The organism is Streptomyces sp. NPDC033180 (assembly GCF_055577645.1).
The window spans coordinates 1-57,671 of sequence record NZ_JBVIPU010000012.1 but is presented as its reverse complement, the minus strand read 5'-3'; the positions used below and the strand labels follow the sequence as shown (position 1 = coordinate 57,671).

Annotated in this window: 41 protein-coding genes and 1 pseudogene (1 of these 42 running past the window's edge); 30 read left to right on the top strand and 12 right to left on the bottom strand. The window is 69.5% G+C overall.

Going from position 1 to position 57,671, the window contains the following annotated elements; translation table 11 throughout:
- The 4 genes from ACZ5WE_RS27820 to ACZ5WE_RS27805 all read left to right on the top strand — a co-directional run.
- A protein-coding gene (locus tag ACZ5WE_RS27820; RefSeq protein WP_467688280.1) for a polynucleotide kinase-phosphatase crosses the window boundary here: on the top strand, nt 1–610 show its final stretch. The gene continues 1,955 nt to the left of window position 1, outside the view; only the last 610 of its 2,565 coding nucleotides appear in the window; its start codon lies beyond the left edge, outside the window; the stop codon is at nt 608–610.
- A 98-nt stretch (nt 611–708) separates the two neighbouring features.
- Nucleotides 709–1,935, top strand: coding sequence for an arginine deiminase (locus tag ACZ5WE_RS27815; protein ID WP_467688278.1), 1,227 nt, complete (start codon nt 709–711; stop codon nt 1,933–1,935).
- A gap of 105 nt (nt 1,936–2,040) precedes the next feature.
- Complete coding sequence (gene argF, locus ACZ5WE_RS27810) at nt 2,041–3,039, top strand: ornithine carbamoyltransferase (RefSeq protein ID WP_467688276.1); 999 nt, start codon at nt 2,041–2,043, stop codon at nt 3,037–3,039.
- 144 nt (nt 3,040–3,183) lie between these two features.
- Entirely contained in the window at nt 3,184–4,629 is a 1,446-nt protein-coding gene (locus ACZ5WE_RS27805; RefSeq protein WP_467688274.1) for an amino acid permease, read from the top strand.
- Here the strand turns inward: ACZ5WE_RS27805 and ACZ5WE_RS27800 are convergent.
- A complete protein-coding gene (locus ACZ5WE_RS27800) occupies nt 4,610–5,041 on the bottom strand; it encodes an ATP-binding protein (RefSeq protein WP_467688570.1) in 432 nt (143 codons plus the stop codon). The two genes, ACZ5WE_RS27805 and ACZ5WE_RS27800, sit on opposite strands and share 20 nt — an antisense overlap.
- A gap of 224 nt (nt 5,042–5,265) precedes the next feature.
- Here ACZ5WE_RS27800 and ACZ5WE_RS27795 point away from each other — a divergent pair, with 224 nt between their 5' ends.
- Together ACZ5WE_RS27795 and ACZ5WE_RS27790 are read left to right on the top strand one after the other, a co-directional pair.
- Nucleotides 5,266–6,093, top strand: coding sequence for an enoyl-CoA hydratase family protein (locus ACZ5WE_RS27795; protein WP_467688273.1), 828 nt, complete (start codon nt 5,266–5,268; stop codon nt 6,091–6,093).
- Nucleotides 6,094–6,095: 2 nt separating this feature from the next.
- Nucleotides 6,096–8,411 (top strand): bifunctional salicylyl-CoA 5-hydroxylase/oxidoreductase, encoded by a 2,316-nt coding sequence (locus tag ACZ5WE_RS27790; RefSeq protein ID WP_467688271.1) that lies wholly within the window; start codon nt 6,096–6,098, stop codon nt 8,409–8,411.
- A 204-nt stretch (nt 8,412–8,615) separates the two neighbouring features.
- On the opposite strand, the pseudogene ACZ5WE_RS27785 reads toward ACZ5WE_RS27790, so the two are convergent.
- The 3 genes and pseudogenes from ACZ5WE_RS27785 to ACZ5WE_RS27775 form a co-directional block, all read right to left on the bottom strand.
- A pseudogene (locus tag ACZ5WE_RS27785) lies at nt 8,616–8,783 on the bottom strand (ABC transporter ATP-binding protein); the annotation flags it as partial.
- 17 nt (nt 8,784–8,800) lie between these two features.
- A complete protein-coding gene (locus ACZ5WE_RS27780; protein ID WP_467688269.1) occupies nt 8,801–9,619 on the bottom strand; it encodes a PaaX family transcriptional regulator in 819 nt (272 codons plus the stop codon).
- A gap of 4 nt (nt 9,620–9,623) precedes the next feature.
- Nucleotides 9,624–11,264: an AMP-binding protein gene (locus ACZ5WE_RS27775; protein ID WP_467688267.1), complete on the bottom strand. Its 1,641-nt coding sequence runs from the start codon at nt 11,262–11,264 to the stop codon at nt 9,624–9,626.
- 103 nt (nt 11,265–11,367) lie between these two features.
- Here ACZ5WE_RS27775 and ACZ5WE_RS27770 point away from each other — a divergent pair, with 103 nt between their 5' ends.
- From ACZ5WE_RS27770 to ACZ5WE_RS27760, 3 genes are read left to right on the top strand one after another with little or no spacing between them, the layout of a single operon-like run.
- On the top strand, nt 11,368–12,723 hold the full coding sequence (locus tag ACZ5WE_RS27770) for an acyl-CoA dehydrogenase family protein (RefSeq protein WP_467688265.1): 1,356 nt from the start codon (nt 11,368–11,370) through the stop codon (nt 12,721–12,723).
- On the top strand, nt 12,720–13,118 hold the full coding sequence (locus tag ACZ5WE_RS27765; RefSeq protein ID WP_467688263.1) for a RidA family protein: 399 nt from the start codon (nt 12,720–12,722) through the stop codon (nt 13,116–13,118). Before ACZ5WE_RS27770 ends, ACZ5WE_RS27765 begins: the two co-directional genes overlap by 4 nt.
- 45 nt (nt 13,119–13,163) lie before the next feature.
- Entirely contained in the window at nt 13,164–14,000 is an 837-nt protein-coding gene (locus tag ACZ5WE_RS27760; RefSeq protein WP_467688261.1) for an alpha/beta fold hydrolase, read from the top strand.
- Nucleotides 14,001–14,198: 198 nt separating this feature from the next.
- Here ACZ5WE_RS27760 and ACZ5WE_RS27755 read toward each other — a convergent pair whose 3' ends face one another.
- Both ACZ5WE_RS27755 and ACZ5WE_RS27750 read right to left on the bottom strand, forming a co-directional pair.
- A complete protein-coding gene (locus ACZ5WE_RS27755) occupies nt 14,199–15,728 on the bottom strand; it encodes a helix-turn-helix domain-containing protein (RefSeq protein ID WP_467688260.1) in 1,530 nt (509 codons plus the stop codon).
- A gap of 166 nt (nt 15,729–15,894) precedes the next feature.
- A complete protein-coding gene (locus tag ACZ5WE_RS27750) occupies nt 15,895–17,775 on the bottom strand; it encodes an amidohydrolase (RefSeq protein WP_467688258.1) in 1,881 nt (626 codons plus the stop codon).
- A gap of 124 nt (nt 17,776–17,899) precedes the next feature.
- On the opposite strand from ACZ5WE_RS27750, the gene ACZ5WE_RS27745 reads away from it, so the two are divergent.
- A complete protein-coding gene (locus ACZ5WE_RS27745) occupies nt 17,900–18,901 on the top strand; it encodes a LacI family DNA-binding transcriptional regulator (RefSeq protein ID WP_467688256.1) in 1,002 nt (333 codons plus the stop codon).
- On the opposite strand, the gene ACZ5WE_RS27740 is transcribed toward ACZ5WE_RS27745, so the two are convergent.
- On the bottom strand, nt 18,883–19,422 hold the full coding sequence (locus ACZ5WE_RS27740) for an oxidoreductase (protein WP_467688254.1): 540 nt from the start codon (nt 19,420–19,422) through the stop codon (nt 18,883–18,885). The genes ACZ5WE_RS27745 and ACZ5WE_RS27740 overlap by 19 nt on opposite strands.
- Here ACZ5WE_RS27740 and ACZ5WE_RS27735 point away from each other — a divergent pair.
- From ACZ5WE_RS27735 to ACZ5WE_RS27715, 5 genes are all read left to right on the top strand, one after another.
- Nucleotides 19,397–19,642, top strand: a complete 246-nt coding sequence (locus tag ACZ5WE_RS27735) for a hypothetical protein (RefSeq protein ID WP_467688252.1) — start codon at nt 19,397–19,399, stop codon at nt 19,640–19,642. The genes ACZ5WE_RS27740 and ACZ5WE_RS27735 overlap by 26 nt on opposite strands.
- A gap of 187 nt (nt 19,643–19,829) precedes the next feature.
- Nucleotides 19,830–22,544, top strand: coding sequence for an aconitate hydratase AcnA (acnA, locus tag ACZ5WE_RS27730; RefSeq protein ID WP_467688250.1), 2,715 nt, complete (start codon nt 19,830–19,832; stop codon nt 22,542–22,544).
- Between the two features lie 99 nt (nt 22,545–22,643).
- Nucleotides 22,644–25,838, top strand: coding sequence for an NACHT domain-containing protein (locus ACZ5WE_RS27725; RefSeq protein ID WP_467688248.1), 3,195 nt, complete (start codon nt 22,644–22,646; stop codon nt 25,836–25,838).
- A 70-nt stretch (nt 25,839–25,908) separates the two neighbouring features.
- The gene (locus tag ACZ5WE_RS27720) at nt 25,909–28,161 is read left to right on the top strand and encodes an ATP-binding protein (protein WP_467688246.1); all 2,253 of its coding nucleotides are present in this window, start codon (nt 25,909–25,911) and stop codon (nt 28,159–28,161) included.
- Nucleotides 28,158–29,729 carry an ABC transporter substrate-binding protein gene (locus ACZ5WE_RS27715; protein ID WP_467688244.1) on the top strand — a complete coding sequence of 524 codons (1,572 nt, stop codon included), beginning with the start codon at nt 28,158–28,160 and terminating at the stop codon, nt 29,727–29,729. Before ACZ5WE_RS27720 ends, ACZ5WE_RS27715 begins: the two co-directional genes overlap by 4 nt.
- 1 nt (nt 29,730) lies before the next feature.
- On the opposite strand, the gene ACZ5WE_RS27710 is transcribed toward ACZ5WE_RS27715, so the two are convergent.
- Nucleotides 29,731–30,120, bottom strand: a complete 390-nt coding sequence (locus tag ACZ5WE_RS27710; protein WP_467688242.1) for a VOC family protein — start codon at nt 30,118–30,120, stop codon at nt 29,731–29,733.
- A gap of 213 nt (nt 30,121–30,333) precedes the next feature.
- Complete coding sequence (locus ACZ5WE_RS27705) at nt 30,334–34,209, bottom strand: GH92 family glycosyl hydrolase (protein ID WP_467688240.1); 3,876 nt, start codon at nt 34,207–34,209, stop codon at nt 30,334–30,336.
- 520 nt (nt 34,210–34,729) lie between these two features.
- Between ACZ5WE_RS27705 and ngcE the strand changes: the two genes are divergently transcribed.
- The 14 genes from ngcE (at nt 34,730) to ACZ5WE_RS27635 (ending at nt 51,874) form a co-directional block, all read left to right on the top strand.
- Entirely contained in the window at nt 34,730–36,163 is a 1,434-nt protein-coding gene (ngcE, locus tag ACZ5WE_RS27700; RefSeq protein WP_467688238.1) for an N-acetylglucosamine/diacetylchitobiose ABC transporter substrate-binding protein, read from the top strand.
- Nucleotides 36,164–36,170: 7 nt separating this feature from the next.
- Entirely contained in the window at nt 36,171–36,302 is a 132-nt protein-coding gene (locus ACZ5WE_RS27695) for a hypothetical protein (protein ID WP_467688236.1), read from the top strand.
- A 164-nt stretch (nt 36,303–36,466) separates the two neighbouring features.
- Entirely contained in the window at nt 36,467–37,381 is a 915-nt protein-coding gene (locus tag ACZ5WE_RS27690; protein WP_467688569.1) for a carbohydrate ABC transporter permease, read from the top strand.
- A gap of 22 nt (nt 37,382–37,403) precedes the next feature.
- Complete coding sequence (locus tag ACZ5WE_RS27685; RefSeq protein ID WP_467688234.1) at nt 37,404–38,297, top strand: carbohydrate ABC transporter permease; 894 nt, start codon at nt 37,404–37,406, stop codon at nt 38,295–38,297.
- 148 nt (nt 38,298–38,445) lie between these two features.
- Nucleotides 38,446–39,708, top strand: coding sequence for an ABC transporter substrate-binding protein (locus tag ACZ5WE_RS27680; protein ID WP_467688232.1), 1,263 nt, complete (start codon nt 38,446–38,448; stop codon nt 39,706–39,708).
- A gap of 120 nt (nt 39,709–39,828) precedes the next feature.
- Nucleotides 39,829–40,707 carry a carbohydrate ABC transporter permease gene (locus ACZ5WE_RS27675; RefSeq protein WP_467688230.1) on the top strand — a complete coding sequence of 293 codons (879 nt, stop codon included), beginning with the start codon at nt 39,829–39,831 and terminating at the stop codon, nt 40,705–40,707.
- Nucleotides 40,707–41,591, top strand: coding sequence for a carbohydrate ABC transporter permease (locus ACZ5WE_RS27670; protein ID WP_467688228.1), 885 nt, complete (start codon nt 40,707–40,709; stop codon nt 41,589–41,591). Before ACZ5WE_RS27675 ends, ACZ5WE_RS27670 begins: the two co-directional genes overlap by 1 nt.
- 198 nt (nt 41,592–41,789) lie before the next feature.
- A complete protein-coding gene (locus tag ACZ5WE_RS27665; RefSeq protein ID WP_467688226.1) occupies nt 41,790–42,989 on the top strand; it encodes an ROK family transcriptional regulator in 1,200 nt (399 codons plus the stop codon).
- Between the two features lie 120 nt (nt 42,990–43,109).
- Nucleotides 43,110–44,228 (top strand): ABC transporter substrate-binding protein, encoded by a 1,119-nt coding sequence (locus ACZ5WE_RS27660; protein WP_467688224.1) that lies wholly within the window; start codon nt 43,110–43,112, stop codon nt 44,226–44,228.
- Nucleotides 44,229–44,440: 212 nt separating this feature from the next.
- Entirely contained in the window at nt 44,441–45,229 is a 789-nt protein-coding gene (locus tag ACZ5WE_RS27655; protein ID WP_467688222.1) for an ATP-binding cassette domain-containing protein, read from the top strand.
- The gene (locus ACZ5WE_RS27650; RefSeq protein WP_467688220.1) at nt 45,226–46,515 is read left to right on the top strand and encodes a sugar ABC transporter permease; all 1,290 of its coding nucleotides are present in this window, start codon (nt 45,226–45,228) and stop codon (nt 46,513–46,515) included. The genes ACZ5WE_RS27655 and ACZ5WE_RS27650 overlap by 4 nt, the downstream gene beginning before the upstream one ends.
- Nucleotides 46,516–46,716: 201 nt before the next feature.
- Nucleotides 46,717–48,651 (top strand): 1-deoxy-D-xylulose-5-phosphate synthase, encoded by a 1,935-nt coding sequence (dxs, locus tag ACZ5WE_RS27645; protein ID WP_467688218.1) that lies wholly within the window; start codon nt 46,717–46,719, stop codon nt 48,649–48,651.
- A gap of 146 nt (nt 48,652–48,797) precedes the next feature.
- Complete coding sequence (locus tag ACZ5WE_RS27640; protein ID WP_467688216.1) at nt 48,798–50,312, top strand: amino acid permease; 1,515 nt, start codon at nt 48,798–48,800, stop codon at nt 50,310–50,312.
- An 83-nt stretch (nt 50,313–50,395) separates the two neighbouring features.
- Nucleotides 50,396–51,874, top strand: coding sequence for an ArnT family glycosyltransferase (locus ACZ5WE_RS27635; RefSeq protein WP_467688214.1), 1,479 nt, complete (start codon nt 50,396–50,398; stop codon nt 51,872–51,874).
- A gap of 223 nt (nt 51,875–52,097) precedes the next feature.
- On the opposite strand, the gene ACZ5WE_RS27630 is transcribed toward ACZ5WE_RS27635, so the two are convergent.
- Complete coding sequence (locus ACZ5WE_RS27630; RefSeq protein WP_467688212.1) at nt 52,098–52,469, bottom strand: NTP pyrophosphohydrolase; 372 nt, start codon at nt 52,467–52,469, stop codon at nt 52,098–52,100.
- A gap of 137 nt (nt 52,470–52,606) precedes the next feature.
- On the opposite strand from ACZ5WE_RS27630, the gene ACZ5WE_RS27625 reads away from it, so the two are divergent.
- On the top strand, nt 52,607–53,707 hold the full coding sequence (locus tag ACZ5WE_RS27625; protein ID WP_467688210.1) for a PLL family lectin: 1,101 nt from the start codon (nt 52,607–52,609) through the stop codon (nt 53,705–53,707).
- Between the two features lie 70 nt (nt 53,708–53,777).
- Here the strand turns inward: ACZ5WE_RS27625 and ACZ5WE_RS27620 are convergent, their stop codons facing one another.
- Together ACZ5WE_RS27620 and ACZ5WE_RS27615 are read right to left on the bottom strand one after the other, a co-directional pair.
- Nucleotides 53,778–55,910 (bottom strand): 3-hydroxyacyl-CoA dehydrogenase NAD-binding domain-containing protein, encoded by a 2,133-nt coding sequence (locus ACZ5WE_RS27620; RefSeq protein ID WP_467688208.1) that lies wholly within the window; start codon nt 55,908–55,910, stop codon nt 53,778–53,780.
- The gene (locus tag ACZ5WE_RS27615) at nt 55,907–57,133 is read right to left on the bottom strand and encodes a thiolase family protein (protein ID WP_399389455.1); all 1,227 of its coding nucleotides are present in this window, start codon (nt 57,131–57,133) and stop codon (nt 55,907–55,909) included. Before ACZ5WE_RS27615 ends, ACZ5WE_RS27620 begins: the two co-directional genes overlap by 4 nt.
- Nucleotides 57,134–57,671 lie beyond the last annotated feature (538 nt).

Below are 57,671 nucleotides of genomic sequence, written 5' to 3'. Positions count from 1 at the left end.
AAAGCAGCGCGAACGAGCCGTGGACGCCGCCGCGTTCACGGAGGCCTACCGCCGCTACTGCTGGCCGACCGAGGGCCTGGAGGGTGTGCGTCTCGCGCCGTTCCAGATCCTGGCCGTCCAGAGCCGCAGCCTCGCCGCGCTCCCGCACGACGCCCAGCTCGCCCTGATCGACCGCATGGTGGAGCACGACGGCAGCGGCCTGCTCCAGACCACCCGGCGGCTCTACGTCGACACGGGCGACGAGGCGTCGGTCCAGGCAGGTATCGACTGGTGGCTGGAGATGACCAGCCGCGGCGGCGAGGGCATGGTCGTCAAGCCGGTCGAGGCGCTGGTCAGGGACGGGAAGGGCCGGATCGTGCAGCCCGGCATCAAGTGCCGCGGACGCGAGTACCTCCGGATCATCTACGGCCCGGAGTACACCCGCCCCGACCACCTCGACAAGCTGCGCGGCCGCTTCCTGGGCCACAAGCGCTCGCTCGCGATCCGTGAGTACGCGCTCGGCCTCGAGGCCCTGGACCGCCTCGCGGCGGGCGAGCCGCTGTGGAGGATCCACGAGGCGGTGTTCGCGGTCCTGGCCCTGGAGTCGGAGCCGGTGGACCCGCGGCTCTAGGCAAGCCCGACGGCTCGGGCGAGCCCGACGGTTTTGCGAGCCCGACGGCTTTGGGCAACAGCGGGCGTCGGCCGCCCGGCAGGGGAAAGATGGGCTCCATGGGATTCCATGTCGACTCCGAGGCCGGGCGGCTGCGCCGCGTGATACTGCACCGCCCCGATCTGGAGCTCAAGCGGCTCACCCCCACCAACAAGGACGCGTTGCTCTTCGACGACGTCCTGTGGGTCCGCAGAGCCCGCCAGGAACATGACGGATTCGCCGACGTACTGCGCGATCGCGGGGTGGCCGTCCACCTCTTCGGCGACCTGCTGACCGACGCCATGGACGTGCCCGGCGCGCGCCTTCTCGTCCTCGACCGGGTCTTCGACGAGAAGGAGTACGGTCCGCTGGCGACGGACCACCTGCGGGCCGCGTTCGAGAGCATGCCGTCGGCCGAGCTCGCCGAGGCGCTGGTCGGCGGGATGACCAAGCGGGAGTATCTGGAGCGCCACCCCGAGCCGACGTCCGTGCGCTTCCACTGCATGGACCTGGACGACTTCCTGCTCGGCCCGCTGCCCAACCACCTCTTCACCCGCGACACCTCGGCGTGGATCTACGACGGCGTCTCGATCAACGCGATGCGCTGGCCCGCGCGGCAGCGCGAGACCGTGCACTTCGAGGCGATCTACCAGCACCACCCGCTCTTCCGGGCCGAGCAATTCCACATGTGGTCCCGGGGGCAGTCGGACTACCCCTCCACCATCGAGGGCGGCGACGTCCTGGTCATCGGCCGGGGCGCGGTCCTCATCGGGATGAGCGAGCGCACCACGCCACAGGCCGTCGAGATGCTCGCGCACAAGCTCTTCGCGGCGGGCTCCGCGCAGTCGATCGTGGCCCTGGACATGCCGAAGAGACGCGCGTTCATGCATCTCGACACGGTGATGACGATGGTCGACAGCGACACCTTCACGCAGTACGCGGGCCTTGGCATGCTCCGCTCGTACACCATCGAACCCGGTGTCGACGGACGGGAGTTGAAGGTCACCGACCACCCGCCCGAGCACATGCACCGGGCGATAGCGGCGGCCCTCGGGCTGAGCGGTATCCGGGTCCTCACGGCCACCCAGGACGTGCACGCGGCCGAGCGCGAGCAGTGGGACGACGGCTGCAACGTGCTCGCGGTCGAGCCGGGCGTCGTCGTGGCGTACGAACGGAACTCGACCACGAACACGCATCTGCGCAAGGAGGGCATCGAGGTGATCGAGATCCTGGGCAGCGAGCTGGGGCGCGGCCGGGGTGGCCCGCGGTGCATGAGCTGCCCGGTGCAGCGGGATCCCGTCGACTGAGCGGCTGCGGGACGACCGGCTCCGCGCGACAATGGGCCTGTATATAAATGTGTGGTGTCGTATAGACTTCCAGTGTCCCCGTACGCGTACCCCTGGAGCGCCATCATGGCCATCGACCTCACCGGCCGCCACTTCCTCAAGGAGCTGGACTTCACCGCCGAGGAGTTCCGCGGCCTGATCGATCTGGCCGCCGAGCTGAAGGCGGCCAAGAAGGCGGGGACCGAGACGCAGCGGTTGCGCGGCAGGAACATCGCGCTGATCTTCGAGAAGGCCTCCACGCGGACGCGCTGCTCCTTCGAGGTCGCGGCCGCCGACCAGGGCGCGTCGACGACGTACATAGACCCGGCCGGATCGCACATCGGCAGCAAGGAGTCCGCGAAGGACACCGCGCGGGTGCTCGGCCGGATGTTCGACGCCATCGAGTTCCGCGGCGCCGCCCAGTCGACGGTCGAGGAGCTCGGCGCCCACGCGGGCGTGCCGGTCTACAACGGCCTGACCGACGACTGGCACCCCACCCAGATGCTCGCCGACGTGCTCACGATGACCGAGCACAGCACGAAGCCCCTCACCGAGATCGCCTTCGCCTACCTCGGTGACGCCCGCTACAACATGGGCAACTCGTACCTGATCACCGCCGCGCTCCTCGGTATGGACGTCCGCATGGTCGCGCCCAAGGCCTACTGGCCCGCGGACGAGATCGTCGCTCGGGCGCGCGAGCTCGCCGAGAGCAGCGGCGCCCGGATCACGCTCAGCGAGGACGTCACCGAGGCCGTAGCGGGCGTCGACTTCGTCGTGACCGACGTCTGGGTCTCCATGGGTGAGCCCAAGGAGGTCTGGGACGAGCGCATCGCGGCCCTCGCGCCGTACGCCGTGACCATGGACGTCCTGCGCGCCACGGGCAACGCCGACGTGAAGTTCCTGCACTGCCTCCCGGCCTTCCACGACCTGGGCACGCAGGTCGGCCGCGAGATCCACGCCCGGCACGGTCTAAGCTCTCTCGAGGTCACCGACGAGGTCTTCGAGTCGGCGCACTCCGTCGTCTTCGACGAGGCCGAGAACCGCCTGCACACGATCAAGGCGATCCTCGTCGCCACGCTTGCCTGACAGAAACTGTTCACACTGGTGGGGCCGGGGAACACCATCCCCCGGCCCCGCTTCTTTGCGGCACTTCCCCAAGCTCTCAACTTCGTTCGAGCAGGGGAGGCCCCAATCGCCGCGCCCCAGCACCACCGAAATGAGAACCACCGCATGCGCTCGACCGGTCCGGCAGGACTCCGCATCAAGTCCCCCGAACTCCTCGTCGCCGAATCGGGCGCCGACCTGGAAGGCCACGGCCTCAAGCGCACCATGGGCCTGTTCCAGCTCGTGTGCTTCGGCGTCGGCGCGATCGTCGGCACCGGCATCTTCGTCGGCCTGTCCGACAGCGTCGCCGAGGCGGGCCCCGCGGTCGCTGTCTCGTACTTCCTGGCCGCCGTCACCTGCATCTTCACCGCCTTCTCGTTCGCCGAGCTCGGCGGTGCGATCCCGGTCTCCGGCAGCTCGTACTCCTTCGCGTACGCCTCGCTCGGCGAGCGCACGGCGTTCCTCGTCGGGTGGTGCCTGCTCCTGGAGTACGGCGTCTCCGTCTCCGCCGTGGCGGTCGGCTGGAGCCAGTACCTCAACGAGCTGCTCGAAAGCCTCACCGGCTGGCACCTGCCGGACGCGCTGTCCGCGGGACCCGGCGAGGGCGGCGTCGTGAACCTGCCCGCAGTCGTCGTGATCCTGCTGGCCGCGGTGCTGCTCGTGCGTGGCATCCGCGAGAGTGCGCGGGCGACGGCCGCCATGGCCATGCTCAAGATCGGGATCCTGCTCTTCTTCCTCGCGATCGCGTTCACCGCGTTCAAGGCCGGCAACCTCACCCCCTTCGCGGGCGCCGGAGCCTCCGGGATCACCGCGGGCGCCTCGCTCGCCTTCTTCTCCTTCATCGGCTTCGACGCGATCACCACGGCGGGCGAAGAGGTCAGGAACCCCCGACGGAACATCCCCATCGCCATCCTGATCTGCATCGGCGTCGCCACGCTGCTGTACGTCGCCGTCGCCCTCGGAGCGATCGGCGCACTGGGCGCGGACGCGGTCGCCGACAAGCCGGCCGCGCTCTCCCTGGTCGTCAACCAGGTCACCGACTCGTCGGTCGGCGGCGGCATCATCGCCTTCGGCGCGGTCGTGGCCATCGCGTCCGTCGTGCTCGCCGTGATGTACGGGCAGACCCGCATCCTGATGTCGATGTCCCGCGACGGGCTCATCCCGCGCGTCTTCGAGCGCGTCTCGCCGAAGACGTCGACGCCGGTCGCCAACACATGGATCGTCGCCGCGGTCTTCGCCGTCCCCGCCGCCTTCTCGTCGCTCGACGTGGTGGTCAACCTGACGACGATCGGCACGCTGGCGATCATGGTCGCGGTGAATGTCGCGGTGCTCGCGCTGCGCCGCTCGGCGCCGGAGCTCAGGCGCACCTTCCGGGTGCCGCTGTACCCCGTGAGCCCGGTCCTGGGCGTGGGCTTCTGCCTCTATCTGATCTGGGGCACGGGCTGGACGACGTGGGTGCAGTTCGCGGTGTTCCTCGTCGTGGGTTCCCTGGTGTACGCGCTGTACGGGCGCCGTCACTCACGGCTCGGCAGGGCCGCCGAGGCCGATTCGCCTACGCCGCGGGAAGGGTGAACCAGACCGCCTTGCCGGAGTCGGTGGGGCGGTGACCGCAGGAAGAGCTGAGGGTGCGGATCAGGAGCAGGCCGCGCCCGTGCTCCTGCCAGGGGTCCGGCGCGCTCATCGGCGCGGGGTCGCTGAGATCGCCGGGCGGGATCGGGTTCGAGTCGTGGACCTCGACCTGGCAGCCGGTCGGCAGGAGCTCGATGACGAGCTCTATCGGGTCCTGCCCCGAGGTGTGCTCCACCGCGTTGGCCACCAGCTCGGCAGTGAGCAGCTCGGCGGTGTCGCTGTCGGCGGACGACTCGATCTCCGCGAGCGCGGTACGCACGAGCGCACGGGCGATCGGTACAGCCGCCGTGGTGTGCGGCAGCGCGATGCGCCACGAGGCAGGAGCGGGAGGTTCGTGCAAGGCGGGTCCGTTCAGGGCAGCAGGCGATCCTGCTTTCAACCGTACGAATCTTAAGCGCTATGTCGACAGGGTCGACGGTCGGGCTTGTCCGGGACGTCCGACCCTTGAGCGATACCCCGCTTATCGCGCAGTCATGACGACAGTCACGGATGAGTGATAAGTTCGAAGGACAGAGAGAACGTCACGAGGTAGCAAGAGGTAGACCGCCGCCGCCCCGACCGAGGAGGCCGCACGTCGTCATGAGTCCCTTCACCGGCTCCGCCCCCCGCACCCCCGACTGGCAGCACCTGCGCTTCGAGGTGGACGACGGGGTCGCCACGGTCACCCTCGCCCGACCCGACAAGCTGAACGCGCTCACCTTCGGCGCCTACGCCGACCTGCGCGACCTCCTGGCCGAGCTGTCCCGCGACAAGTCCGTACGCGCCCTGGTGCTCGGCGGAGAGGGGCGCGGCTTCTGCTCGGGCGGTGACGTCGACGAGATCATCGGCGCGACCCTCGGCATGGACACCGCCCAGCTGCTCGACTTCAACCGCATGACGGGACAGGTCGTACGGGCCATCCGCGAGTGCCCCTTCCCGGTGATCACCGCCGTGCACGGGGTGGCCGCGGGCGCGGGCGCCGTGCTCGCCCTCGCCTCGGACTTCCGGGTGGCGGACCCCTCGGCGCGGTTCTCCTTCCTCTTCACCCGGGTCGGCCTGTCGGGCGGCGACATGGGGGCGGCGTATCTCCTGCCCCGCGTCGTCGGGCTCGGCCACGCCACCCGCATCCTGATGCTCGGCGACCCGGTGCGCGCCCCCGAGGCCGAACGGATCGGCCTGATCAGCGAGTTGACGGACGAGGGCAAGGCCCCCGAGGCCGCCCAGGCCCTGGCCCGCCGCCTCGCCGAAGGACCCGCCCTGGCGTACGCGCAGACCAAGGCGCTGCTGACCTCGGAACTGGACATGCCGCTCGCCGCCGCCGTGGAACTGGACGCGGCGACGCAGGCCCTCCTGATGACCGGCGAGGACTACAAGGAATTCCACGCGGCGTTCACGGCCAAGCGCCCGCCCAAGTGGCAGGGGCGCTGACGATGGACACCCCCGCGCGCGACTCCGCACACCGCATCGCCGTCATCGGCGGTGGCCCCGGCGGGCTCTACGCCGCTGCTCTCCTCAAGCGGCTCGACCCGGAGCGTGAGATCACCGTCTGGGAGCGCAACGCCCCTGACGACACCTTCGGCTTCGGAGTCGTCCTCTCGGACGAGACGCTCGGCGGCATCGAGCACGCCGACCCCGTCGTGTACGCCGCGCTGCAGGCGGAGTTCGTGCGCTGGGACGACATCGACATCGTCCACCGGGGGAGTCGCCACACCTCGGGCGGGCACGGCTTCGCGGCGCTCGGCAGGCGCACCCTGCTCGGCATCCTGCACGAGCGGTGCCGGGAGCTCGGCGTCGACCTGCGCTTCCGCGCGGAGGCACCGCCCGCCGACGAGCTCTCAGGCGCGTACGACCTGGTGATCGCGGCCGACGGTGTGCACAGCCTCACGCGCGACGCGCACGCCGAAGCCTTCGGGCCGAGCATCGAGACGCACCGCTGCCGCTACATCTGGCTCGCCGCCGACTTCGCCTTCGAAGCCTTCCGTTTCGAGATCGCCGAGACCGAGTACGGCGTGATGCAGCTGCACGGCTATCCGTTCTCCACGGCGGGCGGCGGCGAGTCCACCGGGCAGTCCACGGTCATCGTCGAGATGCGCGAAGAGGTGTGGGAGGCGGCCGGGTTCGCGGAGCTCGACGAGCGCGACTCGACCGAGCGCTGCGCCAAGATCTTCGCCGACGCCCTCGGGGGCCGGGCCCTGCGCGGCAACAAATCCGCCTGGATCAACTTCCGCACGGTCGTCAACAAGCGTTGGTCGCACGGCAATACAGTCCTCCTCGGAGACGCCGCCCACACCGCCCACTTCTCCATCGGCTCCGGCACCAAACTCGCCGTCGAGGACGCCCTCGCACTCGCCGCCTGCCTTCAGGAGCAGCCCGGCATCCCCGAGGCTCTCGCGGCGTACGAGACGGAACGCCGTCCCGTCGTCGAGTCGACGCAGCGCGCGGCCCGCGCGAGCCTGGAGTGGTTCGAGCGGCTCCCGGACCATCTCGGCCAGCCGCCGCGCCAGTTCGCGTTCAACCTCCTCACCCGCAGCCGCCGCGTCACCCACGACAACCTCCGCCTGCGCGACGCGCACTTCACCGAGTCCGTCGAGCGCGAGTTCGGCTGCCCGGACGGTACGCCGCCGATGTTCACGCCCTTCCGCCTCCGCGGCCTCACCTTGCGCAACCGCGTGGTCGTGTCCCCCATGGACATGTACTCCGCGGTGGACGGCGTCCCAGGCGACTTCCACCTCGTCCACCTGGGCGCCCGGGCGCTCGGCGGCGCGGGCCTGGTCATGACCGAGATGGTGTGCGTCAGCGAGCGGGGCCGCATCACGCCGGGCTGCGCCGGGCTCTACACCGACGGGCAGGCCGACGCCTGGCGCCGGATCACCGACTTCGCGCACACGCAGGCGCCGGGTACCGCGATCGGCGTCCAGCTGGGGCACTCGGGCCGCAAGGGATCGACGAAGCTGATGTGGGAGGGCATCGACGACCCGCTCGACGACGGCAACTGGCCGCTGGTGGCCCCCTCGCCGCTCCCGTACAAGGAGAACAGTCAGCGCCCGCACGAACTGGACCGGGCCGGGCTCGACGAGATCCGCGAGCAGTTCGCCGACGCGTCCCGGCGGGCCGAGCGCGGCGGATTCGACCTCCTCGAACTGCACTGCGCGCACGGCTATCTCCTGTCCGGATTCCTCTCACCGCTGACCAACCGCAGGACGGACGAGTACGGCGGCTCGCTGGAGAACAGGCTGCGCTTCCCCCTCGAAGTCTTCGACGCGATACGGCAGTTGTGGCCGGAGGGCAAGCCCATGTCGGTCCGCATCTCGGCCACGGACTGGGCGGACGGCGGTACCACCGCGGACGACGCCGTCGAGATCGCCCGCGCCTTCGCCGCGCACGGAGCCGACGCGATCGACGTCTCGACGGGCCAGGTCGTCTCCGACGAGCGCCCCGCGTACGGCCGCTCCTACCAGACCCCGTTCGCCGACCGCATCCGCAACGAAACCGGCGTACCCGTCCTCACTGTCGGTGCCATCTCCTCCTGGGACGACGTCAACTCCCTGATCCTGGCGGGCCGTACGGACCTGTGCGCGCTAGCTCGCCCGCACCTGTACGACCCGCACTGGACGCTGCACGCCGCGGCCGAGCAGGGGTACGCAGGACCGGGTGCCGTCTGGCCCCAGCAGTACCGTGCAGGCAGCCGCCGCCCGCAGACGGGACGTACGGACGCGCCCAAGCCGCGCCTCACGCTGGGGAGTTGACGAGCCCGCGGGCAGGAGGATCACCGCGACGGCGGCGAGCACCAGGGCCAGATCGTCCTGCTGCCTGCCCGCGGCCACGAACCCCGGCATCGCGGCGGGCACCCGTACGTGCAGGATCTGGTCGAGCGAGTTCGCGACACCCGCGGCGATCGAGGGCACCGCGCCGAGCAGCACCACGGCGTACACGGCCCACTCGCTCTCGCCGAGCGCCGAAACGTCCGCGTTCTCGGATCTGCGCGGGTAGGGGATGTCGACGTCCCAGACGTGCGCGACGCGTCCGGGCCGTGCCGTCATCAGGACGACCCGCTGCCCCAGCCGCACCGCCTCGCGCACGTTGTGCGTAGGCCTGAGGACGCTGAGGGTTCCCTCAGCGCGCCCTCAGGGAGTCCTCACGTTCCCTCGGCCGTCACGAAGCGCGCCCCCGCGCCCCGCAGCCGTCCGTCGAGTGCCGCGAACACCTCGGCGGACCGGTCCCCGGGCCACCCTTCCGGGAGGAGCTCTCCCGGCAGCCCGGGGTCCGCGTAGGGCAGCCGGCGCCAGGAGTCCAGGGCGAGGAGATAGTCGCGGTACGCCTCGTCCGGCGGGGTGTCCGCCCGCCGCTGCCAGGACCTGAGCACCGGCTCGTGGCGGTCGAGGAACGCCTCGTGCTCCTTGGCGATGGAGGACAGGTCCCACCAGCGGGCCACCGCGTCCGCCGTCGCCGCGAAGCCCAGGTGCTCGCCCCGGAACAGGTCGACGTACGAAGCGAGTTGGAGGCGCTGCAGGGTGTGCCGGGTCTCCTCGTAGAGGTGAGCCGGGGCGATCCACACTCCTGGAGCGGCTGTCCCGAAGCCGAGTCCGGCCAGGCGTGAGCGCAGCACGTGCCGCTTCTGGCGTTCCGACTCCGGCACGGAGAAGACGGCGAGGACCCAGCCGCTGTCGCGTCGGGCAGCCGGGGGAGAGGCGTAGATGCGCCGGTCGCCGTCCTCCAGGAGCTGGCGCGCGTCCGGCGACAGGGCGTACCCCGCCGCGCCCGCCGCCGTCCGCGCCGGGACGAGGAGTCCGCGCCGCTTGAGCCGGGACACGGACGAGCGCACGGACGGGGCGTCAACGCCGACCGGGGCGAGGAGCCTGACCAGCTCGGCGACGGGCACCGGGCCGGGGGCCGCGCGCCCGTAGGCGCCGTAGAAGGTGACGATCAGGGACCGTGGAGTGTGCTGCTCGGACACGTGATCACTCTACGGGGCCGGGCTCCCGCAGCCGGAACCGTTGCAGCTTGCCCGTCGCGGTGCGCGGCAGTGCGTCCAGATAGACGATCTCGCGCGGGCACTTGTACGGCACCAGCTCGCCCTTCACGAACTCGCGCAGCTGGTCAGGGTCCCGCCGCGTGCCCTCGCGCTGGACCACGTACGCGACGACTGACTGGCCGCGCAGCTCGTCGGGGCGCCCCACGACGGCCGTCTCCAGGACGTCGGGGTGGCGCATGAGCGCCTCCTCGACCTCGGGGCCCGCGATGTTGTACCCGGCCGAGATGATCATGTCGTCCGCGCGGGCCACGTAGGTGAAATAGCCGTCGGCGTCGCGGACATAGGTGTCGCCGGTGACGTTCCAGCCGTGGCGTACGTACTGCAGCTGCCGCTCGTCGCCCAGATACCGGCAGCCGACCGGACCGCGCACGGCGAGCAGACCGGGCTCGCCGTCCGGTACAGGCGCCCCCGAATCGTCGACCACGCGCGCGTGCCACCCCGGGACGGGGCGGCCCGTGGTGCCGGGCCTGATCGCCTCGTCGGCGGCGGAGATGAAGATGTGGAGCAGTTCGGTCGCGCCGATGCCGTTGATGATGCGGTGCCCGGTGCGTTCGTGCCAGGCCCGCCAGGTGGCGGCGGGCAGATTCTCGCCCGCGGAGACGCACCGCCGCAGCGTGGAGACGTCGTGGGTGTCCGGCTTGCTCAGCTCGTCGAGCATCGTGCGGTAGGCGGTCGGCGCCGTGAAGAGCACCGTGACGCCGTGCTCGGCGATCGCGGGCAACAACTGCTTGGGGCCCGCCTGTTCGAGCAGGAGCGACGAGGCACCGACCCGCAGCGGGAAGATGACGAGCCCGCCGAGCCCGAAGGTGAAACCGAGCGGAGGGCTGCCCGCGAACACGTCGTCGGGCCCCGGCTTCAGGACATGGCGACCGAAGGTGTCGGCGACGGCGAGCACGTCACGGTGGAAGTGCATGCAGCCCTTGGGGCGGCCCGTCGTGCCGGACGTGAAGGCGATGAGGGCGACGTCGTCGGCGGAGGTGTCGACGGGTTCGTAGACCTCCGGCTGCCGGGCGGCGCGCGCGAGCAGGTCGTCGTCCGCGTCCCCGCCGAAGGTGGTGACACAGAGCCCGGGGATCCCGGCCTTGATCAGGTCGTCCACGGCGCGGGCGTCGCACAGCGCGTGGCGGACCTCGGCGATCTCGCAGATCGTGGTCAGTTCGTTCGGGCGCTGCTGGGCCAGGACGGTGACCGCGACGGCGCCCGCCTTCATCACCGCGAGCCAGCAGGCCGCGAGCCAGGGGGTGGTGGGGCCGCGCAGCAGGACGCGCTGGCCGGGCCGTACGTCGAGTTCGCCGGTCAGTACGTGCGCGATCCGGTCGACGTGCCGTTGCAGCTCGCCGTACGTCCACAGGTCGCCGGAGCCCGCACGGAAGGCGGGGCGCTCGCCGCCGAGCCGCTCCACCGTCCGGTCCAGGAGCTCGGCGCCGCAGTTGAGGCGATCGGCGTAATGCAGCTCGGGCCGGTCGCGGACGAACGCGGGCCACTGCTCCGGCGGCGGGAGATGATCCCGGGCGAAGGTGTCCACGTGTGCCGATGGGTGGAGTCGGAGTGCACTCTTGGCGTCCACAGCGGGTCGCCCCCTTGCCGTTCGGGCTTGTGGTGAGCTCGCGCAACGAGCGTATCGTGATGGTGACGACAGTCAACGGTGCGCGATAGAGGAGGGGCCCGGCATGACGGCATTCTCGCTCAATCCGGAACAAACCGCCTGGTGTGCGGAGCTGCGCACCCTCGCCGACGAGCGGCTGCGCCCGCTGGCGGAGAAGGGTGAGCCGGGGCGCGTGAACCGCCCGCTGGTGAAGGCGCTGGGGGAACTGGGGCTCCTTGACCTTCTGTTCGCGGGGGAGGGGCCGGGTGACTCAACCGCCTCGCGGGCCCCACAGACCGCACCTCGCGACCCACAGGCCGCATCTCGCGCCCCGCTCGCCACATCAGGAGCCCTCGGTCTGTGCCTCCTGCGCGAGTCCCTCGCCTACGCCTGTACGGAGGCCGAGACCGCACTGGCTCTGCAAGGGCTCGGGGCGCACCCTGTCGCCGCCCACGGCTCCGCGCGGCAGCGCGAACAGTGGCTCGCCCCCGCCCGCGCGGGACGCGCCGTCGCCGCCTTCGCTCTCTCCGAACCGGGGGCGGGCTCGGACGCCGCCGCGCTGGCCCTGAGCGCCGCACCGGACGGCCCCTCCTCCTGGCGGCTCACGGGCGAGAAGTGCTGGATCTCGAACGCCCCCGAAGCCGACTTCTACACCGTCTTCGCCCGTACGACCCCCGGTGCCGGCGCCCGCGGGGTCACCGCCTTCCTCGTGCCCGCCGACCGGGCCGGCCTCACCGGCACCCCGCTGGACATGCTCTCCCCGCACCCGATCGGCGCCCTGGCCTTCGACGGTGTGACGGTCACCGGCGAGGACGTCCTCGGCGAACCCGACCGCGGCTTCCGCGTCGCCATGACCACCCTCAACCGCTTCCGCCCCAGCGTCGGCGCCTTCGCGGTGGGCATGGCGGCAGCGGCCCTTGCCGCGACCGTCGCCCACACCGCGGGGCGGGACGCGTTCGGCGGCAAGTTGAAGGACCTCCAGGCCGTGGCCCACCAGGTCGCGGAGATGGCGACGCGGACCGAGGCGGCCCGTCTCATGGTCCACGCGGCAGCCGCGGCGTACGACCGCGGCGAACCGGACATCGCCCAACGCGCCGCCATGGCCAAGCTCCTGGCCACGGAGACGGCACAGTACGTCGTGGACGCCGCGGTCCAGCTGCACGGAGCGCGCGCCTTGCAGCGGGGGCACCTCCTGGAGCACCTCTACCGGGAGGTGCGGGCGCCGCGCATCTACGAAGGCGCGAGCGAGGTCCAACGGACCATCATCGCCAAGGAGTTGTACGCGGCGCAGGCCACTGCCCAGCCCACCCCGCAGACCACTTCCCAGTCCACCCCGCAGGCCACTGCCCAGCCCACCCCGCAGACCACTTCCCAGTCCACCCCGCAGGCCACTGCCCAGCCCACCCCGCAGGCCGTCCCCCGTGAGGAGCCCTCCGTATGAGCATCGAACGCGTCAACCCCATCGAACTCTCCCCGCCCACCGGCTTCTCGCATGCCGTCACCGCGACCGGCGGCCGTCTCGTGTTCCTCGCGGGCCAGACCGCGCTCGACGCCGACGGCAAGGTGACCGGCGGCACCCTCCCCGAACAGTTCGAGCGGGCACTGACCAATCTCCTCACCGCCCTGCGCCACGCGGGCGGCACCCCCGCCGACCTCGCCCGCGTCACGGTCTACGCCACGGACGTCGCCGACTACCGCGAGCAGGCCCCGCAACTCGGCCGCGTCTGGCGGAAGTTGGCGGGACGCGACTACCCCGCCATGGCGGTGATCGGCGCGGTCCGCCTCTGGGACGAGCAGTGTCTGGTCGAGCTGGACGGGGTGGCGGTCCTCGACTGAGCCGCATAGCGTCAGGGTCACCATCGGCGAGGAAACGGGGAGGCCATGGCACGGATCGAGCTCACCGCAGGACCGGTCGAGTACGAGGACACCGGAGGGACGGGCACCCCGCTCGTTCTTCTGCACGGCCTCGTTCAGGACGGCAGCGTATGGCGCCACGTGGTCGAGCAACTCGGCGACGCGTTCCGCTGCCTGGTGCCGACCCTCCCCTACGGCAGCCATCGCGTCCCGCTGAAACCCGGCGCCGAGCTGACGCCCCTGACCATGGCCCGGCTGATCGGCGAGTTCGCCGACGCGCTGGATCTCGGCGACGACGCGGTGTTCGTCGAGAACGACGCCGGGCGGCTGCAGCAGCTGGCGGCCGAGCGCCCCGACCGCGTCGGCCGGATGGTCATCGCGGGCTGCGAGGCCTTCGACAACTATCCACCGGGCGCGGGCGGCAAGATGCTGGACACCGCCGCGCGCGTCCCCGGCGGTATCGCGCTCCTGGCTCGCGTCCTGTCCGTACGCGCCCTGCGCCGCGTCCCGGGCACGGGATACGCCCTGATGGCGCACCGCCCCGTCCCCCACGACCTGACGGACCGCTGGATCGCCCCGCTGCGCACCGACCCCGTGGCCCGCCAAGTCCTGATCCACTATCTGCGCTCGGCGCGCAGGACAGAGATGCTGGAGGCGGCTCAGGCCCTGCGCACGTACGACAGGCCGGCCCTGGTCGTCTGGGGCAAGCAGGACAAGATGCTGCCTCCGGAACACGGCCGCAGGTTCGCCGAGTTGCTTCCCAAGAGCCGCCTGGTGGAACTGGACGACTGCCGCACGCTGATCCCGCTGGACCGCCCCGACGGCCTGGCGGCGGCGATCCGGGAGTTCGTGGCGAGCACCTGAGCGGTCGGCTGGAAGTGCGGCGATGGACCCGCGGGCCGGCGGGGGCTGGTCGCGCAGTTCCCCGCGCCCCTTATGGGGCGCGGACCTCAGCCCCGCCCCGCGTCAGGGGTGTCGGCCGCACCGCGCCCTCGCCCTCCTCCAGTGACGACCGGTGGTCGTTCCCCAGTCGTAGCGGGGGAGATCGCTGCGGAACCGGGCCTAGATGTCCCGGAACGTCTCGATCTGGGCGCCCACGGAGTTGAGCCGCTCGGCCAGCTCCTCGTAGCCGCGGTTGATCACGTAGACGTTGCGCAGGACGGACGTGCCCTCGGCGGCCATCATCGCGAGCAGCACGACCACGGCCGGACGCAGCGCGGGCGGGCACATCATCTCTGCGGCACGCCAGCGGGTCGGGCCCTCCACCAACACCCGGTGCGGGTCGAGGAGTTGGAGGCGTCCGCCGAGGCGGTTCAGGTCGGTCAGATAGATCGCGCGGTTGTCGTAGACCCAGTCGTGGATCAGTGTCTTGCCCTGCGCCGCCGCCGCGATGGCCGCGAAGAAGGGGACGTTGTCGATGTTCAGGCCCGGGAACGGCATCGGGTGGATCTTGTCGATCGGCGCCTCCAGCTTGGAGGGCCGGACGGTGAGGTCGATCAGGCGCGTGCGGCCGTTGTCGGCGAAGTACTCCGCCGTGCGGTCGTGGTCGAGCCCCATCTCCTCCAGGACCGCGAGCTCGATCTCCAGGAACTCGATCGGGACGCGGTTCACCGTCAGTTCGGACTCCGTGACGACCGCAGCGGCGAGCAGGCTCATCGCCTCGACCGGGTCCTCGGAGGGGGAGTAGTCGACATCGACCTCGATGCTCGGGACGCCGTGCACCGTGAGGGTCGTCGTGCCGATGCCCTCGACCTTCACGCCGAGCGCCTCCAGGAAGAAGCACAGGTCCTGGACCATGTAGTTCGACGAGGCGTTGCGGATGACGGTCGTGCAGGCGCTGCGCGCCGCGGCGAGCAGGGCGTTCTCGGTCACGGTGTCGCCGCGCTCGGTCAGCACGATCGGACGGTCCGGGACGACGTCACGCGCGACCTCCGCGTGGTAGAGCCCCTCGGTCGCGGCGATGTCGAGCCCGAAGCGGCGCAGCGCGATCATGTGCGGCTCGATGGTGCGGGTGCCGAGGTCGCAACCGCCCGCGTACGGCAGCTTGAAGCGGTCCATGCGGTGAAGCAGCGGACCCAGGAACATGATGATCGACCGGGTCCGGATCGCGGCCTCCGCGTCGATCGCCTCCATGTCGAGCTCGGCCGGCGGCACGATCTCCAGGTCGACCCCGTCGTTGATCCAACGGGTGCGGACGCCGATCGAGCCGAGCACTTCGAGGAGGCGGTAGACCTCCTCGATGCGCGCCACGCGGCGCAGCACTGTGCGTCCCTTGTTGAGCAGGGAGGCGCAGAGCAGCGCCACGCAGGCGTTCTTGCTCGTCTTGACGTCGATGGAGCCGGAGAGCCGACGGTTGCCGACCACTCGCAGATGCATGGGCCCCGCGTACCCGAGCGAGACGATTTCACTGTCGAGAGCCTCGCCAATACGGGCGATCATCTCAAGGCTGATGTTCTGGTTGCCGCGCTCGATGCGGTTCACGGCGCTCTGACTTGTGCTGAGCGCCTCGGCGAGCTGCGACTGCGTCCAGCCCCTGTGCTGACGGGCGTCGCGGATGAGCTTGCCGATACGTACGAGGTAATCGTCTGCCATGTTCCGCAGGTTATCTCAGATATGAGATGACGCACGAGCTGGGGTGGGCCATATGGGAAATGACCGATTCAGTACGGAAGTTCCCGTACGTCGCTCCCGGGTCGTTCCCGGCTCACTCCCGAGTCGCTCTCGTACGAGGTTCCCGTACGCCACGTGCCCGTACCGGTCAACCGCATCCGCACGAGGCGTGCCGCCCACCGTGCACCGCGGCCTGCGCCGTGGGCCGCGGCCCGGCCGCCGCGCGCGTCACCCGGGCGGCGGCAGCGCGCCCGGCCGACGAGTCGGCGTCATGCACCACTGTGCCTCCGGTCAACGTCAGACGCACTTCGGAGGAGCTGATGTCAGCCACCGGACACCGCGTCACATCCCGGTCGAGCAGCACCAGATCGGCCGACTTTCCCGTTTCGACGGTCCCCGTCAGGTGGTCCATACGGAGCTGACGCGCTGTCCCGAGGGTGTGCATGAGCAGGGCGGACGAGCGGCTCAGCCCCTCCTCGTCCCGGTAAAGATCACCCTCGCCCTCTGCTCCGAACCGGTCGACGGAGGTACGCACCTGGTTCCAGACCTGGAGCGGATCGACAGGCCAGTCCGAGCCACCGGAGAGCCGCGCCCCATGCCGCTCAAGGCTGCGCGCCGGGTACTGCCAACGGTGGCGCCCGGCACCGATGTAGGGCAGCAGGGCGTCCATGGTCCAGGTGTTGCGGGTGGCCCACTGGAGCTGCATGCAGGGGATGACGCCCAGCCGGGCGAAGCGGGGCAGGTCGGCGGGGTCGACGAGTTGGAGATGGGCGGTGGTGTTGCGCAGGCCGCGCGCCCCGGTCTTGCGCAGGGCGTACGCGTACCCGTCGAGGGAGGTGCGGACGGCGCGGTCACCGATGGCGTGCGCGTGCATCTGCCAGCCCTCCTTGTTGAAGGCGGCGGTCAGCCGGCCGTAGTCCGCCGCCGACACGTACAGGTCGCCGCGGTGGTCGGTGGGCCTGCCGTCCTTGTCGAGATAGGGCTTGAGGAGCGCCGCGGTCTGCGCCGGGTACTCGATGACGCCGTCGAGGAACACCTTGACGGTGCCGAACCGCAGCGCGCGTACGTCCTTGAAGTCCTCTCGGAGTCCCCGCGCGTACGCCACCGCGGCCGCCGGGTCCTTCGTCTTGTCGGTGTCGATGCGCAGGGCGGGCACGATGCGCTGCGGCAGCTTCCCGCTCTCGGCGAGCGCCTTGTAGAGGGCCAACTCGCCCTTGCCGACGACGGCTTCCATGAACGTGGTGATCCCGGACGCGGCGGCCTCGGCGAAGGTCTTCGCGGCGGCGGCGACGAGCTGATCCTGGTCGGGCTCGGGGATGTGCCGGGCCACCAGCGGCTGGGCGTCGTCCTTGAGCACGCCGGTGGGCTTGCCGTCCTGGCCCTTGACGATCTTGCCGCCGACCGGGTCCGGAGCGGAGGCGGTGATGCCCGCGATGTCGAGGGCACGCTGACTGACCCACATGTTGTGCCCGTCGCCGCCGCGCAGCGCGACCGGCCGCCGGGTCGGCAGCGCGTCGAGCATGGAGTGGTGCGGAGCGGTGCCGTGCGGAAGGAGCCCCACGGGGTTCCAGTCCTCCACCACCAGCCACCCGTCGGGTTCCTGGTCGGCGGTGTCCTTCAGGAACGCGGTCAGGGTCTTCTGCAGCTCCGCGACGGTCTGCTCGGCTCCGGCGAGCGAGGGCCGCAGCGAGCGGCTCGCGGCGTCCATGGGGTGGGCGTGCCCGTCGTGGATGCCGCTCATCAGGGTCCCGCCGGCCCCGTCGACGACTTCGGTGTCCCGCCCGATGAACCGCTTGAGCGAGGAGTCGCTCCCCACAGCAAGGATCTTCCCGTCCCGCCCGACGGCGACGGCCTGCGCGTGGTCGTGCTTCCGAGTGCCGCTGAAGACACGGGCGTTGTGCACGACGAGGGCGGCGGAGCGCCGGGGGGACGCGGAGGCGGGCGTGCCCACCGCCGCGAGCAGGCCGGTGGCGCCGGCGGATGCGAGGAGGTTGCGGCGGGAGAGGGGGGAGAGGTGCGGAATCGTCATAGGTCACTCCGGGGTGATCGGGTGAGTGGGCGGCAGATATCCGCCGCGAAGCGGCGCCCCGAAGACTTCGTGAGTAACCCGTTAACCAGAACCCACCGCCCACGACGGAATCCGCATCCGTACGATGTGCCGCGTGCCAGGGCCCACCCTCACCGACATAGCCCGCGCAGCCGAGGTGTCGACCGCGACGGTCTCGCACGCCCTGAACGGCACGGGCCGCATAGGCGAGCCCACGCGCCGCCGCGTACGCGAGGTGGCCACCGCCCTCGGCTACGTCACCCGCCGCACCGCCCCGCGCACACGGACCCTCGGCGTCGCGGTGACCACGTACCGCAGAGCCTGGAACTACGCCGAGGTCGCCTACTTCTCCCGAGCCCTCACCGCGGCCACGTCCGCCGCCCACGCGCGCGGCTACGCGCTGACCACACTGCCCGCCGACCGCGCCGCGGACGACGCGTGGCACGGCCTCGCCGTCGACGGCATGCTGATCATGGACAGCCCGCGCGGGGACCCGATGGTCCACGCGCTGCGCGCCCGCGGCATCCCGCTCGTCTTCGACGGCGTCCCCGGCGACCCGCGCCCCGGCGACCACTGGGTCGACAACGACCACGAGAGGACCACCCGCGAGGTCCTCGACCACCTCGCGGCCTCCGGCGCCCGCCGCATCGCCCTGCAGTCCGGCGACGGCGACGAGCACTACGCCCGCGCCGTGACGGCGGCCTACGCCGGGTGGTGCGCGCAGCAGGGCGCCGATCCGCTGGTCGTGCCCTTCGACGTGACGGACGACCAGGGGAGGGCGTTCGACACGCTGTTGCGGGGCCCGGACCGCGCCGACGCCGTGTACGCGGCGTACGACCCGGGCGGCCGTCAGCTCCTGGCCGCCGCGACCAGGCTCGGTCTGCGCGTCCCGGACGAACTACGTGTGGTGTGCGCGAGCGAGGACCCCGGATACGCGACGACACGACCGCCAGTGACCACGGTGACCCTCGACCCGGAACGAACGGCACGCGCAGCCGTCGCCCTCCTCGTCACCCTGATCGAGGGCGGCACAGCGCCGACCCCGGTCGTCGTACCGGCGGGCCTCCTGGTGCGCGACTCGTCGCGCGCTCAGCCGACGGCCGAATAGTCGACATATCCCTGCGCGCCGCCCTGGTAGTACGTGGTGGGGTCACCGGCAGCCAGTTCCCGGCCCAGGGCGAACCGGCCGACCAGGTCGGGGTTGGCGATGAAGTGTGTGGCGAAGGCCACGGCGTCGGCGCATCCCGCGGCCACCAGGGCGTTGGCGGAGTCCCTGTCGAAGCCGTTGTTCGCGATCAGCGGTCCTTCGAACCGCTTCCGGTAGCGCGTGAACGCCTCGAAGGCGGGAGTCTCGCCGGGCCCCGCGGGGTCGGGGCCGCGCAGGTGGAGATAGGCCAGGGGCCGGTCGTTCAGCGCCGTCACCAGTTCGTCGTAGTCGGCGAGCAGCTCCTCGTCGACGACGAAGCGGTCGGTCGCTGCCATGTACGGCGAGAGGCGCACGCCCACCCGCCGCCCGTCCCACTCGGCGGTGACCGCGTCGACGACATCGAGCAACAGGCGCCGTCGGCCCGCGCGGTCACCGCCATAGGCGTCCGCGCGGGCCGTGGCGGACGAGACGGTCCTCCTCAAGCGCAACGCCCGCTTCGCGCAGGCCGCGCTCGTCGACGGTGCGGTGGGACTGGTCGTGGCGCCGCGGGGCAGGCTGCTCCTCGCTCTCGTCATCAGGGTCGAGGACGGGCGCGTCGCGGCGTACGAGGTCGTCGCCGATCCCGCGCGGCTGAGGGCGCTCGATGTGGCCGTACTCGACGACGTGCCCGGCATACCCGAACGAGGGCATGCCGGACTGTGAGCGGGCGCACTTCGTCGTCACGCCGGGGCATGTACTAGAGTTATCTCGACATCGAGATATCTGCCGAGGCGCACCAGAAGCCGCCACTCGGTAAGGGTTACCTAACTAAGCCTTACCTTAGCGGATCGACGAGGAGTCGTGGCGGCAGGATGTGACGGAAACGCGCACATATATGAAGGAGACTGTCGTGTCGGCGAACAGCTTCGACGCCCGCAGCACGCTGCGCGTGGGCGACGAGTCGTACGAGATCTTCAAGCTGGACAAGGTGGAGGGCTCCGAGCGCCTCCCTTACAGCCTGAAGGTGTTGCTGGAGAACCTGCTCCGCACCGAGGACGGCGCGAACATCACCGCCGACCACATCCGTGCGATCGGCTCCTGGGACTCCCAGGCCCAGCCCTCGCAGGAGATCCAGTTCACGCCGGCCCGCGTGATCATGCAGGACTTCACCGGCGTGCCCTGCGTCGTCGACCTCGCCACCATGCGTGAGGCCGTCAAGGAGCTCGGCGGCGACGCGGACAAGGTCAACCCGCTCTCCCCGGCCGAGCTGGTCATCGACCACTCCGTCATCGCCGACAAGTTCGGCACGGCGGACGCCTTCGGCCAGAACGTCGAGCTGGAGTACGGCCGCAACAAGGAGCGCTACCAGTTCCTGCGCTGGGGTCAGACCGCCTTCGACGACTTCAAGGTCGTCCCCCCGGGCACCGGCATTGTCCACCAGGTCAACATCGAGAAGCTGGCCCGCACGGTCATGGTCCGTAACGGCCAGGCCTACCCCGACACCCTGGTCGGCACGGACTCGCACACCACGATGGTCAACGGCCTGGGCGTGCTCGGCTGGGGCGTCGGCGGCATCGAGGCCGAGGCCGCGATGCTGGGCCAGCCGGTCTCCATGCTCATCCCGCGCGTCGTCGGCTTCAAGCTGACCGGTGAGCTGCCCGCGGGCACCACCGCCACGGACCTCGTCCTCACGATCACCGAGATGCTGCGCAAGCACGGCGTCGTCGGCAAGTTCGTCGAGTTCTACGGAGAGGGCGTCGCCGCCACCTCCCTCGCCAACCGCGCCACCATCGGCAACATGTCGCCGGAGTTCGGCTCCACCGCCGCGATCTTCCCGATCGACGACGAGACGCTGAAGTACCTGCGCCTGACCGGCCGTGACGCGCAGCAGGTCGCGCTCGTCGAGGCGTACGCCAAGGAGCAGGGCCTCTGGCTCGACCCGGCCGCCGAGCCCGACTTCTCCGAGAAGCTGGAGCTCGACCTCTCCACGGTCGTCCCCTCCATCGCCGGTCCCAAGCGCCCGCAGGACCGCATCGTCCTCGCCAACGCCGCGCAGCAGTTCGCTCTCGACGTGCGCAACTACGTCGAGGACGACGACGAGGCGGGCAAGGAGTCCTTCCCGGCCTCCGACGCCCCGGCCTCCACGAACGGCGTTCCCACGCGTCCGACCACCGTCACCGCCCCCGACGGCTCGACGTACGAGATCGACCACGGCGCCGTCACCGTCGCCGCGATCACCTCCTGCACCAACACCTCGAACCCGTACGTGATGGTTGCCGCCGCGCTCGTCGCGAAGAAGGCCGTGGAGAAGGGCCTGACCCGCAAGCCGTGGGTCAAGACCACCCTCGCCCCGGGCTCCAAGGTCGTCACCGACTACTTCGACAAGGCGGGGCTCACCCCCTACCTCGACAAGGTCGGCTTCAACCTCGTCGGCTACGGCTGCACCACCTGCATCGGCAACTCGGGCCCGCTGCCCGAGGAGGTCTCCAAGGCGGTCAACGAGCACGACCTGGCCGTGACGTCCGTCCTCTCCGGCAACCGGAACTTCGAGGGCCGCATCAACCCCGACGTCAAGATGAACTACCTGGCGTCCCCGCCGCTGGTCGTCGCGTACGCCCTCGCCGGTTCGATGAAGGTGGACATCACCAAGGACGCGCTCGGTGCCGACCAGGACGGCAACCCGGTCTTCCTGAAGGACATCTGGCCGACCGAGGCCGAGGTGAACGACGTCGTCGCCAACTCCATCGGCGAGGACATGTTCAACAAGTCCTACCAGGACGTCTTCGCGGGCGACGCCCAGTGGCAGGCGCTGTCGATCCCGACCGGCAACACCTTCGAGTGGGACCCGCAGTCGACCTACGTCCGCAAGCCCCCTTACTTCGAGGGCATGACGATGGAGACCACCCCGGTCTCCGACATCGAGGGCGCCCGCGTCCTGGCCAAGCTGGGCGACTCGGTCACCACCGACCACATCTCCCCGGCCGGTGCGATCAAGGCCGACACCCCGGCCGGCAAGTACCTCACCGAGCACGGCGTCGAGCGTCGCGACTTCAACTCCTACGGCTCGCGCCGTGGCAACCACGAGGTCATGATCCGCGGCACGTTCGCCAACATCCGCCTGCGCAACCAGATCGCGCCGGGCACCGAGGGCGGCTTCACGCGTGACTTCACGAAGGAGGACGGCCCGGTCTCCTTCATCTACGACGCCTCGCAGAACTACCAGGCGGCCGGCACCCCCCTCGCGATCCTCGCGGGCAAGGAGTACGGCTCCGGTTCGTCCCGCGACTGGGCGGCCAAGGGCACCGCGCTCCTCGGCGTCAAGGCCGTCATCGCCGAGTCGTACGAGCGCATCCACCGCTCGAACCTCATCGGCATGGGCGTCCTGCCGCTCCAGTTCCCGGAGGGCCTGTCCGCCGAGTCCCTCGGCCTGACCGGCGAGGAGTCCTTCTCCTTCACCGGCGTGACCGAGCTGAACGAGGGCCGCACGCCGAGCACGGTGAAGGTCACGACCGACACGGGCGTGGAGTTCGACGCGGTCGTGCGCATCGACACCCCCGGTGAGGCGGACTACTACCGCAACGGCGGCATCATGCAGTACGTGCTGCGTTCGCTGATCCGCAAGTAAGCGCGGTAACCGCATAGTTGGGCCCGCATCCCCCTCGCCGGGGGGTGCGGGCCCTACGCTTTGTGTGCGGGGGAACGCGCGGCGGCGACGGGGGTTGTTGTGGACGCTGGAGCAGTCGGAATCAAAGTCGCGTCCTCGGTCGTGGTGCCGTTGCTGAAACGGCTGCTCCTTCCGCCGCCCAAGGCACCCGGAGCCGAGTACACCGAACAGCCCGTACGCATCAAGGGGTTGCTGTCCTTCGCCGGGGACCACCCCTCGCTCAGCAAGGACGACATGCACCGGCTCGCCCGGGAGCTGGTGCGCCGGGCGGTGCGCGCCGCGGGGCCGCACGAGCGGCCGATCGCCGACGACGAGCACGACGCCGTCGGCCAGGCCCTGACCCGCACCCTGTTCGCCCTCGGCGAGCTCGACATGGACGACGTGCAGGTCTTCGTGCTCGGGCCCGAGGAGCTGGCCGGGGAACTGTCCCGGAAGGCTGGGCCCGACACCCGCAGGCTGCTCACCCGCGACGCGGCGCTCTTCCACGACGTACTCCTGCGGACCGCCTGCGTGCACCTCGTGCGGTTCTTCACCCAGCGCCCCGGATTCGCGGCCCGCGCCCAGCTGGAGGAGTTCCAAGAACTGCGCCGCCAGCGCGACCAGTTGGAGGTCATCCTGCGCCGCGTATCAGGAGACGACTGGACGGCGGCGGACGCCCGCTTCGAGGAGGACTACGCGCGCTACGTCGTCAAGCGCCACGGCAGCCTCACCCTCTACGGAGTCGATCTGCGCGACCCCCGCGGCAAGGAATGGCCCCTGGAGAGCGCCTATCTGAGCCTGCGGGCCGTCGCGAGCGCCGCCGCGGACGACGAACCCGACGTGGACCGCGAGGGAACGCCCGCACAAGTCGAGGAGAGCGTCGAGACCGTCCTCGTCGGTCACCGGCGCGTCCTGCTGCACGGGCTCGCCGGTACGGGCAAGACGACGCTCGTCCAGTGGCTGGCCCTGACCACCGCGCAGCAGGACTCGGTGCCGGGCCACCTGCCGCAGCTCCTCGGGCGCGTTCCCTTCGTCCTGCCCCTGCGCACCCTGGTCCGCGAGGGGACGGAACTGCCGCTGCCCGACGACTTCCTGCGCCGGATGGGCTGCCCACTCACCGGCACCGAACCCGCGGGATGGACGGCGCGTCTGCTGCAGAACGGCCGCGGCGTCCTGCTCATCGACGGCCTCGACGAGATTCCCGCAGCCGACCGCACGCGCACCCGGGACTGGCTGCGCGGCCTCCTCGCCGCCTTCTCCGGCAACCTCTGGCTCGCCACCACCCGCCCCTCCGCGCTCGCCCCCGGCTGGCTGGAACGCGAGGGCTTCCACGAGTTCACCCTCAACGCGCTGCGCCCCGACGACCTGCGGCGCTTCATCCAGCGATGGCACACGGCGGCCGACGCGCGCGAGGGGGAGGACGACGCGCTGATCCAATCCCTGCGCGCACGACCGGAGTTGAGCAGGCTCGCCACCAACCCGCTGATGTGCACCCTGATCTGCGCCCTGCACAGGGAGCGCAACGGCTATCTGCCGGCGGGCCGCGCCGCCCTCTACAAGGCGGCCCTGTCCATGCTGCTGGAACGGCGGGACGTGGAGCGCGGCCTGCGCGGCCTCAAACTCAGCGAAGAGGCCGCCGCCGAACCTCTCAAGCGCCTCGCGTACTGGCTGATCCGCAACGAACGCACCCAGATCGAGCGCCCCGACGCCGTGGATCTCGTGCACAGGCTCCAGCCCCAGGTGCCGAGCCTGCAGAAGATGGGCGAACCCGAAGACGCCCTGCAGTACCTCATCGAACGCACCGGGGTGCTCCGCGAACCCGCATCGGGTGCCGTGGACTTCATTCACCGCACCTTTCAGGATTATCTCGGGGCCAAAGCGGTGCTCGAAGAGCGGGACTTCGGCATTCTGGTGAAGAACGCCCATGCCGACCAGTGGGAGGACGTGGTGCAGATGGCCGTCGCGCAGAGTGATCACAACGGACGTGCCGATCTGCTCATGCGGCTCAACGACCGCGGCAACCGCGAGAAGGACGCGACGATCCAGGCCAGGCTGCGGCTGCTCGCCCTCGCCTCGCTGGAGCAGGCCACCCGCCTCGACCCCGCCGTGCGGCTGACCATCGAGACCGAAGCGGCGCGCATGGTCCCGCCGCGCAGCCTGCGCCAGGCCAGGGTCCTCGCGCGCACGGGGCCGCTGCTGCTCGGGCTGCTGCCCGGAGCACACGACCTGGACGGCGACGAGGAACTCGCGACCGTCCACGCGATCTGCCAGATCGGCGGTGACGCCGCCATCCCGCGCCTGCGGGAGTTCCTCGGCACCCGCCAGCCCGTCGTGCGGGCCCAACTCCTCGGCCACTGGGACCGGTTCGAGACCGGCGTGTACGCCGACGAGATCATCAGGCCGCTCCTCACCGCCGACCCGTCGCAGCCCGTCACCGTACGGTCGAGCGCCGAACTCGACGCCCTCGCGGACCTTCCCGGCTGCGAACGCGTCGGCATACACGGCGACTTCGCCCCGGAGGCCGTACGCGCGGCGCTGGATCCGCGGCGCCTGCGCGAGCTCAGGCTGCGCGGCACGCTCCAGCTGGACGACCTCGGTCTGCTCGCCGACTTCCCGGCCCTGGAGAGTCTCACCCTGCAGGGCTGCCGCAACCTCAGGGAACCCGCGCCGCTCACCCGGCTGCCCAGGCTGCACACCCTCGTCCTTGAGGACCTCCCGCAGTTCGAGCCACTGACGAAGCTGGCGGAGTGCCCGCGTCTGCGTGCGCTGCACCTGGGGCTGCAAGTGCCGTGGCGCGGCCTCGCCGATCTGTCCCGCCTCGGGGATCTGCGGGTCCTCGCGCTGCCGATGGGCACGGTCGATCTGACGGAGATCAGGCACTTCCAGGCACTGGAGGAACTGCGCCTGCACGAAGCGGGGGAGCGGCTGCTACCGGACGGCTGGGGCGCTCTGCTCGCCCGACTGCCCGAGCTGCGCACACTCACCCTCTCCCCGGAGCAGCTGAGCACGCTGCTCTTCGACCCCAAGGCGCAGGTCTCGCAGGTCACACACCTTTACGTGTACGCCAAGCCGGGCGCGCTCGTGTCGTTGCGGCGCATCGCCCGGCGGCTGCCGGGACTCGTCGAGATCCACCTCACCCAGGGCACCGACATCGATCTCTCGCATCTGGCGGGCCTGTCCGAGCTGCGGAGGGTCCGGCTCGCGTATCCGGGAGAGGTGCGCGCGGCGGCGAACCTCCCTGACCGGGTCGATCTGGAGATTTACCCGCAACCCTGAAGGGAAGGGGGGTAAGTTCCAGTGTTCCGAGCGGAGTTGGCGCTCCCAGGGGGAAGCGGGAAATCGTCGGATGGGCAAGCCGCAAACGCCACTGCTGTACGGTCGCGGTCCTCTGGTGGGCTCACTCATTCCGTCGCTCACGGGCCTTGCGTACGACGAACGGGCGCGCAGGAAACGGGAGTTCGGCGACGACGTGCCCGTCGTCCTGCTCACCGGGCAGCACGGGCTCGGCCGCAGCGCCGTCCTCGACGGGCTCGCGCGGAACTACCACAAGAGGCTGCCGCTGGCCCATGTGCGGGTCGTGGTGCCGGGGACGCCGGCCGCCGCACCCGTCGTGAGCTCACAGAGCGAGGGCGTGCCCGCCGCGCCGGCGGTCGACTTCGTGCAGATCCTCGAGCGGATCGTGTGCGCGCTCGCACCCGGTATCGGCCTGTTCCCCATCCTGTTGCCCGGCCTCTTCGCGGTGTCCGGCTGGTCCCTGGACGACGCCGACGCACGGGACGCCGTGTGCGCCAGGCACGCCCGGCTCCTGATCGCCTGCGGGCTGATGGCCGGGGGCGAGCGCGACGTGGCACGGCAGTGGTCGGAGCAGGTCGGGGCCTCCGTCGACGCGGTGACGGAGGCGGCGGCCTCCGGTGCCGACGTGCCGGACGACGACGCCACGCAGCCGGTCACCGCGGCGATCCTGCGTGAACTCCACTCCCTGCGCCCCCTCGCCCAGGCCGGCAACTGGTACGGACAGCGGCACACCGCGCCCGAGGGCGTCACCGGGAAGCCCGACGCCCTCCTGGAGCTCGGCAGGCGCTTCCACCGGGGCGGCGACTACCGTGACGTCGTCGAGAACACCCTCATGGCCGCCTTCCTTCAGGAAGTGGCCGCCGCCTACGGCCTGCTGCGGCACCTGAACCGTGAGCCCTGGCCGCTGATCCTCCTCGACGAGGCGCACGCCCCCGCGGGGCAGCGCTTCCTGCACCTGCTCCTCGAACACCGCGCGGGTGTGCAGCGGCCCCACCGCGACCGGATCACCGTCGTCGCCACGCGGCTCGGGGACATCCCTGAGGAGGAGGCGCCGCAGGCGGTGCGCCGCGAACTGGCCGACCTGCTGCCGCCCGTGAGCAGCGCGCGGCGCAAACAGGCCACCGCCATCTGGCAGCGCACCGGACACGATCCGTCCGCGGGGCTGCTCGTCGTGCCGCTCACACCGCTGGGCAGGGACGACGTCCTGTCGATGCTGGACCGGGCGTCCGCGCGGCTGCTCCACCCGCACCTGGCGTCGGCTCTGCACTCGCTGACCGGCGGGCACCCGGCGGCCGCCACCGTGTTGTGCGACGCCGTGGTGCACGCGGCCCGGCAGAACCGCACGGTGGCCCCCAGGGACCTGCTCGACCTGCCCACGCCGCAGGGCCGCCCGGTCACCCAGGTACTCCTGGAGGACCTGCTGCCGGACCGGCGCCAGCGCGACCGGCTCCTCGTGCTGTGCCTGGCCCGGGACAACGCCTCCGCGGAGGCCCTCGCCGAGGACCTGCGCCTCGACGGGCCCGAGCAACTGCCGGCCAACGCGGCGGCGCAGTATCTGGTGGAGCGGCAGTGGCAGCGGTCCGTGCCCGTCGAGGCGCCGTTGGTCGAGAGCAAGCTCCTTCAGGCGCTCCTCGTCCACGAGGCACGCCGCACCTCGCCGCCCCCCGACGATCCGCACAGCTGGCACGAGATCCACCGCTTCCTGCACCGGTACCACGTGCAGCGCACCGCCAAGGGGGAAGCGGACGCGTTGCGGCACAACCTGGCCGCCGGGAACGCGGCAGGGGCGGTCGAGATGCTGGCGGACGAGTTCGGCGCGGAAGAGGCGGTGCAGAGCGTCGAGCACTGGCTGAAGTGCCTGCGGCACTGCGCCACCGCCCCGATTCCGCCGTCGAAGAACGCCGCGGCCGCCCAGTACAGCTCGAACACCCAGGACAGCTCGAACACCCAGGACAGCGCGAACACCCAGGACAGCGCGAACGCCCAGGACCACACGGGAGGTTGGAGCGATCACCGCGTCGAGATCGCGTTGGGTGAACGCGCCGCCCAGTTCGCCCACCTCGACGAGGCGGGACGCAGTATCAACCGGCTCCTGCACGCCCTGTGGTACCTGTCAGAGCCGTACGCCGACGCGGCGATCGACCCGGATGCCGAGACTCTGTGCCAGGCGATGGGCGACGAACTCGGATTCCTCTCCCGTCGCCACCGCACCTGGTACGCGGCCCTCGGCGGAGCCGCTCGCGACTGGCCGGCGGCCGCCCGCAAACGGCAGGTCCTGCCCGTCCCCGCCAGTGAGGGGTCATGATGTACAACCACCCGCCCAAAGAGTGGGGCCCCCTCGAATGGCTCGTGGCCGCGGTGGTGGTCATCGCCCTCGTCGCAGGCTTCATCACCTGGAACAGCTCGCGCCCCGGTCCGTGCGGGGAAGGCCTGGAGGAGATCGCCGGGGAGTGCGTCGGGGTCACCGACCGGGCCTTCGACGCGGACGAGCGGACCAAGAGCCTCATCAAGGCAGTGGCGGACGAGAACGCCCGGGTCGCGAAGGACTGGGAGGACCCGGACGGCAAGGCCCGCATTCCCTACGTACGCATCGCCCTGATGATGCCCTTCACGTCGGACGAGTCGAGCGCGATGACCGGCGACATGATCCGGCGCGCGCTGGCGGGCGCCCTCGCGGCGCAGCTGGAGGCGAACAGCGCCAGCGGTCCGCACTACCAACTGCTCTTCGCCCCCGACGGCAAACACCTCAGCGAATGGCAGCCGGTCGTCGACCGTCTCGCCGAGCTGACGCGGGACAAGGAGGCCCCGCTGGTGGGCGTGACGGGCATCCCGAGCAGTACGACGGAGACCCGCAAGGCGGTCGCCGAGCTCACCGGGCGCGGCATCCCCACGGTCGGCCCGGTGATCACCGCCGCCTCCATGAACTTCCGGTACTTCTTCAAGACGTCTCCGAACAACGAACAGTTCGCCGAGGCCCTGTCCCGCTACCTCGACCGCTATCCGCAGAAGGAGAAGGGCCTGCTGCTCTGGGACAGCCGCGAGGGCGACGTGTACTCCCAGAACCTGCGGGAGGTCTTCGACCGGCACTTCGGCAAGACCTACGACCTCAAGAACCACAACTCCCACTACATCGGTTCCTCGGGCGACGACCAGGGCATCCCGCAGCGCTTCGCCGACGCCGTCGCGCGGATCTGCCGCGACCAGGCGGACACCGTCTTCTTTGCAGGCCGAGACCAGGACCTGCCCGCGTTCATCAACCGCCTCGCCAACGAGGGTGGTTGCGACCGAAGCGGCGGCAAGCTGCGGATTCTCAAGGTCGGCATCGGCCTCGAGCCGACGCTCACCTCCGCCGACATCGAACGCAGCCTGCGCAGGGCCAACGCCACCGTCGTCGACGCATCGGCGTACAACCCGGACTGGGTGGAGGACCCCGGCGAAGCACCCTCGGGCTTCTCCCCCTTCCACGCGCGCTTCAAGAAGATCGAGAGCGAGCACGAGCACGGGCTGGGGGACAAGGCCCTGGAGGACGGGTACGCGGCCATGTACTACGACGGGTTCGCTCTCCTCGCGTCCGCCGTCGACCGTGCGTACAGCGAGATCAACGAAGACGGCGGCTCCGGCCGGCTGCCCTCCACCAAGGACGTGTACAGCACGCTCACCTTCTCGACGATCAACGGCGGGACGTGCACCGGCTGCCTCGTCGGGGCGGGCGGCACCTACGGGTTCACCGGCCCCGGCGAGAACAACCAGTGGGCCGTCTGCAAGCCCGTCCCGATCATCGAGTTCCCCCCGGTGGCCCGCTCCGGCGACAAGGAGAAACTGCCGCTGTACCGGACGTTCCGGGGGGACAAGGAGAAGAGCTGCCCCTCCTGAGCTACGCGGGAAAGCCGCCGTACGGCACGGTGATGATCTCCATGGCGTGGCCCGACGGGTCCAGGAAGTACACGCCCCGCCCGCCGTCGTTGGTGTTGATCTCACCGGGCTGCTTCTGGTGCGGATCGGCCCAGTGCTCGATGCCGCGCGCCCTGATCTTCTCGTACGCCGCCTCGAACTCCGTCTCGGAGACGAGGAACGCGTAGTGCTGCGGGGTGATCTTGTCCGCGGGGATGGTGGCGAAGTCCAGGGTGACGGAGTTGCTCAGCTGCACCGCGATGAACGGGCCCCACTCCGAGGCGATTTCGAGCCCCAGAAGGTCCGAGAAGAACTCGGCGGACTCCCGGTGGTCCCGGGCGTGGATGATCGTGTGGTTCAGTTCGACTGACAAGGAATGCCTCCAGAAGGCATCTCCCGACACCTCCATGCCTCACCCAGCCGGTGACCGACACGCGATGTCGTCGTGGATCTTAGGCACGGCGACATCACGCTGTCGAGCTGTTTCCTGCGGAAGGTCAGCGCCAGGCCCACCGCCGCGATGAGGAGAAGTCCCGCCGACCGGCCATGAGCTCGGCCGGTCGGCGGGACTTCTCTGCAACGTGCCTCAGCTGAGCAGCTCCACCTCCGCCAGCGTCGCGGACCCGTCAGGCACGAGCCGGTAGTGCCGGTACGTCCCCGGCTCGTCGACGGTGAACACCCGGGTCTGCTGGTCCCAGGCGAAGGACTCGCCGGACCGCTGGTCCAGCTCCTTCCACTTCTCGCCGTCGGATGAGCCCTCAAGGACCCAGCCGCGCGGCGCCTTCGCCTTGTCGGAGGACGACGTGAGCGTGTACTGCACGGCCTTCGTGTCCTTGGCGACCGGCAGGTCGACGGCAGCGTCCGAAGTCGCGTCCGTGGCTGAGGTGTTGTCGAAGAGCGCGCCGTCACCCTTGATGGCGTCACCGCGCGGTGAGGGCACCTCGTCGTCCTGCGTGACCGACGTCGGCTGGGCGTTCTTGCCCGTGCCCCACGCCGACGGCTTCGGGCCCATGTCGAACTCCAGGACACCGCCGCGTGCGATCTCCTTGTGGGGGAGGGCTGTTGACGTCCACTTCTTGCCGTTGACCTTCAGGCCCTGGACGTACACGTTCTTCGCGCTGTTCTTCGGCGCCTTGACGACCAGGTCGCGCCCGCCGTCCAGGTGCACGGTCATCTTGGTGAACTGCGGGGAGCCGATGGCGTATTCGCCGCTGCCCATGACCAGCGGATAGAAGCCGAGCGAGGAGAAGAGGTACCAGGCCGACTGCTCGCCGTTGTCCTCGTCGCCGTGGTAGCCCTGCCCGATCTCGCTGCCGGTGTAGAGACGGGAGAGGACCTCGCGGACCTTCTCCTGCGTCTTGGACGGCTCACCGGCCGCGTCGTACATGTAGGCGGCGTGGTGGGCGACCTGGTTGGAGTGCCCGTACATGCCCATGCGTACGTCGCGTGCCTCGGTCATCTCGTGGATGACGCCTCCGTACGAGCCCGCGAACTCCGCGGAGCCCGTCTCCGGAGTGGCGAAGTACGTGTCGAGCTTGTCGCCGAGGCCCTTGCGTCCGCCGTAGAGGTTGGCGAGGCCGCGCGAGTCCTGCGGGGCCGTGAAGGCGTAACCCCAGGCATTCGTCTCGGTGTAGTCGTAGCCCCACACGCGCGGGTCGAACTTGTCGGAGGGGACCCGCCATTCGCCCTTCTCGTCCTTGCCCTGGAAGAAGCCCGGCGCGGTGCCTCCGCCCGCGGCCTTGCTGTCGAAGAGATGCACGTAATCCCGGGCGCGGTTGAGGAAGTACTCGGACTCCTCCTTGTAGCGCTTCTCGCCCGTCTTCTTGTAGAGGGCCTGGCCCATGCGCGAGATGCCGTAGTCGTTGAGGTAGCCCTCCAGAGCCCAGGACAGACCCTCGTGGGTCTCGCTCGGGGTGTAGCCGAGGAAGGGCGACGTCTCCATGCCCTTGCGGCCGACACCCGAACTCGGGGGCACGACTGTCGCGTTCTTCAGTGCGGCGTCGTACGCGTCCTTGGCGTCGAAGTCCACGCCCTTGACGTACGCGTCGGCGAACGCCACGTCCGACGAGGTGCCCGTCATCAGGTCCGCGTAGCCCGGCGACGACCAACGCGACGTCCAGCCACCGTCCTTGTACTGCTGTACGAAGCCGTCGACCAGCTCACCCGCCTTCTTCGGCGTGAGGAGCGAGTAGGCGGGCCAGGTCGTGCGATACGTGTCCCAGAAGCCGTTGTTGACGTACGGCTTGCCGTCGACGATCTTCGCACCGGTGTGGGTCGGGGTGTCCGGGCCCGTCTGCGGCGAGAAGGGGGACGCGTACTGGTACTTCGACTTGCCGTTTGCCGAAGTGACCTTCTCGAAGCCCGAGTTGGGGTAGAGGTAGAGGCGGTAGAGGGAGGAGTAGAGGCTGGTCCGCTGGCCCTCGCTCGCGCCCTGGACCTCCACCTTGCCGAGGATGTCGTCCCAGCTCTTCTGCGCGCGGTTCTTCACGCGCTCGAAGGGCGTGCCGGAGGGAATCTCGCTGTTCAGATTCGCCTTGGCCTGGTCGAGGCTGATGAGCGAGGTCGCGAGGCGCAGGTTCACCGTGCGGTCCTTGCCGGGCTTGAAGCGCAGATAGCCGGTGACGTCACCGCCGCCCCCGCCCTCCAGCTTGCCGCCGGCCGTCACGGGCGAGTCGAAGGTCCCGTACACGAAGAGGCGAGTGGCGCCGGTGGACAGGCCGGACTTGACGTCCGAGTAGCCGCTGACGATCCCCTTCTCCTCGTCGAGAGTGAGGCCGCCCTTCTCCGAGACGTTGTCGAAGATGACGCTCGCGTCGTCACCGGGATAGGTGAACTTCATCATCGCCGCGTGGTCGGTCGGGGCCATCTCGGCCTTCAGACCGTTCTCGAACGTCACGCCGTAGTAGTGCGGGCGCGCGGTCTCCTTCTCGTGCTTGAAGGGCAGCGCGCGCTTGGTGCGGGACGCGGACGGGGTGTCCTTGTCGACCGACGGCATCATCTGGAACGTCTGCCGGTCACCCATCCAGGGGCTCGGCTCGTGGCTCGCGCTGAACGCCTGGATCGTCGGCAGGTTGTCCGCGTTGTTGCCGCGGGCGTAGTCGTAGAGCCAGCTCAGGGAACCGGCGTTGGTCACCGGCGTCCAGAAGTTGAAGCCATGCGGGACGGCCGTCGCGGGGAAGGTGTTGCCGCGAGAGAAGCCGCCGCTGGAGTTGGTGCCACGGGTGGTGTCCGCGTAGTCCGAGGGGTGGGCCTTCGGCTTCGCCGGGGCCTTCTCCTTCAGCGATACGTCGTCCACCCAGCCGCGGAACTTCGCCGGGCCCTTGGGGGAGTCGTACGCGACGAGCACCCGGTCCACGGTCTTGCCGCGCGCGACCTGCCCGATCCGCGCCTGGACGTTGTTCCACTGGTTGACGTAGAGGCCCTTCGCGGCGCCCTGGCCCTGCGGGGTCAGCGGGAAGCCGTGCTGGTCCATGGCCTTGAGGTCACTCAGATAGGTGCCGTCGGTGAAAGCCAGGTCCATTGACACGTTCGTGGCGTCGTAGTCGAGGTCGCCCTCCGCCATGGACGGGAAGATCCGGTAGGACAGCTCGGTGTCACGCCGCACCGAGACGTTCACGTCGAAGACCTTGTTGTACGAGTAGCCGCGCCCGTCCACCTTGTGGGTGCCCGCGTAGCGCAGCGCGCGCTTGCCGGTGAACCCGGCGCCCGACTTCGCGGTCGGGGAGCCGCTGGGTCCGCGGTCCACGAGGGAGAGCATGTCCTCGGGGTCGGGCGTCTGACTGCCGCCGACGGAGAGGTGGACGTCGGAGAGCTGGAGGGCGTCGGACGCGCCGTTGTTGGCGGTGACCTCCAGGCGGTAGTGCGCGTACGCGGTGCCGTTCTCGAAGTCGTACTTCTTCGTCTGGTGGCGCTTGTCGAACGCCTCACCCTTTCGGGTGTCGAGGACCTTCCAGTCCTTGCCGTCCGTGGAACCCTGCAGGGTCCAGTCCTTGGGGTCGCGTTCGGCGTGGTCGTTCGCGGACGTCAGCGCGTACGTCACCGCCTTGGCGGGCTCGTCCAGGTCGAACTCGACCCAGCCGGTCGGCTCGAAGGTGAGCCACTTGCTGGTGGGCTCCCCGTCGACCAGGTTCTCCTTGACCTCGCCGCTCCCGGAGTTCTCGCCGCTGGCGCGGACCTCCGTGACGTGGTCGTTCACACTGCCGGGGATTCCCGAACTGAACGCGCCGTTGACACCGGCGGTCCGCTTCTTGCCGTCGGGGCCGGTCTCCACGGTGTTCAGCCAGTCGGGCTGGGCCTCGCCCTCTTCGAACGAGGAGACGAACTCCTTGGCCGCTTTGGGCGGTTCCTCCGGCTTGGCGACGGCGGCGCCCTGGGCTGTCGCGACGAGCGTGAACGCGGCCGCTCCCAGGACCGCGGCCGAACGATGGTGTCTGAAGCGAGGTCTGCGTGATCTGTGCGGCATCCCCGAACCCCTCCCTGCGAGTTGGACAACGTTGTCACATCGCTGCGCAGGGTCCAGTAGGGCGGCAAGTGGTGTGTGGTGTCAAGGCTGTTGAAAGCGTCGGTGGAGCCGGCCGGTGCGACGGCGGCCCGGGGAAAGTCCAAGGGGAGCCGGGAGAAAGTCCAATGAGGTGCAAGTGAGCGCCAGGGAAGATCAATGGAGAGGAGTGAAGGCGGGTCCGGGATGCGGTCGATTCGTTCGGCTGAATTTGCTCACGCCGTGAACGAACCAGGCCGTATCTCCGCGAGGTCTCAACTCGGGAAAGACTGCAGGCCCAAGCTGCGTTCGATCTTGCTCTGCCGCCGAGAAGTGGACTATACCTATCGGCACCCTGAGTGGCGGGTGCGAGCCCTTGCCATGTAGTTGTCGCACGTAACGCACCACAGACGCTTCAACTGACCCGCGGTGTCGGGCCCTTCGCCTCGGCGAGCTGTCGGGAGCCCCGTACGCCGCCTGAGTCCTGGAAGGCGAGGACTTGAGCATGGGATCCACCAGCATCAACCGTCGTGACGTGATGAAGAGGGCGGCGGCCACCAGCATTCTCGCAGTGCCGGCCGTCGGCGCCCTGAGCTCCTGCGCGAGCGGTGGCGGGGAAGAGAACAAGGCGGAGAAGGGCGAGAAGTCCAAGAAGAACCCGCTCGGCGTGAAGACGGACGCCGCTCTCGGCGTCTACATCTTCAACGGCGGATACGGCGACAAGTACGCCCAGTTCGTCACCGACATGTACAAGGAGAAGTACCCCAAGGCCGACCCGGAGCAGAAGGCCACCACGAAGATCGCCACCCAGCTGCAGCCGAAGATCGTGCGCGGCAAGCCGACGGCGGACGTGGTCAACAACTCCGGCGCCGACCAGATGAACATCGGCAAACTGGTGCACAACAAGCAGGTCGCCGACCTCGGCGAGGTGCTCGACGCCCCGTCGTGGGACGACCCGAACGTCAAGGTGCGCGACACCCTGGTGCCCGTGGTCGAGACGATGGGCCAGTTCGGCGGCAAGGAGTGCTACCAGCTGAACATCGCCGTGACCGTCTACGGCAACTGGTACTCCAAGAAGCTGCTCGAAGAGGGCCTCGACTCCGAGTACCCGAAGACGTGGGACGAGATGCTCGCGGTCTGCAAGAAGGCCAAGGGCAAGGGCATCCATGGCTGGAGCTACCCGGGCGGGCACCCCCGCTACATGTTCTTCAGCATGTACGCGATGTTCGCCCAGCGCGGCGGGCGCGACGTCACCGACGCCATGGACTACCTGGAGCCGAACGCCTGGAAGCACGACGCGGTCAAGGAGGTCTTCGAGGCCTGGGAGGAGCTCGTCGCCAAGAAGTACGTCCTCACCGGCTTCGACGGCACCGAGGCGCACACGGAGATGCAGACCGCCTGGACCAAGGGCGGCAAGTGCCTCTTCGTGCCCAACGGCTCCTGGGTGGAGAACGAGGCCAAGGACACCACGCCCAAGGACTTCCAGATGTCGGTCGGCGCGACCCCGTCCCTGGACTCCAGCGACAAGCTGCCGTTCGGCACGCTCTACGCCCCGGCCGGCGAGCCGTTCGTCGTCCCGTCCAAGGCCAAGAACGTGCAGGGCGGCCTGGAGTGGCTGCGGATGATGTACAGCAAGGAGGCCGCCCTGAACCTGTTCAAGGAGGTCGGCTCGATTCCCGCGGTCAAGGGCGCCATCGACGGGCAACAGTTGCCGTCCGGTACGGCGAGTGCACAGGCGGCCATCGACGCGGCCGGCGAGAACGTCGTCATTCCCAAGTTCTACGACTGGTACAACGAGCTGTTCCGCGAGGACTTCAACAACATGGTCGCGAAGTTCATGCTGGGCCAGATCGGTACCAAGCAGGCGATGGACGCGATGCAGAAGGCGTCCGACCGCATCATGAAGGACCCGGACATCAGCAAGATCAAGAAGTCCTGACGGGTATGTGACGGTGAACGGAACCGGCAACGGAACCGGCGACGGAACCGGCAACGGAACCGGCAACGGAACCGGCAACGGAACCGGCAACGGAACCGGCGACGGCACCAGTAGCGGAACCGAGAACGCGGGCACGTGAGCGAGGCGGGGCGGAGTGGCGTGAAGAGTGACACCCGGGTGGACGATTCCCCACCTTCGAAGAAGGCACGCAAGGCACCGGACCGGCCGGGCCCGCGCAAGGCGCCGAACCGGCTGTTGTTCCTCCTGGCGGTGCTGCTGCCGCCCCGCTTCACTCCGGAGAGCGTGCGGTACGACCGGCGCTACCGCACGCTCGACAAGTACCGCTTCATCGCGGGCTTCCTGTCGCTGCCGCTCGCGTTCTACGCCCTGTTCGTCATCTCGCCCTTCGTCCAGGCGATCTACTACTCGTTCACGGACTGGTCCGGCGGTCCGGAGGCGAACTTCATCGGCTTCGACAACTTCACGAAGATGTGGAACGACGAGCGCTTCTGGGAGTCCCTGGAAGTGAGCGTCACCCTGGCGGTCGTCGCCCCGGTGCTCACGCTCGTGCTCGGCATGTTCTTCGCGTACATGATCACGTCGGGCGGCCGGCACCGTAAGGGCCAGGCCATCGCCGGGGTCGCGGGCTCGTCGTTCTACAAGGTCGTCTACTTCTTCCCCCAGGTCCTTTCCGTCGCCATCATCGCCGTCGTCTGGGGCCGCGTCTTCAACACCAACAGCGGCCTGATCAACGGCGGGCTCGACAAGGTGGGCGTCGACGGCCCCGCCTGGCTGGGCGGCGACCGCTCGCTCGCCCTCATCGCGGTGATGGTGGTGCTCTCCTGGAGCTTCGTCGGCTTCTACGTGGTGCTGTTCTCCGCCGCGATGGGCGCGATCCCCAGGGACGTCTACGAGGCCGCGCTGCTCGACGGCGCGGGCCGGGGGCGGACCTTCTTCAGCGTGACGCTCCCGCTGATCTGGGACACCGTGCGGACCGGCTGGATCTATATGGGCATCCAGGCCCTCGACTCGTTCGCGATCGTGCTCGTGATGGTGCCCGAGCACGTCCTGAAGGTGACTCCCGTCTTCCTCTACGAACGATTCCGTGACGGTCAATACGGCTATGCCACCTCCATCGGCGTCGTCCTCCTCGTCCTCAGTATGGCGTTCTCACTGATCGTCATGAGGATCGGGAATCGCGACCGGATCGAATACTGAGACCAGCGGGAGCCACTGCATCATGACCACGACCACCGTGCCCCGCGAAGACTCCGCCGCCGTACCCCGCCGTGAGGCCGAATCGGTAGGCGGAGCGACCCTGAACGTCTTCTCGCACGCCTTCCTCGTCCTGTGGGTCATCCTCGCGGCGGGCCCCCTCGTCTGGGTCGCCCTCACCGCGTTCCGTCCCTCGACCGAGATCCTCAGCGATCCGATGGGCTGGCCGGCCTCCTTCCACTGGGAGAACTTCACCAACGCGTGGACCGAGGCCAACATCGGGCAGTACGCCGTCAACTCGCTGATCATCCTGGCGGGTTCGCTGACCGGCACGATGCTGCTCGGTTCGATGGCGGCGTATGTGATCGCGCGCTTCACCTTCCCGGGCAACCGGTTCATCTTCATGCTCTTCGCGGGCGGCATGATGTTCCCCGTCATCCTCGCCCTCGTCCCGCTCTTCGCGGTCATGGAGAACTTCGGCCTCCTGGACACCCGACCGGGCCTGATGATCGCGTACATCGCGTACTCGCTGCCCTTCACCACCTTCTTCCTGACGTCCTTCTTCCGTACGCTGCCGACCGGCGTCCAGGAGGCGGCGATGGTCGACGGGGCCTCGCACACGCGCACGTTCTTCCAGATCATGCTGCCGATGGCCAAGCCGGGCCTGGTGAGTATCGGAATCTTCAACTTCCTCGGCCAGTGGAACCAGTACCTGCTTCCGCTGCTGCTCAACAACGAGGAGGAGAGCAGGTACGTGCTGCCGCAGGGGCTCGCGTCGCTGGCGGTGTCGCAGGGCTACCGGGGTGACTGGGGTGCGCTCTTCGCGGGCCTGACGATCGCCATGCTGCCGGTGCTCGTCGTGTACGCGGTCTTCCAGCGCCAGGTGCAGGCGGGGCTCACCGCGGGCGCTCTCAAGTGACCCTGCCCGGCTGTGATTTCAGCTTGGCCACGAAAGTGGTCTAGGCCTGTTGCGGCAATTCCGGCCGTGAGTAATGTCGGCGCCACGGCGCCGCGGGGGGTCCTTTGCCCGCGTTCAAGTCGACACCGATGTCGAAGGGTTGAACAGCATGAGGAATCGAGTAATCGCCACCGGTGCGGCAACGCTCGCCATGGCAATGGGTCTTACCGCGTGCGGCGGTGACAGCGACAGCGGCGACGGCAAGACCATCAAGCTCGTCGCCGCGGACTACGGCGACAAGGCCTCCAACGCCTCCAAGAAGTACTGGGACGGCGTGAAGAAGGAGTTCGAGAAGGAGAACAAGGGCTACAAGGTCGACGTCCAGGTCATCAACTGGAACGAGATCGACAAGTCCGTCAAGAACATGATCCAGGCGGGCAACCAGCCCGACCTCCTGCAGACCGGTGGCTACGCCGACAAGGTCGCGGACGACCTGCTCTACAAGGCCGACGAGGTCCTCTCGCCCAAGACGCAGGAGAACCTCATTCCCACCTTCGCCAAGGCCGGCGAGGTCAAGGGCACCCAGTACGGCATCCCGTGGGTCTCCTCCAGCCGCGTCATGTTCTACAACAAGGACGTCTTGAAGAAGGCGGGCGTGAAGACGCCGCCCAAGACCTGGGACGAGGTCGCCGCGGCTGCCAAGAAGATCAAGTCCTCCAAGGCCGCCGACACCCCGTACGCCCTCCCGCTCGGCCCCGAGGAGACCCAGGGCGAGTCGATGATGTGGGAGCTCGGCAACGGCGGTGGCTACACCGACGCGAGCGGCAAGTACACCCTCGACAGCGCCCAGAACGTCGAGACCTTCGACTGGCTGCAGAAGAACCTCGTCAAGCCCGGCCTCACGTACTCCAACCCGGCCTCCACCGACCGCAAGACGGCCTTCGCGGACTTCGCGGCCGGCAAGGTCGGCATGCTCAACGGCCACCCGAGCCTCATCCAGATGGCCAAGGACGGAAAGGTCGACTACGGCGTCGCGCCGATCCCCGGCAAGGACGCACCGCTGGAGTCCACCCTCGGTGTGGCCGACTGGATGATGGCGTTCAAGGACGGCGGCGCCGAGAAGGAAGGCGTCAAGAAGTTCCTGGACTTCACGTACTCCAAGAAGATGCTGGCGTTCGACGAGATGTACAACCTGATGCCCGTCACCCAGGACGCGCTCAAGACGATGCAGACCAACGGCAAGCACAAGGACCTGGAGCCGTTCTTCGAGGTCCTGCCGAACGCCAAGTTCTACCCCCTTGGCGACACCGCCTGGGACGTCATCTCCGCCGAGATGAAGAAGACCGGCGGCAAGGCCGCGAGCGACGACCCGAAGACGGTCCTCGGTGATCTGCAGAAGAAGGCGGAGGCGGCGGCTGCCGAGAGCAAGTAGCGGGCAGACAGCCCTACTTCGCCCCCTCCATCCCGTTCGCTAGGAGACCTTGTGTCACTGAAGGCCCCTCCGCCCCCGGCCGACACCGGCCGGGGACGGAGCGGGCGCGCATCCAGGCCGGTGAGCCGCCGCAGTGGCATCGCCCGGCTCGGCCCGCTGCCCTGGATAGCGCCCGTCATCCTGCTGATCCTCGCCGTGGTCATCTGGCCGGTCGTCGAACTGATCCGCACCTCGTTCCTCAACATCTCCATCGCCGGCATCGTGCGCGGCAGCGCGGGGACCGACAAGTACAAGAAGCTCTTCGAGGAGACCGACTTCGGGGCTGTCCTGCTCTGGACGGTCGTGTGGACCGTCGTCGTCGTGTCCGTGACGATGCTGCTCTCGCTGGCCCTCGCCCAGCTGTTCAACCAGAAGTTCCCCGGCCGCACCGTCACCCGCTGGGCGCTCATCGCGCCCTGGGCGGCATCCGTCCTGATGACCGCCATCGGCTTCAAGTGGATGCTCAACCAGACCGCGGGCGTGCTCAACACGCTGATGCTGGACCTCGGCCTCATCGACAGGTCCAAGGACTGGCTCGGCAAACCGGAGACGGCCTGGCCGTGGATGATGGCCGTCGCGATCTTCGTGTCGCTGCCCTTCACCACGTACACCCTGCTCGCCGGCCTGCAGACCATCCCGGGCGAGGTCTACGAGGCGTCGCGGATCGACGGAGCGGGCGGCTGGCAGACGTACCGGCACATCACGCTGCCGATGCTGCGGCCCGCGTTCCTGGTCGGCGTGGTCATCAACCTCATCAACGTCTTCAACTCCTTCCCGATCATCTGGGCCATGACGCAGGGCGGTCCCGGCTATGACACCTCCACGACCATGGTGTTCATGTACAAGCTGAAGGAGACCGACATCGGCGAATCCGCCGCCATGTCCGTGGTCAACTTCGCGATGGTCGTCGTGCTCGTGCTGATCTTCCTGAAGGTCAGCCGATGGAACGAGGAGGACTGATGGCCACGGCGACGGAGACCCGCGCGGGGTCCCCGAAGAGCCCCGCGCCCCGGCCCAGGGCCAAGCGCACGTTCCGGCCGCGCACACTGGTCATCACCGTGGTCGCCTGGGCCCTGGCGGCGATCTTCCTGGCTCCGTACCTGGAGATGGTGATCACCGCGCTCCGGCCCAAGAGCGAGCTGCGGGACCGGACGTATCTGCCGCAGAACCTGGAGTGGTCGAACTTCATCGAGGTGTGGAGGGAGTCCGAGCTCGGCCAGAACTTGCAGGTGACGCTCCTCGTCGCGGGCGGGGCGACGCTCCTGGTGCTCCTGGTCTCGCTGCCCGCCGCGTACTACACGGCGCGCATGCGCTACCGCGGACGCAAGATCTTCCTGCTCCTCGTCCTGGTCACCCAGATGTTCCAGCCCACCGCCCTGCTGGTCGGCCTCTACCGCGAGTTCCACCAGCTGGACATGCTCAACTCGGTCTGGACGCTGATCATCACGAACGCGGCGTTCAACCTCGCGTTCGCGGTGTGGATCCTGACCGCCTACATCAGCTCCATCCCGCCGGAGCTGGAGGAGGCGGCCATGGTCGACGGCACCAGCCGGTTCGGGGCGATGGTGAAGGTGACCCTGCCGCTCGCGCTGCCGGGCGTGGTCACCGCGGTGATCTTCACCTTCATCACCTCGTGGAACGAGTTCGTGATGGGCCTCACGCTCACCACCGAGCCCGACAAGCAACCGCTGACCGTGGGAATCAACAACTTCATCGGCGCCTACACCGTGGAGTGGAACTACCTCTTCGCGGCGTCCGTGGTGGCGATCGTGCCGGTCATCGTGCTGTTCGCCTTCATCGAGCGGCACGTGGTCTCGGGTCTCACCGCGGGATCGGTCAAGTAACGGATCGGCCCGCACAGGCCGGGTCTGGGTGGTTTGGGGTGCATCCTCGCCGCTTGGGCCCGGCCTGTCCGCTGTTGAGAAGCGTCGATTTCCGTCAAGGACTTGACTGCGCTAACCCCTTCAGCAGAGCTTGGAGTTCACAACTTGTACGGGCGGCGAAGGTGCCGTTACGTCATACCGAAAAGGGTGGCTGAGTCAATGGAGACTCCGGGGTCGCAGTCGTCGCTGCACCGGGCCAATCTCGAGCGGGTCGTACGTGCCGTACGGCTCGCCGGATCGCTCACTCAGGCGGAGATCGCCAGGACGACGGGTCTGTCCGCGGCCACGGTCTCCAACATCGTCCGGGAGCTCAAGGACGGCGGAACGGTCGAGGTCACGCCCACCTCGGCAGGCGGCCGCAGGGCCCGCAGCGTCTCGCTCAGCGGCGACGCGGGCATCGTCATCGGCGTGGACTTCGGCCATACGCACCTGCGCGTGGCCGTGGGCAACCTCGCCCACCAGGTGCTCGCGGAGGAGTCCGAGCCGCTGGACGTGGACGCGTCGGCCGCGCAGGGCTTCGACCGCGCCGAACAGCTGGTCAGCAGGCTGATCGCGGCGACGGGCGTGGACCGCGGCAAGATCGCGGGCATCGGCCTCGGCGTGCCGGGGCCCATCGACGTCGAGTCCGGGACGCTCGGCTCGACCTCGATCCTGCCGGGCTGGACCGGCACCAAGCCCGCCGAGGAGCTCAAGGACCGCATCGGCGTCCCCGTGCACGTCGACAACGACGCCAACCTCGGCGCGCTCGGCGAGCTGGTCTGGGGGAGCGGCCGCGGGGTCAAGGACCTGGCGTACATCAAGGTCGCGAGCGGTGTCGGCGCCGGCCTGGTGATCAGCGGGCGGATCTACCGCGGGCCCGGCGGCACCGCGGGCGAGATCGGGCACATCACCCTGGACGAGTCGGGCCCGGTCTGCCGCTGCGGCAACCGCGGCTGCCTGGAGACCTTCACGGCGGCCCGCTATGTGCTGCCGCTGCTCCAGTCCAGCCACGGCACCGAGCTGACCATGGAGCGCGTCGTCGCCCTCGCGCGCGACGGGGACCCCGGCTGCCGCCGCGTGATCGCCGACGTCGGCCGGCACATCGGCAGCGGCGTGGCCAACCTCTGCAACCTCCTGAACCCCAGCAGGGTCGTCCTCGGCGGTGACCTCGCGGAGGCCGGTGAGCTGGTCCTCGGGCCCATCAGGGAGTCCGTGGGGCGCTATGCGATCCCCAGCGCGGCGCGGCAGCTGTCGGTGCTTCCCGGGGCGCTCGGGGGCCGCGCGGAGGTGCTCGGCGCGCTCGCGCTCGCGCTCAGCGAGATGGGCGATTCGACCCTTTTGGACGGTTCGCTGCCTGTGACCGCACCTGCCTTCACTTAGATAACGCATGGCACCGTTGTCATCTCGTTAAGGATTTACTCCTTGACGCTGGTGTGGCGGCCGAGTTGACTTCGAGCCACCTCGGCCGCAACGACGCGGCCACGTCAGGGAGGTTCCCAAATGAACACGCGTATGCGTCGTGCCGCCGTTGCCGTTGCCGCCAGCACCATGGCCGTCACCCTCGCCGCCTGTGGCAGTGCCAAGGAGTCCGGCGGTGACAAGGACGAAGCGGGCTCGGGCTCGAAGAAGGGCAACGCGCTGAACATAGGTCTGCTCCTGCCGGAGAACCAGACCGCGCGTTACGAGAAGTTCGACAAGCCGCTGATCGAGAAGCACGTCAAGGAGCTGACCGACGGCAAGGCCAAGGTCACCTACGCCAACGCCAAGCAGGACGCGAACACGCAGAACCAGCAGGCCGACACCATGATCACCAACAAGGTGGACGTGCTGATCGTGGACGCGGTGGACTCCAAGGCCATCGCCGGTTCGGTCAAGAAGGCCAAGGACGCGGGTATCCCGGTCGTGGCGTACGACCGCCTTGCCGAGGGCCCCATCGACGCGTACACCTCCTTCGACAACGAAGAGGTCGGTCACGTCCAGGGCAAGGCCCTCATCGAGGCTCTCGGCGACAAGGCCAAGGGCGGCACGGTCGTGATGATGAACGGCGCGATCACCGACCCGAACGCCAAGCTCTTCAAGAAGGGCGCCGAGGCCGAGCTCAAGGGCAAGGTCAAGATCGGCAAGTCGTACGACACCAAGGAGTGGAAGCCGGAGAACGCCAACGCCAACATGGAGGGCGCGATCTCGGCCCTCGGCAAGGACAAGATCGACGGCGTCTACTCCGCGAACGACGGCATGGCGGGCGGCATCATCACCGCCCTCAAGGCCGCGGGCGTCAGCAAGCTTCCCCCGGTCACCGGACAGGACGCCGAACTCGCCGGTGTGCAGCGCATCGTCGCGGGCGAGCAGTTCATGAGCGTCTACAAGTCCTACCCGCAGGAAGCCGAGATCGCCGCGAAGATGGCCGTCGCGCTCGGCAAGGGCGAGAAGCTCGACTCGATCGCCAAGACGACCGTCGACAGCCCCACCGCCAAGGACGTTCCCACCGTGCTCGTGCCGGTCGTCTCGCTGACCGACAAGAACATCAAGGAGACCGTCATCAAGGACGGTATCTACGCGGTCGACGAGATCTGCACGGCCAAGTACAAGGCCGACTGCGGCAAGGTCGGCCTGAAGTAAGTCCCGCTGATCACACGGGACTTCGCCACCATTGAGGCCTGTCCGGCGCCCCGCTCCACCAGCCCCGCAGCTATAGGCGGGGCGCCGGACAGAAACGCGCTCAGGTCGCTCTTCGGCCTCTCTCGTACTTCCCGTTCTTCTGCTTCTTCTGCTTCTTCTGGTTCTTCTCGTTCTCTTCTGTTCAACCTCCCGCCGGTCAGGCGGCGAAGGAGATGGTTCACGTGTCCGCTACGCCCGTGTTGGCGTTGCGCGGGGTCTCCAAGCGATTCGGTGCCGTCCAGGCGCTCACCGACGTCGAGCTTGAGGTCCACGCCGGTGAGGTGGTCGCCCTGGTCGGCGACAACGGCGCAGGAAAGTCCACGCTGGTCAAAACGATCGCCGGCGTGCACCCCATCGATGACGGCGTCATCGAGTGGGAGAGCAAGGCCGTCCAGATCAACAAGCCGCACGACGCCCAGAACCTGGGCATCGCGACCGTCTACCAGGACCTCGCGCTGTGCGACAACATCGACGTCGTCGGCAATCTCTACCTCGGTCGTGAGCTGCGCAGGCGCGGCGTGCTCAACGAGGTCGAGATGGAGCGCCGCGCCCGCGAGCTCCTCACCACGCTGTCGATCCGCATACCCAGCGTCCGCATCCCGATCGCCTCGCTCTCCGGCGGTCAGCGCCAGACGGTGGCGATCGCCCGTTCGATGCTCGGTGAGCCCAAGCTCGTCATCCTCGACGAGCCCACCGCGGCGCTCGGCGTCGAGCAGACCGCCCAGGTCCTCGACCTGGTGGAGCGGCTGCGCGAGCGTGGCCACGCGGTCATTCTCATCAGCCACAACATGGCGGACGTCAAGGCCGTCGCGGACAAGGTGGCGGTGCTCCGGCTCGGCCGGAACAACGGAGTCTTCGACGTGAAGGCCACCTCGCAGGAAGAGATCATCTCCGCCATCACGGGCGCCACGGACAATGCCGTGACCCGTCGCGCGGCGCGCAATGGGGAGGCCCAGAAGTGAGCATCGACAAGACCTCCACGCCCGGCGACGCATCCGTCGACGCCCCGGCGGCCGCCGCCGACGCCGTCACCGCGGTGGACCCCCGCCTGCTCGTGCGCGAGCAGGGCTTCGCGGGCTACATCACCGAGTTCAAGCGGAAGATGCGCGCCGGTGACCTGGGTTCCATCCCGGTCGTCGCGGGCCTCATCATCATCTGGGCGATCTTCGCCTCGATGAACTCGCGCTTCATGACCGCGGAGAACCTCAGCAACATCTCCGTCGCCATGGTCGGCACCGGCATGATCGCGGTCGGCATCGTCTTCGTACTGCTGCTCGGCGAGATCGACCTGTCGGTCGGCTCGGTCAGCGGTGTCGCGGGCGCGGTCGCCGCCGTGCTCGCCGTCACCCATGGCGCACCCGAGTGGATCGCGCTGATCGTCGCCATCCTCTCCGGCACCGTGATCGGCACCATCCACGGCTTCTTCTTCGCGCGGATCGGCGCCCCGGCGTTCGCCGTCACCCTGGCGGGCCTGCTGTTCTGGCAGGGCTTCATGCTCCAGATCCTGGGCGACAACGGCACCATCAACCTCGACTCCGAGGGCCTGATCGCCAAGCTGACCTCGTACTACTTCACGGACGTCGCGGCGGCCTACGGCCTGGCGGTCGTGGCGGTCGCGGCCTTCTTCCTCGCCTCCTTCCTGGACAGCCGCCGCCGCGAGGCGGCCGGCGTCCCCTCCAGGCCGCTGAGCGAGATCATCGTGCGCACGGTGGTCCTCGCCGTCGTGGCCTTCGCCGCCGCGATCATGTTCAACCAGTACAAGGGCCTGCCGCTCGCCCTGGTGATCTTCCTGGTGGTCCTGGTCGGCACCGACTTCGTGCTGCGCCGCACCGGCTACGGCCGCAAGGTCTTCGCCCTCGGCGGCAGCGTCGAGGCGTCCCGCCGCGCGGGCATCAACGTCACCCTGATCCGTACGTCGGTCTACGCGATCGCCGGTACGTTCGCCGCGGCCGGCGGCCTCTTCATGGCCTCCAAGATCGCCGCCGCCAACCAGGGCGCCGGCACCGGTGACCTCCTGATGAACGCCATCGCGGCGGCCGTCATCGGCGGCACCAGCCTCTTCGGCGGCCGGGGCCGCACCTGGAACGCCCTCCTGGGTGTCATGGTCATCACCTCGATCCAGTACGGCCTGGCGCTCGAAGGCATCGCGACGCCGGTCCAGTACATGATCACCGGTGGCGTACTGCTCGCCACGGTCGTGATCGACTCCGTGACCCGCAAGACCCAGAAGACGGCAGGCCGCGCCTGACCTGCCAGAACCTCGACCAGGGCTGCCCGGCACCGCAATGGCGCGGTGCCGGGCAGCTCTCTGTCCACCGGCTGTCTACCGCCGATCGCGTGATACGGAACTCACGGCCCGGACGCCGTCCGCAACGGCGGAACATTAGACTCAACAGGCCCGGCAACATTCCGGTCACCGCTCGAACAGCTCTACTGCAAGGAGGCACGGGTGCCGCTGCTGACCCGCATCAGGGGACCGCGCGATCTGGACCGGCTCAGCCTGGAGGAGCTGAACCAGCTGGCCGGCGAGATCCGCGCCTTCCTCGTCGACGCAGTGTCCAAGACAGGCGGCCACCTCGGCCCCAACCTCGGCGTGGTCGAGCTCACCATCGCCATGCACCGCGTCTTCGAGTCGCCGCAGGACAAGGTGCTCTTCGACACCGGCCACCAGAGCTATGTGCACAAGCTGCTCACCGGCCGCCAGGACTTCGGCAAGCTGCGCACGAAGGGCGGCGTCTCCGGCTACCCCTCGCGCGCCGAGTCCGACCACGACGTGATCGAGAACTCGCACGCCTCCACGGTCCTCGGCTGGGCCGACGGCCTCGCCAAGGCCAACGAGGTGCGGGGCAAGGACGACCACGTCGTCGCCGTCATCGGTGACGGCGCGCTCACCGGCGGCATGGCCTGGGAGGCGCTGAACAACATCGCCGCCGCCAAGGACCGCCCCCTGGTGATCGTCGTCAACGACAACGAGCGTTCGTACGCCCCCACCATCGGCGGCCTCGCGAACCACCTGGCGACCCTGCGCACCACGGACGGCTACGAGCGCTTCCTGGCCCGCGGCAAGGACCTCCTGGAGCGCACCCCGGTCCTCGGCAAGCCCCTCTACGAGACGCTGCACGGCGCGAAGAAGGGCCTCAAGGACTTCATCGCCCCGCAGGGCATGTTCGAGGACCTCGGCCTGAAGTACGTCGGCCCCATCGACGGCCACGACATCGAGGCGCTGGAGTCCGCGCTGGTGCGCGCCAAGCGCTTCGGCGGCCCGGTCATCGTGCACTGCATCACCGAGAAGGGCCGCGGCTACAAGCCCGCCGAGGAGGACGAGGCCGACCACTTCCACGGCATCGGCCCGATCCACCCCGACACGGGCCTGCCGATCGCCGCGGGCGGCATGGACTGGACGTCCGTCTTCGGCGAGGAGATGGTCAAGCTCGGCCACGAGCGCGAGGACATCGTCGCGATCACCGCCGCCATGCTCCAACCGGTCGGCCTGCAGAAGTTCGCCAAGGCGTTCCCCGACCGGGTCTACGACGTGGGCATCGCGGAGCAGCACGCGGCCGTCTCCGCGGCCGGCCTCGCCACCGGCGGCCTGCACCCCGTCTTCGCCGTGTACGCGACGTTCCTCAACCGCGCCTTCGACCAGCTCCTGATGGACGTGGCCCTGCACAAGTGCGGCGTCACCTTCGTCCTGGACCGGGCGGGCGTCACCGGCACGGACGGCGCATCGCACAACGGCATGTGGGACATGTCGATCCTGCAGTGCGTGCCGACCGTGCGGATCGCCGCCCCGCGCGACGCCGACCAGGTCCGCCTCCAGCTGCGCGAGGCCGTCGAGGTGGACGACGCCCCGACCGTCGTGCGCTACTCGAAGGGCGCGGTCGGCCCGGCGGTCAAGGCCGTCGGCAAGGTCGGCGGCATGGACATCCTGCGCAAGGCGGGCACCAGCCACCCCGACGTCCTCCTGGTCTCCGTGGGCGCGCTCGCTCCCATGTGCCTGGAGATCGCCGACCTCCTGAACAAGCAGGGCATCACGACGACGGTCGTCGACCCCCGCTGGGTCAAGCCCGTCGACGAGGCGCTCGCCCCGCTCGCCGAGAAGCACCGCGTCGTCGTCACCGTCGAGGACAACTCCCGCGCGGGTGGCGTCGGTTCGGCCATCTCCCAGGCCCTGCGCGACGCGGGCGTCGACGTACCGCTGCGCGACTTCGGTATCCCGCCGCGCTTCCTGGACCACGCGTCCCGCAAGGAGATCATGGCCGAGATCGGCCTGACCGCCCCGGACATCGCACGCCAGGTGACCGGTCTCGTCGCCAAGCTGGACGGCCGTTTCGAGCGCACGGCCGCCGTGGACTCCGTCGAAGCCGGGGAGCCCGCGCGCGACTGACGTCAACGACCACCGCCGATGGGCCGGTTCCGACACCCTGTACGGGTGGTGGAACCGGCCCATTCGCGTGAATAGGCTCGCGCCGGGGCCTACGGGGTACCCGCCCTCTCGATCATGTCGAGGACGACAAGCGTGGAGGTACGTCCGTGGCAAGCAGCCTTTTCAGAACGAAGAGCATCGAGCAGTCCATCCAGGACACCGAGGAGCCGGAGCACCAGCTCAAGAAGTCGCTGTCCGCCCTTGATCTCACGGTCTTCGGTGTCGGCGTCGTCATCGGCACCGGCATCTTCGTGCTGACCGGGGCGGTGGCCAAGGAGACCGCGGGGCCCGCCACCGCGATCGCCTTCGCCGTCGCCGGCGTCGTCTGCGCCCTCGCGGCGCTCTGCTACGCGGAGTTCGCCTCCACCGTGCCGGTGGCCGGTTCGGCGTACACGTTCTCGTACGCCTCGCTCGGCGAGCTGCCCGCCTGGACCATCGGCTGGGACCTGGTGCTCGAATTCGCGCTCGGCACCGCGGTGGTCGCCGTCGGCTGGTCCGGCTATGTGCGCTCGCTGATGGACAACGCGGGCTGGGAGCTGCCCGCGGCGCTCTCCGGGCCCGATGCCGCCGAGGGCTTCAGCTTCGACATCCTCGCCACCGCGCTGGTGCTCGTCCTGACGGTCGTCCTGGTCCTCGGGATGAAGCTCTCCGCCCGCGTCACCACGGTCATCGTCGCCATCAAGGTGGCCGTCGTCCTGATCGTCATCATCGCGGGCGCCTTCTTCATCGACGCCGACAACTACAAGCCGTTCATCCCCAAGGCGGAGGAAGTGCCTGCGGGCAACAGCATCGATTCCCCGCTCATCCAGCTGATGTTCGGCTACGCGCCCACCAACTTCGGCGTGCTCGGCATCTTCACGGCCGCCTCCATCGTCTTCTTCGCCTTCATCGGCTTCGACATCGTGGCCACCGCCGCCGAGGAGACCAAGCTGCCCCAGCGGGACATGCCGCGCGGCATCCTCGGGTCGCTCCTCATCTGCACCGTCCTGTACGTCGCCGTGTCGGTCGTCGTCACGGGCATGCAGCACTACAGCGAACTGTCGGTGGACGCCCCGCTCGCCGACGCCTTCAAGGCCACCGGGCATCCCTTCTACGGAGGCGTGATCAGCTTCGGCGCCGCCGTCGGCCTCACCACCGTCTGCATGATCCTGCTGCTCGGCCAGACCCGCGTCTTCTTCGCGATGAGCCGCGACGGACTGCTGCCGCGGTTCTTCTCGCACGTCCACCCGAAGTACCGGACGCCGCACCGGCCGACCATCCTGCTCGGCGTCCTCATCGCGATCCTCGCGGGCTTCACCAGCCTCGACGAACTCGCCGAACTGGTGAACATCGGCACGCTCTTCGCCTTCGTCGTGGTCGCCCTGAGCGTCATCATCCTGCGCCGCACCCGCCCGGACCTGCCGCGCGCCTTCCGCACCCCGCTGGTGCCGCTGGTGCCCATTCTCTCGGTGGCCGCCTCGGTGTGGCTGATGCTGAACCTGCCGGCCGAGACATGGCTGCGGTTCGCCGTCTGGATGGCGCTCGGCTTCGTCGTCTACTTCGTGTACGGGCGCTCGCACAGCCGGCTCGGCAAGCAACTCGGCAAGCAGGGGACGCAGCCCCCGGCCGGTGACGTCCGGTAATCGCATCGGTCACTTCCGGCCAATCACCCGGCCCCGTATGTCCCGGTAAGGAAGGGACTGCGGGGCCGGATAGCGTGCTCACCATGCTCGCCGAGCCCTCCGCCTCACTACGCTCCGTACGCGGGCTCCGGTCGCCGCGTCCGCAGAGGGAACACCCCTGTGCGCCGTACTGGCCGCGTCTGCTCCCCTTGCTGGCCGCCCTCGCCTGCGTCACCCGGATCCCTTCCTTCCGGTGGCCGCTGTGGAGCCCGGACGAGGGCTATCTCGCCGTCCAGGCAAGGATGCTGGCCGACGGGGGAGAGCTCTACGAAACGGTCGTCGACCGCAAGCCGCCGCTCGTCCCCTGGCTGTACGAGGGGGCGTTCGCGCTGTTCGGCGACGGGACGCTGCTCCCGCTGAAGATGCTCGCGGTGGTGGCCCAGCTTTTGACCGCCGTGCTCCTCGTCTGCATCGCCCGGCGCCGCTGGGGCGACGGCGCGGGCCGCACGGCGGGCGTGCTCTACCTCCTCGTCTCGGTCGGCCTGAACCCCGAGGACGCCCAGGCGGCCACCTTCGAGGTCTTCATGCTGCCGTGCACGGCAGCCGCCCTCTGGTGCGCGGACCGGCGCCGCTGGGGGGCGGCCGGCGCCGCGGTCGCCTGCGCGTTCCTGGCCAAGCAGACCGGGGGAGCGGTCCTGGTGCCGGTGGCGTGGCTGCTGTGGCAGGCGGGCGGCGCCCGTAGGGACGTACTGCGCTTGGGAGTTGGGCTGACCGCCCCGGTCCTCGCGGCGGCGGCGGTCACGCATCCCGCGGGGTTCCTGTTCTGGACGGTGACCGGCTCAGGGGCGTACGCCTCCTTCACGGGCTCCGAACTCCACGTTCTCTTCCGGGGTTTGACGAACGGGGCCATCCTCGCCGCGGCCTGCGCCGGGATCATCCCGCCCGTCGTACGGGTCCTGCGCGTCGCCCGCACGGGCTCCACGGAACTGTGGCTCTGGCTCGCCTCATCGGCGGGAGCGGTCCTCGTCGGTTTCCACTTCTTCGGCCACTACTACCTCCAACTCACCCCGCCCCTCGCGCTGTTGGGCACGGCCGCGCTCCAGATCCTGCCCCGGGAGCGCACGTGGACGGCGGTGTCGGTCTCCGCCGCCGCGTGCGCACTGTTCCTGACCTGGGGGATGCTCGCGCCGCGCCCCGAGCTGGCGCACGCCACGCGCCTGGCGGAGACCGTTCGCGCGCAGACGGCACCCGAGGACAAGGTGCTGTTCTGGGGGATACACCCGGAGGCGTACTGGCTGTCCGACCGCTCTCCCGCGAGCCGGTACCTGACAGCAGGGCTGCTCACCAACTACAGCGGGGGAAGAAACGGGCCACAGGTGGGCGAGAGATACGCGGTCGAGGGTTCCTGGCGGGTCTTCCGCCAAGAACTGAGGGAACACCCGCCGGCGGTCGTCGTCGACGACTCCCGGGGAAAGCCGTTCACCCCGGGCCGGCTGCCGTCCCTGCGGCGGGTCCTCACGGTCGGGTACGAGCCGGTGGCGCGGGTGGGGGGAGCGGTGGTGTACGCGCGAGCCGAGCGGTGACGCGGGCGCGAGTCCCCCGGGCAGGTCCGGGTGCACCGCCGTCTCGCGCGCGACCCGGGCGAGACAGATGTCCCGTCCCCGCTCCCGCCGCGGGGCGGCGAGGAAGAGTGTCCCGCCGGAGATCCTGTGCCACCCGGTCGCATCCCCGCGCCGCGCCCGACGGAGAGCCGTGCGAGACCCACTCGGCCCCATCAGGGCCCGCCCTGCCCGAGCCGCGAAGAGGTCAGGCGTCGCGCACCGTCCGGGGGCCCACGCACTGTGCCCCCGACTCGCCGACCCTGCGGCGCAGCTCGCGGTCGGCCGTGACGACGACACACGGACGGCCCGCGGCCTCGGCGGCCAGTTCCACGATGCGGTCGTCCCCGCTGCCGGGCGCGGAGACCACCCGTACGCCCTCGACGGACTCGACACCCCGGGCGGCCCCCTCGACGACGAGTACGACATCCAGCGGCCCCGGATGCCCGGCGATACCCTCGGCGGCGTAAGCAACGAGCCCATCTCTCAGGCGCTTGGCGGCCCCGTGCCGGTCGCGCCACCAGCCGTCGGGGATGGAGCCGACGACGTTGGCGGCGTCCACGACGAGGAGAGTTCTCATGGCGCAACCCTGGCACACCGGCGGCCGGGCCCCGGCCGGAAGCCGCGTGCGTCAAACGTAGACTTATGGCCATAGGCGGCCACGGTCACAGGCCGGCCGCAGCAGACGACCACTCGCAGGAAGGCCGACGCCGAGTCATGCCGCAGAGGTCCGCCCCCAGGCCCGAGGAAGAGTCCTCCCGCCAGGTCGCAGCTGGCTGCGCCGCGACTGGCACCCTCGCGACAGGGCGCTGGCTGTTGCGGGGCGGGGACGGCAGGCTCACCGCGTACGCCCGCGCGGGCGAGGGCCTGCTGCGCTGGACGGAGACCCGCCCCGGCGGCCCGGAGTGGTCGGGCCCGGAGTTCTTCGAGGCACCGGACCTGACACACCTCACCCTGGCCCAGGGGGCCGACGGATACGTCCACTTCATCGGCCTGCGCAAGCGCGGGACGGAGGTCGACGTGGTGCACAGCATCCAGTACCAGTCGGGCCGCCCGCTCATGGACTGGCGCTCGCTCGGCAACCCGCACACCAAGATGGTCGAGCGCGCCCCGCACCTCGGCGCCCCGACCGCCGCCGTGGACGCCGCGGGCACGGTCCACGTCTTCGTGCGCGACGCGGTGAACAGCGTCCGGCTGCGGCGCGAGGGCAAGGGCGGCAAGTGGGAGGGGTGGAAGGACTTCAAGGTCCGCGAGGTCCTTGACGGCATCACGGCGGTAGCCACCTCCACGGGCCGGGTGGAGATCTTCGGCCCGGCACAGAACAAGACGCTGCACTGGGCCCAGGAGAAGCAGGGCGCGGACTTCCAGCGCACCGACGACATCCCGCTGCCCCCGTCCCCCGGCTCGGGCACGGCCCTGGAGACGGGCCCGGACCGCCTCACGTACTACGCCACCGACGCCCGCGGCAGAGGCGTACTCGCCCACCGCTGCGAGGACGAGGACACACGGCCCCTCGGCGGAGCCCCGGACACCGGCCACACGGCAGCCATCCGCGCGACGATCGAGGGACACGACTGCACGGTCCTCGCCCACCGCGGCGCGGACGGCCGGCCCGTCATAGCGGCCTACCCCACGGAGGACGAGAAGGCGGGCGTCTGGTGGGCCGAGACGGGTGAACCCTGCCGGGGCTCCCCGACGTTGGCGCTGGACGCGCAGGGCCGCGTGGTCATGGCGGCCATCGGCATCGACGGCACGCTGCGGCTCGCGCGCCAGAAGGCGGAGTCGGGGCTCGCGCTGGAGGCGTGGACGCGGGTGTGAGCAGGCGCGCGAAACGGGTGATGCCCGGCAGGCCACCTGGCCTGCCGGGCATCACCCGTATACGGAGGTGCTACGCGGGCACGCTGGCCACGCCCGGCGCCAGGAACCGCTTGCCGTTGACCCGCTCGCTGACACCGGCCCGGTCCAGGTACGGCGTGACGCCGCCCAGGTGGAAGGGCCAGCCGGCGCCCGTGATCAGGCACAGGTCGATGTCCTGCGCCTCGGCGACGACGCCCTCGTCGAGCATCAGGCCGATCTCCTGCGCCACGGCGTCGAGCACGCGGTCGCGGGTCTGCTCCTCGGTCAGGACGGTGTCGCCCTGCTTGAGGAGAGCGGCGACCTCGGGGTCCAGCTCCGGCTTGCCGGAGTCGTAGACGTAGAAGCCGCGCTTGCCGGCCTTCACGACCGCCGCGAGGTTCGGCGAGACCGTGAAGCGCTCCGGGAAGGCGCGGTTCAGAGTCTCCGACACGTGCAGGCCGATGGCAGGGCCCACCAGCTCAAGCAGCACCAGCGGCGACATCGGCAGACCCAGCGGCTCGACGGCCTTCTCGGCCACCGCGACCGGGGTGCCCTCGTCGATGACGTTCTGGATCTCGCCCATGAAGCGGGTCAGGATGCGGTTCACGACGAACGCCGGGGCGTCCTTGACCAGGACCGCGGTCTTCTTCAGCTTCTTGGCGACACCGAAGGCCGTGGCCAGCGAGGCGTCGTCCGTCTGCTCGCCGCGCACGATCTCCAGGAGCGGGAGGATCGCGACGGGGTTGAAGAAGTGGAAGCCGACGACCCGCTCGGGGTGCTTCAGCTTCGACGCCATCTCGGAGACCGAGAGCGACGAGGTGTTCGTGGCGAAGATCGCGTGCGCCGGGGCGACGGCCTCCACCTCCGCGAACACCTGCTGCTTGACGCCGATCTCCTCGAAGACGGCCTCGATGATGAAGTCGGCGTCGGCGAAGCCCTCGGCCTTGTCGAGCACGCCGGAGACGAGCCCCTTCAGACGGTTCGCCTTGTCCTGGTTGACACGGCCCTTGAGGAGGAGCTTGTCGATCTCCTCGTGGACGTAGCCGACGCCCTTGTCGACGCGCGCCTGGTCGATGTCGGTCAGCACGACCGGCACCTCAAGACGGCGCAGGAAGAGCAGCGCGAGCTGCGAGGCCATCAGACCGGCGCCGACGACGCCCACCTTGGTGACCGGGCGAGCCAGGTTCTTGTCCGGGGCACCCGCCGGGCGCTTGGCGCGCTTCTGGACGAGGTTGAACGCGTAGATACCGCTGCGCAGTTCGCCGCCCATGATGAGGTCAGCGAGCGCGACATCCTCCGCGTCGAAGCCCTTCTGCAGGTCGCCGTCCTTGGCGGCCGCGATGATCTCCAGGGCGCGGTAGGCGGCCGGGGCGGCGCCGTGCACCTTGGAGTCCGCGATGCCACGGCCACGCGCCACAGCGGCGTCCCAGGCCTCGCCGCGGTCGATCTCGGGGCGCTCCACCGTGAGCGAGCCGTTGAGGACGGAGGCCGTCCAGATCAGCGACTGCTCCAGGAAGTCCGCGCCCTCGAAGAGCGCGTCCGCGATGCCGAGCTCGAAGACCTGCTTGCCCTTGAGTTGACGGTTCTGGTTCAACGAGTTCTCGATGATGACCGAGACCGCGCGGTCCGCACCGATCAGGTTCGGAAGCAGCGCACAGCCGCCCCAGCCCGGCACGAGGCCGAGGAAGACCTCGGGCAGCGAGAAGGCGGGCAGCGCCTTGGAGACGGTGCGGTACGAGCAGTGCAGACCGACCTCGACACCGCCGCCCATCGCGGCACCGTTGTAGTACGCGAAGGAGGGAACGGCGAGCCCGGAGAGCCGCTTGAAGACCTCGTGCCCACCCTTGCCGATGGCGAGCGCGTCCTCGTGCCGCTTGAGGATCTCGACGCCCTTGAGGTCGGCGCCGACGGCGAAGATGAACGGCTTGCCGGTGACACCGACACCGACGATCGTGCCCTCGGCCGCCTCCTTCTCGACCTGGTCGATCGCGGCGTTCAGGTTCGCGAGCGAGCCGGGACCGAAGGTGGTCGGCTTGGTGTGGTCGAAGCCGTTGTCGAGCGTGATGAGCGCGAAGCGCCCGGCGCCCGCGGGCAGGTCGAGGTGGCGTACGTGCGCCTGCGTGACGACCTCGTCGGGGAACAGCTCGGCCGCACCCTTCAGAAGCTCGGTGGTGGAGCTGCTCACTTGTCGCCTCCGGCGTCCTTGTGGTTCGGGTTCTCCCAGATGACGGTGGCGCCCATGCCGAAGCCGACGCACATCGTCGTCAGGCCGTAACGGACGTCCGGCTGCTCCTCGAACTGCCGCGCCAGCTGCGTCATCAGACGCACGCCGGAGGAGGCGAGGGGGTGGCCGTACGCGATGGCGCCGCCGTACTGGTTCACGCGCGTGTCGTCGTCGGCGATGCCGTAGTGCTCCAGGAAGGCGAGCACCTGCACGGCGAAGGCCTCATTGATCTCGAAGAGACCGATGTCGGAGATGGAGAGCCCGGCCTGGGCGAGGGCCTTCTCCGTGGCGGGGATCGGTCCGTACCCCATGACCTCGGGCTCGACACCGGTGAAGGCGTACGAGACAAGCCGCATCTTGACCGGCAGGTCGTGCTCGCGGGCGAAGTCCTCGGAGGCGATGATCGACGCCGTGGCGCCGTCGTTGAGGCCCGCGGCGTTGCCGGCGGTGACGCGGCCGTGCGTACGGAACGGCGTCTTGAGACCGGCGAGGCTCTCGAGCGTGGTCCCCGGCCGCATCGGCTCATCGGCGGTGGCAAGACCCCAACCGGTCTCACCGGCTTCCTCATTGGTCCGCCGTACGGAGACGGGCACGAGGTCCTGCTGGATCTTGCCGTTGGCGTACGCCTTGGCGGCCTTCTCCTGCGAGCGCACGGCGTACGCATCGGCACGCTGCTTGGTGATCGTGGGATACCGGTCATGCAGGTTCTCGGCGGTCATGCCCATGAAGAGGGCGGACTCGTCGACGAGCTTCTCGCTCACGAACCGCGGGTTCGGGTCGACGCCCTCGCCCATGGGGTGGCGGCCCATGTGCTCGACGCCACCGGCGATGACGGCGTCGTACGCGCCGAACGCGATGGAGCCCGCGGTCGCCGTCACGGCGGTCAGGGCGCCCGCACACATGCGGTCGATGGAGTAGCCCGGCACGGACTGGGGCAGGCCCGCCAGGATCCCGGCGGTGCGGCCCAGCGTCAGACCCTGGTCGCCGATCTGCGTGGTCGCGGCGATGGCGACCTCGTCGATCTTGGCGGGGTCGAGGGCCGGGTTGCGGCGAAGGAGCTCCCGGATGGCCTTCACGATGAGGTCATCCGCACGGGTCTCGTGGTAGATGCCCTTCGGGCCCGCCTTGCCGAACGGGGTGCGGACGCCATCAACGAAGACGACGTCCCTGACGGTACGAGGCACGATGGCTCTCCTCCAGGGTGCGGGTGCGCCTGCCGGCGCGCTTCCGAGCTCCATGCTACTTGCCGGTAACTATGCTGCCCAGTCCCGCCTCGGGGAGGCGAAGGTCACACTTGGGGACGGCTCTGCTGTACCGGGGGCGTTGCTGTGTGCCGGGGCCATCCGGTTGTCGCGAGGTTGGCGGTTGCGGGCCGGGAGTCAAGGGCGCTCCGCTGCGCTACGCGTCGGCTGCGCCGATTCCGCTGCGCTCCACCCTTGACACCCGTCCCTCCACCGCGCGAGGGAAGACGACCGGACGGCCCAGGGGCGAGACTCTCGGAGACTCCCGTGGGGCCGCCCGGCTTTCCTGCCGGGTGCGGACTGGTTCGTCGCAGGGCACCCGGCGGTGGCGGGGTGCGCGGTCGGCTCGGGGATGGATGAGGGTGTCGTCAAGCGGGTGCGGACTGGTTCGTCGGGGGCGGCCGTCACGTGAGCCGGTGCGCAGTTGGTGCGGGGAGGGGCGACGCCTCGGCCGGTCGGCTGTCTCTGCGAGCCACCGTTC

What these genes read in the sequence shown, in the direction of transcription:
- ACZ5WE_RS27815 (WP_467688278.1), top strand. Translation starts at nt 709, where the DNA reads ATGGGATTCCATGTCGACTCCGAGGCCGGGCGGCTGCGCCGCGTGATA.
- argF (WP_467688276.1), top strand. Translation starts at nt 2,041, where the DNA reads ATGGCCATCGACCTCACCGGCCGCCACTTCCTCAAGGAGCTGGACTTC.
- ACZ5WE_RS27805 (WP_467688274.1), top strand. Translation starts at nt 3,184, where the DNA reads ATGCGCTCGACCGGTCCGGCAGGACTCCGCATCAAGTCCCCCGAACTC.
- ACZ5WE_RS27795 (WP_467688273.1), top strand. Translation starts at nt 5,266, where the DNA reads ATGAGTCCCTTCACCGGCTCCGCCCCCCGCACCCCCGACTGGCAGCAC.
- ACZ5WE_RS27790 (WP_467688271.1), top strand. Translation starts at nt 6,096, where the DNA reads ATGGACACCCCCGCGCGCGACTCCGCACACCGCATCGCCGTCATCGGC.
- ACZ5WE_RS27770 (WP_467688265.1), top strand. Translation starts at nt 11,368, where the DNA reads ATGACGGCATTCTCGCTCAATCCGGAACAAACCGCCTGGTGTGCGGAG.
- ACZ5WE_RS27765 (WP_467688263.1), top strand. Translation starts at nt 12,720, where the DNA reads ATGAGCATCGAACGCGTCAACCCCATCGAACTCTCCCCGCCCACCGGC.
- ACZ5WE_RS27760 (WP_467688261.1), top strand. Translation starts at nt 13,164, where the DNA reads ATGGCACGGATCGAGCTCACCGCAGGACCGGTCGAGTACGAGGACACC.
- ACZ5WE_RS27755 (WP_467688260.1), bottom strand. Translation starts at nt 15,728, where the DNA reads ATGGCAGACGATTACCTCGTACGTATCGGCAAGCTCATCCGCGACGCC.
- ACZ5WE_RS27750 (WP_467688258.1), bottom strand. Translation starts at nt 17,775, where the DNA reads ATGACGATTCCGCACCTCTCCCCCCTCTCCCGCCGCAACCTCCTCGCA.
- ACZ5WE_RS27745 (WP_467688256.1), top strand. Translation starts at nt 17,900, where the DNA reads ATGTGCCGCGTGCCAGGGCCCACCCTCACCGACATAGCCCGCGCAGCC.
- ACZ5WE_RS27720 (WP_467688246.1), top strand. Translation starts at nt 25,909, where the DNA reads ATGGGCAAGCCGCAAACGCCACTGCTGTACGGTCGCGGTCCTCTGGTG.
- ACZ5WE_RS27715 (WP_467688244.1), top strand. Translation starts at nt 28,158, where the DNA reads ATGATGTACAACCACCCGCCCAAAGAGTGGGGCCCCCTCGAATGGCTC.
- ACZ5WE_RS27705 (WP_467688240.1), bottom strand. Translation starts at nt 34,209, where the DNA reads ATGCCGCACAGATCACGCAGACCTCGCTTCAGACACCATCGTTCGGCC.
- ngcE (WP_467688238.1), top strand. Translation starts at nt 34,730, where the DNA reads ATGGGATCCACCAGCATCAACCGTCGTGACGTGATGAAGAGGGCGGCG.
- ACZ5WE_RS27685 (WP_467688234.1), top strand. Translation starts at nt 37,404, where the DNA reads ATGACCACGACCACCGTGCCCCGCGAAGACTCCGCCGCCGTACCCCGC.
- ACZ5WE_RS27680 (WP_467688232.1), top strand. Translation starts at nt 38,446, where the DNA reads ATGAGGAATCGAGTAATCGCCACCGGTGCGGCAACGCTCGCCATGGCA.
- ACZ5WE_RS27670 (WP_467688228.1), top strand. Translation starts at nt 40,707, where the DNA reads ATGGCCACGGCGACGGAGACCCGCGCGGGGTCCCCGAAGAGCCCCGCG.
- ACZ5WE_RS27665 (WP_467688226.1), top strand. Translation starts at nt 41,790, where the DNA reads ATGGAGACTCCGGGGTCGCAGTCGTCGCTGCACCGGGCCAATCTCGAG.
- ACZ5WE_RS27660 (WP_467688224.1), top strand. Translation starts at nt 43,110, where the DNA reads ATGAACACGCGTATGCGTCGTGCCGCCGTTGCCGTTGCCGCCAGCACC.
- ACZ5WE_RS27655 (WP_467688222.1), top strand. Translation starts at nt 44,441, where the DNA reads ATGGTTCACGTGTCCGCTACGCCCGTGTTGGCGTTGCGCGGGGTCTCC.
- ACZ5WE_RS27635 (WP_467688214.1), top strand. Translation starts at nt 50,396, where the DNA reads ATGCTCGCCGAGCCCTCCGCCTCACTACGCTCCGTACGCGGGCTCCGG.
- ACZ5WE_RS27630 (WP_467688212.1), bottom strand. Translation starts at nt 52,469, where the DNA reads ATGAGAACTCTCCTCGTCGTGGACGCCGCCAACGTCGTCGGCTCCATC.
- ACZ5WE_RS27625 (WP_467688210.1), top strand. Translation starts at nt 52,607, where the DNA reads ATGCCGCAGAGGTCCGCCCCCAGGCCCGAGGAAGAGTCCTCCCGCCAG.